Genomic DNA, 55149 nt, shown 5'->3' with positions numbered 1-55149 from the left:
CGCGGCCGGCACCGACACGGAGGTGTACGAGACGGTCACCCGCGACGAGATGGCATGGTTTCACGCGCCCGAGCCAACCGCTGCGCTCCTGCTCGACGAGCATCGCAAGATGGCGTTCTCGATCGTGTCGCTTGCGTTCAAGGACGACAACAAATGGCGGCTGTACGACGGCACGTCGACGATTCACGCGACGATCACGGATGCCGGCTTCCTGTCGCGCGTGAACAACAGCCAGATCAGTTTCAGCAAGGGGGACGTGCTCCTGTGCAATGTCCGTATGCAGCAGTGGCAAACTTCGGACGGGGCAAAAACCGAGTATGAGGTCACGGATGTCCTCGAACATCGCCCGGCCGGCCCGCAGATTCCGTTGCCGGGCCTGTGATCCACGTCGAAGCCTCGCGCGCGACGCAACCGCTCACCACTCATGAAACCGGCGATCCATCTGCGTACTGCCTCCCGGGAAGACCTCCCGTTCCTGCTGATGCTCCGTCGGCTCACGATGACCGAGCACCTGCAGCGCGTCGGCGCGCCGACCGACGATGAAGCGCACGACCGGCGCATCCGCGCGAACTTCGACGACGCGATGATCGTCTGCGAAGGCGCCGACGCCATCGGCCTGCTGAAGGTGACGCGCGCGGCCGGCGAATGGCACGTCCATCAGATCCAGATCCATCCCGCGCGCCAGCGGCAGGGAATCGGCGAAGCCGTACTGCACGCGCTGCTGACCGACGCCACGCATGCGCGCGTGCCGGTATCGCTCAGCGTGCTGCACGGCAACCCGGCACGGCGGCTCTACGAGCGGCTCGGCTTTCGCGTCGCATCGGAAACCGACACGAGCGCGAACATGATCTGGCGCGCGTGACGCCCCGTGCTTCGACGCCGTCGCATTATTGCGTGATCTTCGCGTCCTTCAGCAGATTGCCGATCATCTGCGCACTCGCCTTCTCGGCCGCGATCGCCTGCAACTGCTGCCGAAGCGTCGGCTTCACGGTTTCGAAACCCGGCACCTGCGTCGGCCGCTTCGCATCCAGCTTCACGATCGCCCGCACGCCATCGACCGGAATCGAATCCTTCGTCACCGCGCCGACCGTCAGTTTCTCGAGCGCCTGCGCGACCGGCAGCGGCAACCCGGCCGTCCTGCCTTCCGCTGCCGGCGTGTTGAAGCTCACCCACGGCAGCTCGCCGCCGGTATCCCGGCTCGGCGCCATGCTGTACTGGCGCGCCAGCCCGTCGAACGACTTGCCCGCTTTCAGCTCGCTCAGCACGGTCGCCGCCGCGACCGGATCCTTGACGACGATCACGCGCGGCTTGTATTCGTTCTTGCCGAGCGCGGCGACGAGCTCGTCGTAGCGGGCCTTGACCTGCTCGTCGGTCACCGGTTCCGGCTTCACGTTGTCGCGCAGGTACAGTTGCACCTCGGCCGTCACCTTCGCCTGCTGCATCGCCGCCTTGACCTCGGGCTTGTCCGCGTAGTTCGCCTTTTCGGCCGCCTGCTGAACCAGCACGCGCGTGATCAACTGGTTCTTGATCGCCTGACGGATCTGCGGCGAATCGGGCTGCCCGGACGCGCGCAGCAGCGTATCGACGTCGGTCTGCGTGATCGGCGTGCCGTTGACGGTCGCGACGGTCGCCGCCGTCTGTGCGTGAGCAGGGCCGCCCAGTGCGCCGGCCAGCGCGACGATCGTCAACAGGCGGTACGGTGTCGTTTTCATTTTCATCGGGTTGTCGCTTCGAGCATAAGAAGCGCGGCAGGCAGCCGCCGCGCCCGTTCATCGGACACGCCCGCGCAGCATCCGCGGGTGCCGCCGTCATTGTGCACGGAACCGCATTGGTGCGTCGGGAGGTTGAGCCGGCCGACGCGGCGCGGCGCGCATCGCGCGCACCGTCGATTGCATGCGCATTGGGCAACAATCCCGCAAGAAAGTCGATCTATTCGCGACTTCGCGCGTGTACGGCCGCCGCTCGACGCGGCCGCACGTTCAGCCCGTCACGGCGTCCACCGATACACGGTGATGCTGTTCCCCTTCACGTTGTTCTTCATCACCACGTACTCGCCGTTGGACCGACGGTATGCCCGGATGCTGTACATCGCATCGATCGCGCTGCTGGTGTCGACGGTCGCGGGGCTCGTGTTGACCAGCGTCGTATCGAGATTGCCGGTGGTCAGATTGAACGCGTCGACGTTCGGCCACAGCGGCCCGCTGCTGCTGAACCAGTAGCCGACGAACAGGTGGTTGCCCACCGCGTCGATCGACTTCGCGCCGCTGTGCGGCAGCGTGATCACCGGGTCCGGCTTCGTCGTATTGCCCGCGCGCCAGCCGTGATACACCTCGATGCGCGTGCCGATCGACGTCCAGTCGTTGCTGCCGAGCGCGCCCTGCGCGAGCACCATCGTGTCGCTGTCCGCGAGATAGACGATGCGCGTGAGCGGCTGGATGCTGGCCGGAATGCGGGTCGCGACGCCCGGCCCCCACGACGGCTTGCCGTTCGCGTCGAAGCCGGTCAGCGGGTAATGCGTGATCGCGCCGGTCTTGTCGAGGCCGGCCCATACGCCGCCCTGGCTGTCGAGGCTGAAGCCGCCCGTCACGCGCTGCGTCGTGTTGAACGCCGGGCCCGGAATCGAGCCGTCCGGAATCGCGACGTAACCGTTCGCCGCGTCGAAGTGATAGAAGTAGAAGATCGGTGGATTCTGGCCGGCCGCGACGAGGATCCGGTTCGCGCCGACCGACGTGAGCAAGCCGAAGTGTTCGTCGCGCTGCGTATCGCTCATGTTGATGCGCGGGTCCGACGGATACGTGAACGGATCGACGGTGTTCGCGACGAACTTGCCGCCCGCGCTGCCGCTGTATACGTGCGTGCTGCCGTAGAACAGCGCGCCGTCCGTGACCGGGTCCGGCGCGGCGATGCCTTCGAAGTTCAGCGACTGCAGCGTCCAGCGCAGATTGCCGCCGCTGCCGTACGCATGAATGTCGGTCGCGCCGTTGCGGCCGAGATCCCAGCTGCCGCCCCACGGGTTGTTGAGCACATAGAGGTTGCCGCCGCTGTCCTTGCCGATCCCGACGATGCGCGTGAAGCGTTGCGGGCCGACCTGCCCCTTGATGCCCGTCGTCGTGTCGAGATAGCCGCCGCGTACGCCGAACGTGCCGGCCAGCGCGGGCCGGCCCGAGATCGAATAACGCTTGATGTTCTGGTCGGGGCCTTCGTCGCCCACCAGCAGTTGCCCGGCCGCCGCATCGACATACAGCGCCGACGGGTGCGAGCCAGCCGGCATCCGGATCGTATTCAGCAACGCGCCGGCCGGGCTGAAGCCGACGATCGAGCCCGCATTCTTCTGCGCGACCCACACGTTGCCTGCGCCGTCCACCGCGAGCGCACCCGGCGCCGACACGCCGATGTCCCGCTGCCACACGCCATCGGTGGTGAACACGCGCACCCGATTGCCGTAGAAGTCGCTCGCATAGAGCAGCGAGCCGGCCGTCGCGAGCCCGGTGACGACATCGATACGCGGCTGGTTGGTCGCCGCGCTGATCTGGATCACGCGGTCGCGATACTTCGTCGCGCGGTTGTAGCGCCCCACCGCGCCGCTGCCGTATGTCTTGCCGGGCTGCAGCGCGACGAACAGCGACGTCGCGTTGCCGGTGATCGCGCTGCCCTGGAATTCCGAATGCGCGCCGATCGAGCCCATGCTCTTGCCGTTCTGGTAGATCGCGACGCCGCCTTCATCCTCGTCCCACATCGACGCCGTGTAGATCACGCCTTCGGGCGCGACCCACATCGAACGTGCGACGTTGCCGACGTGGGCGGCGAGCGTGCCGTAGGTATTGGCGATCCAGTCGGTGGTATTGCCCGCGTATCCGGCCGGCGCGATCGTGGCAATCGCGGCGGCGAGCAGCGCGGCCTGAATCGGTTTTCGGGCGACCATGGCGGATGCTCTCCTGAATGGTGGCGTCATGCACATGAAGGAACGGCCGGATGGCTTGAAAACCGGTCACACGTAAATACTTCCGCTGAATCATCCGGCCCGGTCGGTATTACATCGGGGCGCGCATTCGCTACTCGGCCACGCCGAGCATAACTTCATATAAATCGAAAAAAATTGCGGACCGCCCGAACAGGCGTGTGTCGCCGATGCAGTGAATGTTCACTTACCGGCACGATTCGAAATCGGGAAAATCCGGTTTTTGCCCGCAGGAATAACGCCGCCGAGTCGGGTGCGACGTATCGATACGGCAAAGGCGGATAGAACGGGGGTTGATTCGGCGAATCGGGTAAATCGCCGGATGCGGTCGAGGGAATGACCGGCGGAGCGTGTCGCGCGCCGGCCGGAATCCATGTCGAATCCCGGCCGGCTCACATCAGTTACCAGGCGAGGACATCATGCGGACGTCGCCGTCTCCCGCACTTGCGCCTGCTCGAGCCCGGCGTCGCCATCCGAATCCGCGTCGTCGCGCGGCTCGCCAAGCTGCCCTTCCCACTTGGCGACCACCGCCGCCGCGATCGAATTGCCGACGGCGTTGGTGGCCGAGCGCCCCATGTCGAGGAACATGTCGACGCCCATGATCAGCAGCAATCCGGCTTCGGGCAGGTTGAACTGGTTGAGCGTCGCCGCGATCACGACCAGCGACGCGCGCGGCACGCCCGCCATCCCCTTCGACGTCACCATCAGCATCAGCAGCATCGTGATCTGCGTGCCGAGCGGCAGATGGATGCCGTACACCTGCGCGATGAACAGCACCGCGAACGTGCAGTACATCATCGAGCCGTCGAGGTTGAACGAATAGCCGATCGGCAGCACGAAGCTCGAGATCTTGCGGTTCACGCCGAAGCGGTCGAGCGCGTCCAGCAGCTTCGGATACGCGGCCTCCGAGCTGGCCGTCGCGAACGACAGCAGGAACGGCTCGCGGATCAGCCGCAGCAGCGTGAACGCACGCTTGCCGAGGAACGTCACGCCGGCCAGCGTCAGCACGGCCCACAGCAGCGCGAGCGCCAGATAGAAGCTCGCCATGAACTTCGCGAACGTGAGCAGGATGCCGAGCCCTTCGGTCGTGATCGTCGACGCCAGCGCCGCGAACACCGCGACCGGCGCGAACCCCATCACCGCACCCGTCACCTTCAGCATCACCTGCGCGAGATCGTCGATCACGGCGGTCAGGCGCTTGCCCGCTTCGCCGAGCGCGGACAGCGCGGTGCCGAAGAAGATCGAGAACACGACGATCTGCAGGATTTCGTTGTTCGCCATCGCCTCGGCGATCGACTTCGGCACCAGATGCACCACGAAATCCTTCAGCGTGAACGCGCCCGTCTTCAGGTTGAGCGCCGCATCGGACGGCGGCAGCGGCAGGCTCAGGTGGCTGCCCGGCTGCAGAAGCGTCGCGGTCAGCAGGCCGAGCAGCAGCGACGTGAACGACGCGATGAAGAACCAGCCGAACGCCTTGACGCCCACGCGGCCCACCGCGCTGCCGTCGCCCATCTGCGCGATGCCGACGGTCAGCGTCGCGAATACCAGCGGCGCGATGATCATCTTGATCAGGCGCAGAAACACATCGGACAGCAACGACACGTAACCGGCGACCTCCTTCGCCATCTTCGGGTCGGGAAACGCGCTGTGGCAAGCGTAACCCACGGCGATACCAAGAATCATCGCGACAACGATGTACTTGGTAATGTTGTGCTTCTTTTTCATTAGTGATCCAAATTACAAAGCATGTGTTGCCAACGGCTGGCCAATCATTCGCGTCCGGCTGCGAATCGAAACCCGTGTCGCCATGCGGGCGACCTGTCCACTTCGGGCGGTCGCCAGGGCGAACAGGGGGGGGGCATTCTAACGCAAATGGTGCGCCGGCTTTCAAATCTGAAAGCGACATCGGTTGATTTGCGTCGTGATGTCGCCGCGAAAGGGCTTGTGTCGCGGTCCGGCCCGCTTTCCGCGCGGCCGGATGCCGGCAATTTCACGTTGCGGGGAAGGGCCGGTCGGGATCATCGTGCCGGTCGCGATCGCGAGAGATCGTCACGCACCAGGCGACACGATCCAGCGATCGCGACACATTCGCACAAAGATGCGCAGACCTCGACACTACGTCACGTAAACGATCTGTAATATTTGGAAATGATTCGCGTTGCCGCCATGTCTTGACGTCGACACGCAATCTCGAGCCGGAGACGCGGCATCGCGTTCGCGTCATTGCTTCCGTTCCATCAGGTCGAGTCCTTCATTTCATCAGTAATCCTTTTAAATGAAGGGCGGAGAAAAAGCCGCATCGTGATGAACATTCTGTACACCAACTTCCACGGCGATTATGGCGGCGGCCAGGACACCTACGTTCGCGATCTCGCCGTCGCGATGAGTCGCCATCACCGCGTGACCGTGGCGTCGCCGCAAGGCAGCCGCCTGTCGAGACTGTTGAAGGACAGCCCCGACGTGCGCATCTTCGACATGGAATTCAAGCCACGCTGGAACCGGCTGTGCCGGGAGATCCTGCGGCTGCATCGATTGATCGTCACGGAGCGCTTTGACGTGATCCACGTGAACGGGTCCGCCGATCACCGGCAGGTGATGCTGGCGCTGCTCGCGTGCAGGTATCGGCCCGCGGTCGTGCTGACCAAGCACAACACCTATCGCGCCGACAGCTTCGGCAATCACTTGCGCGCGCGGCTGGCGACCGACCATACGATCGCGGTCAGCGACTACGTCGCGAGCATGCTCGCGCTGCGCTCGCCGTACGGCAACGTCACGGTCGTCAAGCACGGCGTACGCCGGCCGGCCGCCGAACGACTCGCGGCCGACGAGATCCGCCGCCGCAAGATCGCGCTGTTCGGCGCGGCCGGCGCGGATGCGATCGTGCTGGGCAGCAGCGCCGGCACCGCGCCCGAAAAAGGCTGGATGGACCTGATCGCCGCGCTCGGCCGCCTGCCGGAAACCGAGCGCGAGCGGTTTCGCGTGCTGCTGGTCGGCGCGGAGCCGTCCGGCGAGCAGCGCGAGCAACTCGCGCGGCACGGCATGGCGTCGCGCACCGCGTTCACCGGACGGCTCGACGATGTGCGGGTGCCGTTCTCGATCATCGACGTGTCGTTCGTGCTGTCGTACCACGAGAGCCTGTCGTATGCGTGCCGCGAAGCGATGTCGCTCGGCTGTCCCGCAATCGTGACGCGCGTGGGCGGGCTGCCCGAGAACGTCGAACCGGGCGTGGACGGCTGGGTCGTCCCGCCGCGCGAGCCCGCGGCGATCGAAGCGATCCTGCGCGCGATCGTGCAGGAACCCGGCTGCGTGCGTGCGATGGGGCGCAGCGCGCGGCTGAAAGGCAAGCGCGAATTCTCGTTCGACGCGTTCGTCGACGCGACCTTGTCCGTCTATCACAAATCGATTCGACACAACCCGTCCCGCTGGCTGACCGCCTTGAGATCGACGAAATGGCAATGAATATCTGGAAGAAGTACTGGGACCTGCGCACGCAGGAATGTCCGTGCGACGTGCACTTCGTCGAATGGCTGGAATCCGTGCGCCTCAAGGGCATCCGCATCTATCACTTCGGTACCGGCGGACACCACCATGTCGGCGTCGAATGCGCGCGGCCGCATCTGAACAACACCGTCTTCGGCGTGACGGCGTCGCCGAAGGAATACAAGTCGTATGTCGATCTCGTCACGCGGCAACCCGAGGTGAGCAAGACCTACCTCGCGTATTTCGGCGACATCTATACGAGCAATTCGAGCCTGCTGCCGACGTTCGACGCCGTCACGCTGTTTCATCTGTGCGAGTTCCGCGACGAAACGAACAGCCGCTACGGCGCGAAGACCGACGAAGCGGTGCTCGACCTGTTCGCACGTCATACCGCGCCCAATGGCCACTTGCTGTTCTACAAGGGCTCGTCGGCCTACCGGAAGGCCGAGCCGATCATCGCGCAGTGGGCCGCTCGTGCCGATTTCACCGAGGTCGGCGACTTCAAGACCCTGCGGATTTTCCGCAAGGCCGCGTAACCCCGCTTTCCTGCGATCCGCCTGATGCTTGCGCACACCCCACGCTATCCGATCCTGATGTATCACCAGATCCGCCCGCTGCCGCCGCCGACCGACCGGCTGCGCAGCCTGAGCGTCGCGCCCGACGCATTCCGCCGCCAGATGACGCTGTTCAAGCGGCTCGGCTACCGCGGCCTGAGCGTGCGCGAACTGCAGCCGTACCTGCGCGGGGAGCGGCAGGGCAAGGTCTTCGGCATTTCGTTCGACGACGGCTTTCTCAACGTGCTGACGCATGCGATGCCCGTGCTGGACGCGCTCGGGTTCACCGCGACCTGCTATTTCGTCGCCGGCCGGTTCGGCGGTGCGAACGACTGGGACGCGGGTGCGCCGACCGCGCGCTCGCCGCTGATGACGTGCGCGGACATGCTCGCGTGGCGCGATCACGGCCACGAAATCGGCTCGCATACGCTCGATCACGTCGCGCTGTCGCATGTGTCTGCACCTGTCTCGGCGTTTCAGTTGACCGAATCGAAGCGGCAACTCGAAATGCTGAGCGGCCAATGCGTCGAATCGTTCTGTTATCCGTACGGCGATCTCGACGCACGCGTGCGCGATCAGGTCATCGCTGCCGGTTACGACAATGCGACGACGACCCGGCGCGGATGCGCAGGCGCGGCCGACGATCCGTTTCTGTTGCCGCGGATTCCGGTGGCGGGCGGGGTCGGGGCGGTGAGGCTGTGGTTCAAGTGTGTGAAGGGGCGGGTGGGCGCGCTCGGGTAGCATGCGCCGTTGCCGGTGTGCGGGCCCAACCATCGCCCGTCCACCGACACGCCGACACCCGTCCGTGCAGCGCCGACACATGGACGCGCCACCGCACGATCGAGCCGGCGATCGGAACACCGACGCCGCGGATGGCGCACGCGCATGCTGCGTCAGGTACGCCAGCGCATCATCGATCTTCAGATGCATGCGACGCATGAATCTACGACGTGCGACCCTCCCCCGGCCCGCCCTTTGCGGTCGTGGTGGCCGTAACGAAAAATGCGTTCATCCGACGAATCTGGTCGGCCTGTGGCCGGCTGTCGATCGGGCGTTCGAATCGCGATGGTTCGCGGGCGGGCGCGGATCCGACATCACGATCGCGCTTACACATGCGCCAGACGTTTCCGGACGCCGACGAACGCCGCGCCGGCCAGCACGATCGAGCCGCCGTAGAACAGCAACGCCGTGATATCCGTTCCCAGCCGGGAGAACACGAATCCGACAGCCAGCATGCCCAACCCGAGGCCGGTGCGTTCCGCGACGTACGACACGCCGATCACGCGATCCCGCGATGCCGACGGTGTCGATTGCAGCAGCGAGTAGTAGACGGTTTCCGTTGCGGCGTCGAACATGCCGGCCAGCCATGCAAAAGCCAGCATGCCGGACATCGCGCGCACCTCGAACACGCCGAGAAAGCATGCGAACGTCAAGATCAATAGAGCAATGAAATACGGCTCGAGCGGCCGACGACGTCGCTCGAGGCGTTCGAGCACGCGCGGCGTCGACGCGGCAGACATCAGCCGCCCGATGCCCCAAGCCGCCATCAGCCAGCCGTACAGCAACGCGGGATGCTGCTCATCGAACAATTGCGACCGGATCGGAAAGCCGACGTTGTGCGTACCGGAGCCGAACGCTTCGATGAAACGCGCACCGATCACCAGCATCGCGACCGCCGACAGCGCGCGCGCCGCCCGCGGCAATATCCCCTGGCCGGACGATGTCGAGTCGGCAAGCGGCTGCCGGCGCGGCATGCCGCCCACCAGCATCAGAAACGACCCGGCGGAAATCGCAAACGTGATCGAATCGATCAGGAATACGCTCTTGTAGCTCAGGTACTGCGTGACGACGGAGGCGATCAGGCTGCCGCCGACCACCGACACGCCGTCGGTCGCGCTCAGGATCGCGTTGAAGCGATGCCGCCCTTCCTGCCCGACCATGTCCGGCACCTCCGACATGATCGAAACGCGGTACATGCCCTGGAACAGGCCGATGAAGAACGGCGCGACGTAGATGAGCGCCGTATCCGCCGCACGTGACGAAACGGCCAGCACACCGATCGCCAGTGCACTGCCGGCTTCCGCCGAGAAAATGACGGTGCGTCGCGAAAACCGGCCCAGCCTCGGCACTGCGGCACCTCCGGCGACCGCGCCGAGCAGCCGCGACGCCATCGTCAGTCCGAGCAGTGCGGCCGATCCCGTGACCTCGAGCGCGTACGTCGCCAGCACGATGCCGATCATCGTCGAACTGATGTCGGAGATCGTCTTGAACGACAGCCACGCGTATAGCTGCGCCAGCGATGTCGAAGCGCGCTTTTCCGGGACCAGCTCGGATTCCATGACAAGGCGTCTCGCTGAGGTAAAGGAGATCAGCAGCGCGCCCGGAACGTGTGTCGGCCTGAAGGCGCTTGCCGAATGGCATGTGCATTTCGGCGTAAAGCATAGCGTCGTTCACGACTGCGGTGTGGGGAAATGTGTCGATGGTTGTGTCCACAACGCCATCCCTCTCAGACACCAGAAACCTTTACGCACCCGCGGCACGTATATTCCAAAACCCTGTCCCCGCAGAAGAAATCCGCGCGCCGCAGCGGTACGTTCGGATCGGGCATGCGAATGTAATGTGATTGCGGCGCACCGAAAGCACTTCGACCGCTCGCGGGGTGCGCCAACGGGTGCATTCACATTATTACTTCCGGATTACCAATTATTGCAAGATCCGATGTATGGAGACTTTTGCTGACAATGTCCGATACTGCCTGCAGTAAACGCCGGGCAAATTCCTTGAATCCCCGCCGACAGCGTAAATCTGCGAACCGGCACCCTTTGCTGAACGAACCGATGAGGCCCGCCCGGGGGAATAGCCTTCGGCGCCCTGCCGATACTGCTCCGCAACAATGCCCGCGCATCGTTCGTGCCAGGAATCCGCGCAGGACATGCTGCACGCGCCCGTTCGGATCGAAGCAGCGTTCACGTCGGGAAGGTGAATGCCTGCGCGCCGCCAGGCAATAAGAAATGGCGAAAATCGGTCGGAGACGAACACAAAACGGACGTCCAAATAATATTGCAATTACAAACTGAATTACGAATCGCCGATTTCTGGTAATTTTAGCGCCGATACATGATTTACCTATCCGGCAAGTTGGCTGCATGCGCTGGCATTGAGCGCGGCCGTATCCCGAACCGGACTGCGTCGATCGCACCCGCCCGGGATCGGTCCGTCACTCGCGAAAGCAACCGATATTTCCTCTTCCGGCGCCGCTGAATCTTCGCATGCTCTTGCTGACGTGATCTCACGCAATCTCGAAGCGGTGCCATGGCAAGGTTTGAGATAACGACGGGGGCTGGTGACGTGGACGCGTTCGTACGGAGCATCTATCGGCCGTACAACACGCTCCCCGAGCAGATCGAGTCGATCATGCGAGCGCTGCTGGCGCGGTTCGATCTGCGACGCGCGTCGATCCGGCTGCGCGGGTTCGGCGCGCTGCGGCTCGAACGCGACGGCGAAGCGACCCGCTGCATCTGGACCGCCGTCGAACCGGACAACGTGGAGCTGGACTCGCCGCCCGAAACCGGCTGGTCGTGCTTTCCGTTGATCTATGCGCGCGAGCGGCTGGGCGATTTACAGTTCCACGAGTGGGGAAACAGGGCCGACGCCGGTGCATACGAGACCTGGGGAGCGCAACTCGCCCGCCGCTGCGCGTTCCTTTACATGCGCTACGAAATGCAGCGCTGGGCGCTGCAGCGGCTGCGTCGCGCGCTGCTGCTGATCGGGAGCTCGGAACGGCTCCACGAGGTCGAGCTGTTTGTCGAAAAGGCCTCGCACAGCATGCTGCCGGTGCTGTTGACGGGCGAGTTCGGCACCGAGAAAACCCTGCTCGCGGCGGCCCTGCATTGCTGCGGGCCGCGCCGCGACGGGCCGTTCGTCGAGATCAACTGCGGCGATCCGGCCGGCGAGCCCGATCAGTGGTTTCGGCTCGCCGCCGGCGGCACGCTGTTCTTCAATGGCATCGACGAGCTTGCACCGCGGCTTCAGGGGCAGTTGCCGCAATACATGCACTCGCGGCTCGGCCAGTGGCTCGCTGCACCCGATGCCACCGAGGTGCGCGTGGTTGCGTCGGCGACCTCGGATTTGCGGCATGGCGTGGCCGCCGGGCGGTTTTCACGGTCGCTGCTGGCCGAACTCGATTTCCTGTCGGTGATGGTGCCACCGCTGCGCGTTCGCCAGGACGATATCGCGCCACTCGTGATCGCCGCGCTTGAACATCACGGGCATGCGGCAACGCAACCGGCGATCGACGCGCTGGTCAGCGTGTGCGTCGCGTACGCATGGCCGGAAAACCTGTTCGAGCTCGAGCGCGTGGTCGCACGACTGGCCGTGATGACGGACGGCAAGGCGATCGAGCACGCCGACATCGAGCGCTACGTACCGTGGATCGCGCCGCCTGGCACGGACCTGCCGCGCGAAGCGGGTAACGATGTCGTGGCTCGCGCCCCGCAATGCATGACCGGCATGGAAGGCGGCACGCCGGCGCCCGCCGTCGCACCGTCCCATTGGGTCCGCTACGCATTGACTCGCGACGGCGTCGATGCCCACCATCTTCACAAGGCACTGCGCCGGGCGCTGACCTATCTCGGCGAGCACTATGCAAGCCCAATCTCGATGGAGGAGCTGGCGCGGCACGCTCACGTCAGCCCGTCACATCTGAGCTACCTGTTCCGCCAGTCGCTCGACACGGCATTCAAGCCCCTTCTGCAACGCATCCGCATCGAGAAATCGAAGGAACTGCTGACACGCGACAGCGGCACGCGCATCACCGACGTCGCGCTCAGCGTCGGCTTCGGCGACCTCAGCCATTTCGAAAAGAGCTTTCGGCGCATCGTCGGGATGAGCCCGCGGGAGTTCCGGCATGCCGACGCGGGGGCGGCGTGAGGGGCGAACGCCTAGACGTTGACATTGAAATACTTGATCTGCCTCGAGCCGATTTCCTGGCCTGGCTGGAGCGCGTACCCGCCGATCACAGCCCCGGTGCTGCCGCCAGAATTGCGAATCACGGTCTGGAAACCGAGGAAGAGCGGCAGTCCGAATCCCGCCGGCGCGGCGACGCCATCCACGATATTGCGCTGCGGTTGATACAGTACCCAGTCCAGCTCATCGAATTGGCCATTGGAGAACGCCTTCGTCGCGAGTGTCTTGCTCTTGTTTCGCACTGTAATTCCGGTGACTTCGTATGTCTGTATCAACAGCGCCTCGAGATCGATATCCAGGCCGAACTTCGGCGATGGCACCGTGCCGCGGGGATAACCATCCTGGACGGGCGACGTCAGCTTGTCGTCGATGAACGTGCTGACGAAAACGATCGAGATGCTGGAGAAGTCGACGACCCCGAGTTCGCGGGCCGCCTGCACTCTGCCGTCGAACCGGTCGCCAGCATTGCTGGTCACGCCGACATAAGCTGTGTTTCGGCTCGAGATGACGTACAGGAGCGGCTCGACCGGTGGAGGAGGATTGCAGACGACTTCGCCGCCTTGCGTCCAGACGAGACCCGACGGCGTGTCCGGTATACGGAATGTGATGAACATGACGGCTCCCGAATGGTTCGATGCCCGCGACGCATGCGCGGCGCTTTACTGTTGCGGTGTATCGGAACTCGCGGCGAGGACGGATGCCGTCGCCTGTTCCGCTCGCCGTACGGCGGCATCGACATCGCCGTCGAACGGAACGTCGGTCGCGCCGGACGCGCCCATCGCGGCAGCGTCATCCGCGTAGTCGCCTTGCATCGAAGCCAGCGCGCGATCGGTCTGCGCGACCGCGTCGACGGCGTCCATGGCGCTCTGCAACGAGCCGGCGACCGCATCGGTCTCGCGTTCACGCGACATGCCGGCCTCGATCGTCGCGAGCGCCTGTTCCACCGGCAAGTCGCCCGTCTGTTGTGCCAGCGCCTCGGCGATCGAGGCGACCACCGACGAAGATTTCGATGACCGTTTCATGCCTGTTCTCCTTGTCGCGGCGCCGTGTCGGCGTCCCGGGTTGACGGCGCGCGGCCGGACGTGTTGAGTGTGCGCAACGACTCGATCAACGCATCCTCGGCCTGCGCCATCAATTGCCGGGCCGTGTCGCGTGCCTGCTCGCGGATCGCCCCGATCGCCTCGTGAACGTTCGACGCAAGCGACGATCGGTCGATCGCCGCGCGCGGTGCGAGCGCGTCGACACCGGGCGGTATCGGGCGCTCGCCGGCGGCAGCAGCCGGGACGGTCGCGGCGGGCGTGCATGAGGGCTGATCGCCATTGCCTTCGGGGTTCGGATTCGTCATGGGTTGTCCTGGGACGGAGAGGGAGAAGGAGGCGCCGAAGACGACGCAGCCGGCACGAGGTCGGCACGCTGCGGCCGCCGCGTGCCGAAGTCCACCAGTGAAATCACGCCCTGGCTGCTCAGCTGCAATTCCGCGCTCAATTGCGCGTCGTCGATCGGGAACGAGCAGGTCGAGCCGTCCTGGCTCATACGGCCGTGCTCGATGCGATGCGATGCGAGAAACGCCTGGGCAGACTGCAGGTACGCATCGACGATTCGCTTCGCCGCGTCACCCGTTTCGCCGTCGTAGCGCGCCCGCCGCACGATCTGCTGCACGCCGTGCGACAGTCGAGCAAACCCGACCATCCGGCCGCGCGCGAGCCACTCTCGCACCACGGCCGCCACTTCGGATGGGCCGATGGGTGTACGCACCTGCGGGCAATCGAGGGTGCCGAACAGCACCGGCAACAGCGCCTGCATGGTGGCCGTCGCCGCTGCTTCGCGCTGGGCCGGCGTGGCGTCGCCGCCGAGCTGGCCGGTGCGATCGAGATAAAGCCGGTAGTAGTCGCAATACTCGTGAACGGTACGCGCCTGCGCCACCGCAAATGCAGCGGCTTCCCGCGACAGTGCCGCAGCCGTCGTCGATGCCTGGGACGCCGGCCGCGCCTTGCTCGACGCCTTGGCCGGCGCCGCCGATCGCGGCGCGTACGGCTCGTGGACCAGTGCCGAGAGCGCGAGCGCTTCGTCGAACGCGACGGCCTGGAACAACGGCGCCGACGCCACGCCGAGTTCGCCGAGCAGGCTCACCCCCGCCGCCAGTTCGTCGCCCGTGACGAGCTGGTGGCTGGCGAGGATCTGCCGAATCCGCGCGGCCGTCACGGCGGAGCTGTCGCCGCTCTCGGCCTCGCCAAGCGTGCGCAGGTCGGCCGCGGCGAGCGTCAGGAGCTTGACCGGACTGACCATCAGCCCGAGTTGCGGCAAGAGCGTGAACGGCGACGCATGCAATCCCTGCTGCACGGTCGCGACCAGTTCGGTCTCGTCGGCGAAGTCGTACCGCATGCCGGGGGCAACCACGGCCCACGCGAGCCATTCGAGCCCGCCATCGACGAACGCGAGTGCGAGCCGTCCAGCTTCGGACAGCGCATCAGGCAGCGGTATCGGCTTGCCGGCGACGGATACGGTCATGGGAAACACTCCTTGAAGTAGGTCGGCCTGTCTGCGCAACGCGCATCAACCCGCCGGAAAGCCCTTGAGCACCGACGCGGCGATCGAGCCGACCTGCGCGTAGTCCTGGGTCGCCGCCTGCATCATGTCCTGCGCATGCACCAGCGCCTCCGCGTATTTCTTGTCGCCGGTCGCGAGGAACTGCGCCATCGCGACGCCTGCGGCGGTGGTTGCGATGGTCGAGATATTGCGCAACGTGTCCGTCGCGTCCTGGATGGCGATCGCCGTCGACTGCGCGACCGACTGGTACGCCTTGCCCGCGCCGCTCGTCAGCACGACCTGAGGACTCATCGTCGCCAGTTGGCTCTGGTTGATGACGTCGATGATCTGCGAGTTCACCTTCGAGGGGTCCATGGCTGCTCCTTCAGTGGAATGAGTCGTTCAGCCGACAGCGCGGCCGGGCCTCAGGACTTCGCGGCCTGATCGTCCGCGTCGCCGCCGACGACGCCGTTGCCCGACGTGCCGTTACCTGTGTTTGCGCCGGCGCCAGTGTCGGCGCTCGTGCCGTCGTCGCTTCGTGCCGGGTGCTGCGCGTCCGGTTTCGCCAACCCGACCGCAAGCTGCTGCGCGAACCGGTCGAGCGTCTGCTCGGCTTGTCCCGCCTCCTGCGCCGCTGCCGTAGCCACCGTCCGCAGTTTGTCTACCGCAGCCCTGGCATCACCGAGCGCGGCCTCCCCGTCCCGCACCGCCGCCTTCAACTCGGCGGCGGGTGTAACCGGTTCATCGGGCCCGGGCAGCGGGTGCACGTCCGGCGGCAGCGGAGGAACGGGCTTGGGCGGCGCTGGCGGTGCAGGAAACGGCACGCCGAGAATCTTCGCGCAGGTGGCCGTCAGTGCAGCCGAGCCGATCATGCTGGCGCTCTGCTGCCGGTTCACGGCGTTGTGCATTGCCATGCCCAGCGTCTCCAGCAGAACGGCATCGAGCATGCCGAAGGCCTGCGAGGGTGACTGGCCGGTAGTCAGCGTGACAATGCTGCTGACCGCATCGACAATCTGGCTGTTGACTGTGCTGTCGTCGTTCGTCATGACTATGTGCTTCCGCTCAGGATGATCAACGCGAGTACGCGCGTGGTCGCCGCATTGGCGATGAGCTGCCCGCGCTGCTGGTTCGCGACGGCGTTCTGCATTGCGAGACCGAGACTGTCGGCCATGGCGACATACGTCATCGCCATGGCCCATGCCGGTGCCTGGCTCGCAGCGAGCGGCGGCCGGTCGCTAGCCATGTCGACCGTCGGCGCCGACCATGCGGTCCCGCCTCATGCCGATGGACTCGCGCTCGCTCGCCGCGCCTGCCGTGCGCGATTACCGCAGGCCCAGCACCTCGGCCGTCGCGACGCCGGTGCTGGCCGTATCGACGGTCAGCAGCGTGGAGACGGCCTGCGTGGTCGAAGCCTGCATCGTCACGTACGACTGCTGCTGGTTGCTGGTCGCGTTGTGCGCGGCGTTCGACAGCGCCTGGCTGGTCGCGACGAACAGATTGCCCATCGCAACCGACGGTGCATCGCCCAGCACCTTCGTATTGACCTGCGAGACGGAATCGGTAATCTGGCTGTTGACAGAGGTCGGAAATGCCATGATTTGTACTCCTATGCATATGGATTAGACAGTGGCGCTATCGCCAACGACATCCCGGCGTTAGCCGAGAATCTTCCTGGTTGCGGCTGCAGTGCTTCCGGTGTCGAGCGAATAGAGCAATGACACGCCCATCGTGGTGGCGGCCTGTGCCGTGACATACATCTGCTGCTGGGCCATCGTCGCGTTGTGCGCGGCATTGGCCAGTGCCTGCGCCGTTGCCTGATAGAGATTGCCCATCGCGACGGACGGCGCCACACCGAGCACCTGCGTATTGCTCTGCGTCACCGAATCGGTGATCTGGTCGTTGACGGCGGTTGGAAAGGCCATTTGCTCAACTCCTTCGAATCAACGGTTCTCGTGACGCCCTCAACTGCGAAGGATCTGGGAGGTCGCCGTGCCCGTCGTCGCCGTGTCGATGGAATACAGCGTCGCAACGCCCATCGTGGTGGCCGCTTGGGCCGTCACGTAGCTCTGCTGCTGCGCGTTGGTGGCGTTGTGTGCCGCATTGGCGAGGGCCTGCGCGGTCGCCTGGTACAGGTTACCCAGCGCGATTGCCGGCGCGTCGCCGAGCACCTTGGTGTTCGCTTGCGTGACGGAATCGGTGATCTGGCTGTTCACGGAGGTGGGAAATGCCATGTTGGGCTCCTCGGTAGGTCATGCAGCGGGTTCAGCGGCCCAGTCCGGGCACGCCCGTGCTGAGGATGTCCTTCGTCGCGACGCCGGTGGAAGCCGTATCGAGCGAATACAGCGTGGCCACCCCCATCGTGGTTGCTGCCTGCGCGGTAACGAAGCTCTGCTGCTGCGCGTTGGTCGCGTTGTGCGCTGCATTGGCCAGGGCCTGTGCAGTGGCCTGGTACAGGTTGCCCAGTGCGATGGCCGGCGCATCGCCGAGGACCTTGGTATTGGCTTGGGTAACGGAATCGGTGATTTGATCGTTGACGCTGGTCGGGAAAGCCATGTTCGCTCCTTGGATGAATGGTGGACTGCCGTTCGGCAGGACCGGTTTTCGGAACGAGCCATGTATCCACGACTCGACCCTTGGTGTGAATCGTAGTCAGAGGAATGCTCGAGGGAACGGCGTGCCCGATGGAAAATACGGGCAAGCTTGGGCGAAATGCGGCGCAACCCATGATCGGTCGGATCCGTGGTTTCGCGGCATACGCGGGGATGCCCGGTGCGGTCCGGCTGCGGGATGCGGTAGAAATCGCGATTTGCGGTGGAATCGACGACAGGTCCGTTCGCCATATGGGCTGCACGTGCCCTCGCATGCAGGGCCTGAAAACTGGCCTTTTATTCAAAGACAACATAGTGAGACTGCGGACATTTTTTTGAGAGACAACAGCAACACCCGAACAAGGGCCCCTCCCCACCTCCCCGTACCGGCGTTCGCCAACTCAACTGTACCGGTACTGTACAGAAGACCGTCGCTAAACTGATCTCCATCCCAGCCTCGAACCGAATGGAGAATCCGCGATGGAATTCCTCACCCTCAGCGCGCTACCCGCCGGCATGCTGTTCGCGCTCGTCACGACGATCACGCCCGGCCCCAACAACACGATGCTGCTCGCGTCCGGCGTCAACTTCGGTTTCCGCCGCACGATGCCACACCTGTTCGGCATCAGCATCGGCGTCGCGATCCTGATGCTCTGCGTCGGCTTCGGCCTCGGCGAAGTGTTCAAGCGCCTGCCGCTGCTGTACACGATCCTCGAAGCCGCGAGCGTCGCGTACCTGTTGTACCTCGCCTGGCGGATCGGCACGTCCGGCGAAGTGAAGGCGCACGGCGCCAAGCCGCGCCCGATGACGTTCATCGAAGCCGCCGCGTTCCAGTGGGTCAACCCGAAGGCGTGGATGATGGTGCTGACCGCCGCGACGACGATCCGCCTGTCCGCCGACTACGGAATGAACGCCGCGTGGATGTCCGTCGTGTTCATCCTGATCGGCTTCCCGTGCATCTGCCTGTGGGCCGCGTTCGGCCTCGGCCTGCGGCGCTTCCTGTCGAATCCCCGCGCGCTGCGCATCTTCAACGTGACGATGGCCGTGCTGCTGATTCTGTCGCTCTACCCGCTCATCGCGCACCTGCTGCCGCGCTGAGCCCTCGCAAGCCCGCCCGTTGAGCTTCACGTGATGCAGGCGTACCCTTTCGGTACGGGCGCGTGCAACCGCTTCGGCGGTTGCGCCGCCGCTCTGCATGGAGATTGCCGATGAAGCCAATGCTGAAAGCGGGCGAGCACATCGAAGGGATGCACTGGGTCGCCGAGTATCACCCGCTCACGCACGATATCCGCGTGCTGCGCGAGAACATCGAAGTCGGCACGTACTGCGCGCCGCCCACGCTGTTCGGCGACGAGGAAGGGATGGGCGCCGCGAACCACGACGATCATCGCGGCCGGGAAGCCGCGTTGCGCGCGTACCTGCGCAACTTCGTCAAGGAGCATGACGCGGAGGAGTAACGGTGCGACGGCCGAAATGTCGACGGGCCGCGAACGCGGCCCGGTCTGTCGTCGCGCGCCGGTCGGTCTGCGTGCGACCGGCCTGAATCGATCATGCTTGGGGCCGGTGCATCGCCCGGCCCGAACGCCGCTCAATGCCCGAGCGACTCGATCTTGCCTGCCGGCTGCGCAACGCCATGCGGCCGCGCCATCTGCTTGATCAGCAGCGCGACGCACGCGAGCACGCCCGCGACGGCAATCGTCGCGAACACCCCTGCGAACGAGAAGTGCCGGCGCGTCAGTTCGGCGACGAGGAACGACCCGGCGATCCCGCCGAACCGGCCGACGCCAAGCATCCACGCGACACCCGTGCCGCGCCCTTCGGTCGGATAGAACGCGGCGGCGAGCGCCGGCATCGACGACTGCGCGGTGTTCATCAGCACGCCGGCCACGAACACGACCAGCACCAGCAGCCCGACGTTGCCGGCCGCCTGCCCGATCGCATATACGCTCACCGCCGTCAGCGCGTAGCACACGGCGATCACGCGATTCGCGTTGAAGCGGTCCATCAGCACGCCGCACAGCACGGCGCCCACCCCGCCGAGCGGGAACAGCGCCGAGATCAGCGTCGCGCTCTTCGGCGCCAGGCCCGCATCCTTCAGCAAGATCGGCATCCAGTTGATCGACGCGTAGAAGATCACGAGCCCCATGAAGTACGCGAGCCACAGCATCACCGAGCCGACGATGTACGAGCGCGACAGCACGACGCCGAGGCCCTTGCCGCCGGTCTGCGGCGCGGCTTCGGTCAACGCGAACGAAGCGGCGTTCAGCGCGTCACGCGAGATGCGCGCGAGCGTCGCGCGGATCTTGTCGATGCCGTGGCCGTTCGCGACCATGAAGCGCACCGATTCCGGCATCTTCAGCAGCAACAGCACGCCGAGCAGCAGCGGCGTCACGCCGCCGAGCACCAGCACGCTGCGCCAGCCGAAATGCGGAATCATCCATGCGGCGAGGAAACCGCCGAACGCGGCGCCGAGCGGGAAGCCGCAGAACATCAGGTTGATCACGGTCGCGCGGCGCTTGTCCGGGCAGAATTCGCCCATCATCGTGACCGCGTTCGGCATCGCGGCGCCGAGCCCGACGCCGGTGACGAAACGCAGGATCGTCAGGTGTCCGATCGTGTTCGAGAACGCGGACATCAGGCACGCGGCGCCGAACAGGAACACCGAGCCGAGCAGCAGCGAACGGCGGCCGAGCCGGTCGGACAGCGGGCCGGACACGAGCGCGCCGCACGCGAGGCCGAACAGCGCGGCGCTGAGCACGGGCGCGAGGTCGGGCTTGGTGAGATTCCATTCGCCGAGCAGCGACGGCGCGATGAAGCCGATCGCGGCCGTATCGAAGCCGTCGAGCAGCACGATCACGAAACACATGAGGAACACGAGCCATTGAAAGCCGCCGAACGGCTGCTCGTTGATGAAGGTCTGGACATCGACCGCGGGTGCGCGATTCATCGCTAGTCTCCTTTTGTCGGCCGAAACGCGCGCGTCAGCGCCTTCCGGTCCCATGCAACGTTGATATATGCAAGCGCGGCCTCATGGCCGCGCCTTTCCTTCGTTCACGCACCGATTCGCTGCCGGTGCGCGCTTCATCGACGACGGCCCGCCAACCTCGGCGGGCCGCCCGATCGGATCACCGCCGGCCTTTAACCGGCTGCATCTTGCTCCTTGAAGATCTTGTCCGCGAGATGGAACGCGGAATTCGCGGCCGGCACGCCGCAATAGATCGCGGTCTGCAGCAGCACTTCCTTGATCTCGTCGCGCGTCACGCCGTTGTTGCGCGCGGCGCGCAGGTGCAGCGCCAGTTCCTCGCCGCGGTTCAACGCCACCATCATCGCGATGGTCAGCAGGCTGCGCGTATGGCGCGGCAGCCTGTCGCGGGTCCAGATCTCGCCCCATGCATAACGCGTGATCAGGTTCTGGAATTCGTCGGTCACCTCGGTGCGGTTCTCGAGCGAACGGTCGACGTGCGCGTCGCCGAGCACGGCGCGACGCACCTTCATCCCTGCTTCATAACGTTCCTGGTCATCCATCGCCGGCACCTCATGCAATCAGGAAATCGAGCAGCGCGCGGTTGAAGGCGGCGGTGCATTCGATGTTCGAAATGTGCGCGGCGTCGAATTCGACGTGCAGCGCACCGGGAATCGCGGCGGCAAGCGCGCGGCCCTGATCGGGCGGCGTCGACATGTCCTTCGCGCCGGTCACGACGAGCACGGGCAACGCGATGCCCTTCACTTCCTCGCGCAGATCGGCCGCGTTCAGCGCGTCGCAGTTGGCCGCGTAGCCGTCCTTGTCGGTATGCACGAAGGTGTCGCGGATCGCATCGAACAGGCGCGGCTCGCGTTCGACGAATGCGTCGGTGAACCAGCGCGGCAGCACGGCGTCGGCGAGCGCGGCCATGCCTTCGGTGCGCGCCTTCTGCGCACGCGGCGCCCACACTTCCGGCGAGCCGATCTTCGCGGCGGTATTCGACAGCACCGCGCGCACGATGCGTGACGGGTAGCGTGCGGCGAGCGCGGCGCCGGTCAGGCCGCCCATCGAAATGCCGCAGAAATGCGCGCACTCGATGCCGACGTGGTCGAGCAGGCCGATCACGTCGCCCGCCAGTTGCTCGATCGTGTACGAGCCGGCCGGCGCGTCGGAGTGGCCGTGGCCGCGGGTGTCGTAGCGCAGGATGTTGAAGTGCTGGGCAAGCGGGCGGATCTGCGGCGCCCACATCTGCAGGTCGGCGCCGAGCGAATTCGAGAAGACGAGCCACGGCGCGTCGTCGCGTGCGGCACGGTCGATCCGGTAATGCAGTTTCACGCCGTTGACAGTGGCGAAAGGCATCAATGTTCTCCTGGTTGTTTCGCACCCGCATGCAGCGCGAGCACGGCATCGACATAGGCCTGCGCCTCGCCGACGTAATGTGCGGGATCGAGCAGCCGCGCGAGCGCGTCGCGCGACAGGTGGGCCGACACGGTCGCATCGGCGGCGAGCACGTCGAACAGCGTCGCCCCGGTGCGCACGGCTTCCTTCGACGCGTGCTCGACGACGTGGTGCGCATCGAGCCGGCCGATGCGGTCGCCGAGCGCGAGCATCACGGCTTCGCCGAGGATCAGCCCGTGCGTGAGATCGAGGTTCGCGGCGAGGCGCTCCGTATTCACGTCGAGGCCCGCGACGATCTGCGCGATCTGCGCAAGCGCGCCGCCCGTCAGGCGCGCGAGATCGGGCAGCGCATCCCATTCGGCCTGCCAGCCGCCGAGCGCACGCTCGTGCTCCTGCACCATCCCCGCGAACACGGTCGCGACGAGGTTCGGCGCGCGCACCGCGGCCGTCAGCACGGCTGCGCAGCCGACCGGGTTGCGCTTGTGCGGCATCGTCGACGAACCGCCCTTGCCGGCGGCGGCCGGTTCGCCGAGCTCACCGACTTCGGTCTGCATCTGCAGCGACACGTCGCGCGCGATCTTGCCTAGCGTGCCGATCAGCATCCCGAAGCACGACGCGGCTTCCGCGATGCGGTCCCGCTGCGTATGCCACGGCACGGCCGGCAACGCGAGCTTCAGGTCAGCCGCGAGCGCGGCGCTCACGCCGGCCGCGTGTTCGCGCAGGCTCGCGAGCGTGCCGGCGGCGCCGCCGAACTGCAGCACGAGCGCACGTTCGCGCAACTCGGCAAAACGCGCGCGATGGCGCAGCAGCGCATCGAGCCATTGGGCGAACTTCAGCCCGAGCGTAATGGGCAGCGCCTGCTGCAGCCACGTGCGGCCGATCATCGGCGTCGCGCGATGGGCGCGCGCGAGCGCCGCGAGCGACGCACAGGCTTCGTCGAGCATCGGTTCGAGCGCGTCGAGCGTGTCGCGCAACTGCAGCACGGTCGCGGTATCGATGATGTCCTGGCTCGTCGCGCCCCAGTGGACGAACTTCGCGGCCTCGGGGTCGTCGGCCTTCACTTGCGCGGTGAGTTGCTTGACGAGCGGAATCGCGAGATTGCCGCCGAGCGCCGCACCGTGCGCGAGCGCCTCGGCGTCGAGCCGGCCGGCGTCGCACGCGCGTTCGATCGGCGCGACCGCGGCGGCGGGAATCACCTGCTGCGCGGCGAGCGCGCGGGCGAGCGCGGCCTCGACGTCGAGCATTCGCTGGATCGTCGCGCGGGGCGACCAGATCCGGTTGAGCGGCTCGGTGCCGCAGATCAGGGAGGTCAGGCGGGCGCTGTCTTCGAGCATGGCGTCGGAATGGGGAAACGGCGTGCGCCTATTGTCTACCCAAGCGTGCCGGCGTGCGCTCGAATGCGCGCACCGGCATGCTTGCCGTTCAGGCGGCGGCCTTCTGAGTCGCGTCGATCAGCGGCACACCGGTCAGCTTCTGCAGCTCGTCGAACGACAGGTCGGTGAAGATCTCGCTCACCGCGAGGCCGTCGGCCGTCACGTCGAGCACCGCGAGATCCGTATAGATGCGGCTCACGCATTGCACGCCGGTGACCGGGTACGAGCACTGCGCGACGATCTTGCTTTCGCCCTGCTTCGTCAGGTGCTCCATCATCACGAACACCTGCTTCGCGCCGATCGCGAGGTCCATCGCGCCGCCGACGGCCGGAATCGCATCGGGCGCGCCCGTATGCCAGTTCGCGAGATCGCCGCCCGCCGACACCTGGAACGCGCCGAGCACGCAGTAGTCGAGGTGGCCGCCGCGCATCATCGCGAACGAATCCGAGTGGTGGAAATAGGCGCCGCCGGTGAGCAGCGTCACGTGCTGCTTGCCGGCGTTGATCAGCTCGTCGTCTTCCTCGCCGGGTGCGGGCGCCGGCCCCATGCCGAGCAGGCCGTTCTCGCTGTGCAGGAAGATTTCCTTGGCCGGATCGAGGTGGTTCGCCACCAGCGTCGGCACGCCGATGCCGAGATTCACGTACGCGCCTTCGGGGATGTCCTGGGCGACGCGCTTGGCCATTTCATCGCGGGTCAGTCGTTTCATGTCGGTTTTCCTCAAGGCGATCAGGCGGCTTGCGATGCAGCGTGTTCGGCGGCCAGTTCGGCCGCGTGCGCGGCCTGCGGCACCTCGACGACACGCTGGACGAAAATGCCCGGCGTCACGATGTGTTCCGGATTCAGCGCGCCGAGCGGCACGACTTCCGACACCTGGACGATCGCGACCTTCGCGGCGCTGGCCATGATCGGCCCGAAGTTGCGCGCGGTCTTGCGGTACACGAGATTGCCCCAGCGATCGCCCTTGTACGCCTTCACGAGCGCGAAATCGGCGTGGATCGGCGTCTCGAACACATACGGCTTGCCGTCGATCACGCGCGTTTCCTTGCCTTCCGCGAGCTTGGTGCCGTAGCCCGTCGGCGTGAAGAAACCGCCGATGCCGGCGCCCGCCGCACGGATGCGCTCCGCGAGGTTGCCCTGCGGCACGAGTTCCAGCTCGATCTCGCCCGCGCGGTACAGCGCGTCGAACACCTGCGAATCGCTCTGGCGCGGGAACGAACAGATGATCTTGCGCACCTTTTTCGCCTTCAGGAGCGCCGCGAGACCCGTCTCGCCGTTGCCCGCGTTGTTGTTGACGATCGTCAGGTCGCGCGCGCCCTGTTCGATCAGCGCGTCGATCAGCTCGGACGGCATGCCGGCCGTGCCGAAGCCGCCGATCATGATCGTCGCGCCATCGTGGACGTCGGCAACCGCCGACTGAAGCGATTCGAAAATCTTGTTGACCATGTCTCTTCCTGATGCGAACCCGCGGCTCGTGCGCGGCCTGTCGAGGGGACACGCGCGTGCCGCGTGCCGCGCCGGAGGCCTGCGTCGACCCCGGCTTTTGTTCGCTATTCGAACCTAGATTCGATTAGCGAACGATGGCCGATCATAGAGGCGCGCACAGCGCGTTGTCAAGGCGGGTTGCCTCGGGGGCCGTCGCGTCGTCGAACGGCAGGCCGACGTAGTTTTCGGCGAGCGATTGCGCGGCCGCCCGCGAACGCGTCACGTATTTCAGCTCGGCAAACTTCAGGCGATTGACGAACGGCGAATCGTCCGGCGACGCATGCAGCATGTTCGTCATGAAGTACGAGAAGTGCTCGGCGCGCCATACGCGTTCGAGACAGGTCGCCGAATACGCGTCGAGCGGCGTCGTGTCGCCCGTCCGGTAGCGTGCGCCGAGCGCGCGAGACAGCGCGCGAACGTCGGCCACCGCGAGGTTCATGCCCTTCGCGCCGGTCGGCGGCACGATGTGCGCGGCGTCGCCGGCGAGGAACAGGCGCCCGTGCTGCATCGTCTCCGACACGAAACTGCGCATCGGCGTCACGCTCTTCTGCGTGATCCGGCCCTCGGTCGGCGTCCAGCCGGTGTCGTTCGAGAAGCGCGTGTGCAGTTCGTCCCAAATCCGCGCGTCGGACCACTGGGCGAGGTCTTCATCCGGCTTGCACTGCAGGTACAGGCGTGTGACCGTGGGCGAGCGCATCGAGAACAGCGCGAAGCCGTTGTCGTGGTGCGCGTACACGAGCTCGTCGAGCGACGGCGCCGCGTCGGCGAGGATGCCGAGCCACGCGAACGGGTAGACGCGCTCGAACGTCTTCAGCCGCTCGGCCGGAATCGTCTGGCGCGCGATGCCGTGGAAGCCGTCGCAGCCGGCGATGTAATCGCAGTCGATGCGGTCTGCGCGGCCGTCCGCGTGCTTGAACGTGACGAACGGACGCTCGCTTTCGACGTCGTGCAGCGCGACGTCACTGACTTCGAAGTGCATTTGATGACCGTGCTCGACGCCGGCCGCGATCAGGTCGCGCACGACTTCGTGCTGGCTGTAGACGGTGATCGCGCGCCCGCCGGTCAGCCCGGACAGGTCGATGCGATGGCGCTGGCCGTCGAACAGCAGCTCGATGCCGTGATGTTCGAGCCCTTCGCGGCGCATCCGGTCGCCGAGGCCGGCTTCGTTCAGCGTGTCGACCGTGCCCTGCTCAAGCACGCCGGCGCGGATGCGGTTCTCGCAGTATTCGCGCGAACGCGCTTCGACGAGGATGGAATCGACGCCTTGCAGGCGCAGCAGATGGGAAAGCAGAAGGCCGGACGGGCCGGCGCCGATGATGGCGACCTGGGTGCGCATGTTTGTCTCCTGAAGGCCGCGATCGGCGCTTGTGCGCACGCTTCGGGCCTATGCGAAATTGAACATTGGTTCGAGTAGTGAACGCATTTCAGCGCTTTCCCGACTATGCGGCAACGCGATTGCCGAGATAAGTTGTATACGTTTCTGCGATACTGGTCCGACGATGGATGCGCTCGATCTGAACCTGATTCCCTATCTCGTCGCCCTCGACGACACGCGCAACGTGAGCCGCGCGGGCGACCTGCTCGGCGTGAGCCAGCCGCGCGTGAGCACGGCGCTCGGCCGGCTGCGCGAGTATTTCGGCGATCCGCTGTTCGTGCGCACGTCGCGCGGAATGGAGCCGACGCCGCGCGCGCTCGCGCTGCTGCCGGCTGCCCGCGACGCGCTCGCGCAGATCGAGCGCGGCCTCGTCGCGCCGCACGATTTCGATCCGGCCGCGAGCACGCATACGTTCTCGATCGCGCTGTCGGACGTCGGCGAGATCGTGTTCCTGCCGAAGCTGCTGCAGGCGTTCGCGACGCTTGCGCCGCGTGCGAACCTGCGTTCGGTCTCGCTCGCGCACGACGAAGTCGGCCGCGGCCTCGAAGCCGGGTCGATCGATCTCGCGGTCGGCTACTTCCCCGATCTCGACGGCAACAATTTCTTCCAGCAGCGGCTGTTCACGCACCGGTTCGTCTGCCTGATGCGGCGCGGCCATCCGTTCGAGCAGGCGCCGCCGTTCACGGTCGAGCAGTTCCTCGCGTGCGGGCACGCGGTGGTGCGCGCCGAAGGGCGCAGCCAGGAGGTGCTCGAGAAATATCTGGCGAAGCAGCGCATGCAGCGCCGCGCGGTGCTCGAAACGCCGCACTTCATGAGCCTGCCGTTCATCCTGAGCCGCACCGACCTGATCGCGACGGTGCCGCACGCGATCGGCTATGCATATGCGGCCGAGCACGCGTTCATCGTGCCCGTCGAGCCGCCGCTCGCGCTGCCGCGCTTCGACCTGAAGCAGCACTGGCATCGCAAGTATCACAACGACCCGCGCACCGCGTGGCTGCGCGGCATCGTCGCATCGCTGTTCAACGACGAGCAGGACGAATGGCCGAAGTGAGGAAGCGGGCGCGGCGGCCGCACGCACGACCGGCGAAAGCATGAAACAATGGCCGGATATCGGCCGCCGCAGGCGGTCTTCGATGGAGCCACTACATGGGTAAGGGAAAGAAATCCGCGCCGCCCGAGGCGGTCGCCTCCCGGCCGAGCCGCGAAGAAGCGGAAGACGCCGTCCGCGTGCTGTTGCGCTGGGCCGGCGACGATCCCGCGCGCGAAGGCCTGCTCGACACGCCCGCACGCGTCGTGCGCGCATACGAGGAGTTCTTCGCCGGCTATGCGCTGGACCCGCGCGACATCCTCGCGCGCACGTTCAGCGAAGTCGACGGCTACGACGAAATGATCGTGCTGAAGGACATTCGCTTCGAGAGCTATTGCGAGCACCACATGGTGCCGATCATCGGCCGCGCGCACGTCGCGTATCTGCCGAACCATCGCGTCGTCGGCATCTCGAAGCTCGCGCGCCTCGTCGACGCATTCGCGAAGCGCCTGCAGATCCAGGAAAAGATGACCGTGCAAATCGCCGACACGCTGTTCGACGTGCTGCAGCCGAAGGGCGTCGGCGTGATCCTCGAAGCCGCGCATCAGTGCATCTCGACGCGCGGCGTGCACAAGCCGGGCGTCGAGATGGTCACGTCGCGCATGCTCGGCACGTTCCGCACCGATCCGTCGACGCGTCGCGAATTCCTGTCGATCGTCGCGAATCCTTCCTCGGTCAACCTCACGAATACCTGATGGAGCAAACGAAGCAAACGGCGCACGCGCCCGTCGTGCTCGTGACCGGCGCCGCGCGCCGGGCCGGGCGCGCGTTCGCCGAGTATTTCGCCGCGCACGGCTATCGCACCGCGGTGCACTACGACCGTTCGGCCGATGCCGCGCAGGCCGCCGCCCGAGCGCTTGCCGAACGCGGGCACGATTCCGCGGCGCTGCAGGCCGACCTGTCCGATGCCGCGCAGATCGCCGCGCTGATCGATCGGGTCTATGCGCGCTTCGGGCGCCTCGACGTGCTGGTCAACAACGCGTCGGTGTTCTGGCAGGACCATTTCCCGAGCTTCGATCTCGCCGCGTTCGACCAGGCATGGGCCGTCAACTGCCGCGCGCCGATCCTGCTCACGCGTGCGTTCTACGAGCGGGCCCGTGCGGCCGGCACACAGGGTGTCGTCGTGAACGTGGTCGACCAGAAGATCAAGGAAAACTTCCATCGCGACCATTTCAGCTACACGGTCGCGAAGGCCGCGCTCGGCAACCTGACGCAGATGCTCGCGCTGTCGTCCGCGCCGGTGCTGCGCGTGAATGCGGTGTTCCCGGGGCTGATGCTGCCCAGCGACGACCAGACGCAGGCCGACTTCGAACACGCGAGCCGCGCATCGACGCCGCTCGCGCGCATCGCGGGCCCCGACGACGTCGCGAGCGCGATCCTGCTGCTGACGGGCAGTGCGTACAACGGCGTGGATTTCGTCGTCGACGCGGGCCAGAACCTGATCCGCGTGGACCAGGACGTGCTGTACAAGCACCGCTCGCCGGACGGCAAGCACTGACGCACGCGCGGCGCCCGCTCGAACGAGCGCGCCGCCGCCCGCCGCCCGCCGCGTTACGGCTTCTCGGCGCTGCCGCCTTCGCGGACCTTCCCCTGCGCGACGCTCGTGCCGGGCGGCACGCTGTGCGTGAGCCACACGTTGCCGCCGATCACCGAGCCGCGCCCGATCGTCACGCGGCCGAGAATCGTCGCGCCCGCATAGATCACCACGTCGTCCTCGACGATCGGGTGCCGCGCATTGCCCTTCACCAGCGCGCCATCGCCATCGGCCGGGAAACTCTTCGCGCCGAGCGTGACGGCCTGATACACGCGCACGCGCTCGCCGATGATCGCCGTTTCGCCGATCACGACACCGGTGCCGTGGTCGATGAAGAAGCTCGGGCCAATCTGTGCGCCGGGATGAATGTCGATGCCGGTCGCCGAGTGGGCGATTTCATTGATGAACCGCGCGAGCAGCGGCACACCGAGCTGGTGCAGCGCGTGCGCGAGCCGATGGTGCATCATCGCGAGCACGCCGGGGTAGCACAGCAGGATCTCGGTGATGTGCTGCGCGGCCGGGTCGCCTGCGTACGCGGCCTGGATGTCGCTGACGAGCAGCGCGCGAATCGCCGGCAACTGCCGGCCGAACTCGCGCGCGATCTCGAACGCGCGTTCGTCGAGCTCGGCGAACGGCGTATCGACATGCTCCGGCAGGAACGGCAGCGCGCGGCGGATCTGCTCGGACAGGATCCGCAGCGTGCTTTCGAGCGTGTGGCCGACGTAGTAGTCGACGCTTTCGTCGGTCAGGTCGGGCGCGCCGTAGTGCGTCGGAAACATCGACGCGCGCAGGCCGGTCACGATCTTGCAGATCGCATCGCGCGACGGCAGCTCGCGGATGCCGCGCGGATGGCGCGTGCGATGGAGTTCCTCGCGCGACTCGCGCAAGCCGGCGACGATTTCTTCGAGGCCCCACTGACGGGCGGGTGATGTCGACATAGGCCAATGCGGGCAGCCGCGCTCGGGTGCACGGCCGCTAATAAAGTGACGGGTTCCGCAAGATTACCGCGTTTCTTGTCCGGGAGCCGCACCCCGGGGATCGGCCGGACGGCCGACGCGCATCGGCGCGACGGCGTCACATCGAGATGCTGCTCGCGTCGATCCACCGTACGGCCCAGTCGCGTGCGTGCGCGATCGCGTCGCCTTCGTCGTTGAACTGGAGCTCGATCGGAAAAAACCGGTTCGCGACGAGCTCCCCGTCGCTCGATCGGGAGATCACGACGTAGGGCTTGAACGAACCGTCACTGGCGCGTGCGGGCGCGCAATTCAACAGATAACCGCGGTGCGTGAAGGCAGTAGTCGCTTGCATGAGTCCGCCACCTCTAGTCCCTTGCTTTGTTGTTCGCTACCCGTCTTTAAGGGTGCTGCGGCGCCCCGGCGCGGGCAGAGGCGGCGAGACTTCATCCCCTGTCGCCGCTTCGCAGGAAAAGAATCATACTCTGTAGAAAACGCGTCTTCTAGCTGAAATAAATCATGACAAATCAGTGCGCGTCGCGCGACCGCGGCGATCGCCCGCGCGCCTTTTCCCGTCGTGCCCGGAACGGGATTTGCTTTGATCCGGAGCGTGTCGCCGCCAGGAGAGCCGCGATGGAATCATCCGCTCGAACAGCGCGTGCACATCCGCGCAGCATCGAACTCGACAACGACGACACGCACGACAGCACGGTCGACACCGACGGCAAGAACCGCGAAGCATCGCGCCTCGCCGGAGCCGGGCCGATCTCGCCCGACCAGGTCACGCGCAGCAACGCGTCGCTCGTCAACGCGATGCCGGAAGCCGGCGACGGCTTCGCCGGTTTCGACAGTCGCCCCGACGGCAATCATCCGGCGTTCGCCTTGCGCGCTGGCTACAGGGTGATCGAGAAAGGCTTCGACGCGCCGCCCGCGGGCGACGCGCCGTTCGGTCCCGTTCACCGGATGCACGGCAGCGCGTACTGGCCCGGCCACGGCCGCCGGCCGGAGCGCGTCATCGAGTTGACGGCCGTGCCGGAATAGCCGGCGCGGCGTTTGAAGCGACCGTTCGTTTCGGAACCGCCATCGATCGATGACGGTGAATCGGCGCGTGCGATTCGACCGCGCGCCGATACGCGCTCGTACGGCGCCAGCGCGAACGATGCCGCGCATGGACATCGGCATTCGGCGTCATGCATGTCGCGCATCGCATCGCCGCACATGCGTTGACCGAAGTCATGGCGCCCCGGCGCGATTGCGATTGAATGGCGATGCGTGCGACGCATCGGCAAGGTTGCCGTGCCGGGTCGATGGGTGCGCATGCGTTTTCGCCGGCGATGCGGCTAGACATACGACACGCGTCGCGCGGTGCAGCATGCATCGCACGCATGGCCATGCGCGACAGCAACAGGAACGGCGAGGCCGCACGGCACGGCGGGCATCTCGCTGCACGTTCGTGCGCGTTGGTTTACTCTGCCTCGCAGCATTGCGCATTGCCCGGCCCGATCGGCCATCCGGCCGACTTCGTTTCAACCCGCCACTCGGAGACACTATGTACAAGCGTATTCTGGTTGCCGTCGACGGCAGCGACACGTCCCGCCATGCGTTCGATGCCGCGCTGGCGCTCGCGAAAGCGCACGGCGCGGAGCTGCAGCCGTTCTACGTCGTCGAGAACGCCGCGATCTACTACAACGTGCCTGGCTACGATCCGTCCGTGCTGCGCGATCAGCTCGTCGCGCAGGGCAACGCGCTCGCGCAGGATTTCGCGAAGCTGATGCAGGCCGCCGGCGTGAAAGGCGAAACGCGGCTGAACGAAGCGACGTCGCTCAACGACGTATCGTCGCTGATCCTCGACGGCGCGAAAGCGTTCGGTGCCGATCTGCTCGTGCTCGGCACGCACGGCCGCCGCGGCTTCCGCCGCCTCGTGCTCGGCAGCATCGCCGAACAATGCGTGCGCCACGCAACGCTGCCCGTATTGCTGATTCCGGCGGCCGCCAATGCGGACGAGCCGGCCGCCTGAGCGGCGTTTGGCGGGCGTGGCCGGTCGCGACGTTTTGTCACCCGACAGCGGCAACTTGCGGTGGGACAATGATTTCGTCGATTCAACGCCGGAGTAAACGATCATGCTGACGCCCGTCGCCACCCGCCCCGCCGCCACGCCCCATGCCGGTAGCTGGGCTCCCCGCCAGGCCCCGCACTGCTCGTCGTGCGCGATGCGGCACCTGTGCATGCCGCAGGGCCTGGCGCCCGAAGCGCTCAGCCGCCTCGAGTCGGTCATCTGCGCGGCACGCCCGGTCAAGCGCGGCGAAGCGCTGTTTCGCGAAGGCGACGCATTCGACAACCTGTACGCGGTGCGCTCGGGGTCGCTGAAAACCGTCGCGACGCGTCACGACGGCCGCGAACAGGTCACGGGCCTGCACCTCGCCGGCGAAGCGCTCGGCCTCGACGGCATCTGCGACGACACGCATCCGCGCACTGCGGTCGCGCTGGAGGACAGCTCGGTCTGCGTGATTCCGTACAGCGCGCTCAAGGCGCTGTGCTCGGAAGCCGGCTCGATGCAGTTGCGCATGCACAAGCTGATGAGCGAACAGATCGTGCGCGAAACGTCGCAGACGATGCTGCTCGGTTCGCTGAACGCCGAAGAGCGCGTCGCCGCTTTCCTGCTCGACGTTTCGTCGCGCTACCTGAAGCGCGGCTACTCGCCGTCGGAATTCAACCTGCGGATGACGCGTGAAGACATCGGCAGCTATCTCGGCATGACGCTCGAAACGGTCAGCCGCACGCTGTCGAAATTCCAGAAGCGCGGCCTGATCGAAATGCAGGGCCGCCACGTGCAGATCGTCGACTTCGACGGCCTGAAGCACCTCTGACACCGCACGGCGCGCGCCTCGCGCGCCGCCCGCATCGCGTCGTCGGTCAATCGAGAAACAGCGCGGCACGCGCCTTCAGCGCCGCACTGAAATCGTCGAGCCAGCCGATCGACAGACGCCAGCTCTGCCAGTACAGATCGATGTCGATGGTTCGCCCGCGCGACATGTCGATCAATTCACCCGCCGCCAGTTGGCGATCGACCATCCGGTCCGGGCACATCCCCCATCCCAATCCCGTTTCGCATGCGCGCAAATAACCCGCGACGTGCGGTATCCAGTGCTGCGGCGGATCGAGATCCGCACGTGTCACGCGCCGGATGAAGCGCGCCTGCAACCCGTCCTTCGGATTGAACATCACGCACGGCGCGCGGCGCAGCGCATCGCGCGTGATTCCTGCGTCGAAATAACGTGCGTAAAACGCCGGCGCGCACACCGCGCGATAGCGGATTCGCCCGAGCCGCTCCGACCGGCACCCCTGGATCGGCTCCGCCTGCGCGGTCACGGCCCCCTGCACGCTGCCGTCGCGGATGCGCGAGGCCGTGTAATCCTGATCGTCGATCACGAGGTCGAGCAGCGTCTCGCGTTCCGTGCAGAACGGCCCGACCGCGTCGATGAACCACGTCGCGACGCTGTCGTCGTTGACGGCCACGCGCAACGTCGGCCACGCGCTCGCGATCTGGCCCGGTAGCGCCGGCATCCGGCCGCTCAGTTCGGCTTCCAGCAACTGCACGCGCTCGGTATGCCGGCACAGCAGCGCACCCGACGTGGTCGCGACGCACGGCTGCCCGCGCTTGACCAGCACGCTGCCGACCCGCTCCTCCAGCAGCTTCACGCGCTGCGACACCGCCGACGGCGTGACATTCAGCTCCTGGGCCGCCCGCTCGAACGAGCCGTGGCGGATCACGGCCGCGAGCGCATCGAGCAACGCGTAGTCGAGCATTAGATTTCCTTAATCTGCATTAGGTGATTTAGCTTCTCTTATTTCCGTGCTGCTCGCAGACTAGCGCTACCCGATTCATTCGTCTACCGCTTCCACGGCTGTCCCCTCATCATGAACTGGCTCGCTTTTTCCCACGGCGCCGCACTGTGCGCGTCGCTCATCGTCACCATCGGCGCGCAGAACGCGTTCGTGCTGCGCCAGGGCATCATGCGCTCGCACGTCGGCAAGATCGTGCTGCTGTGCGCGCTGTCCGACATGATCCTGATCGGCGCGGGCGTCGGCGGCGCATCGGTGCTCGTCGAACGCTATCCGACCTTCGTCCATGCGGTGCTGTACGTCGGCCTCGCGTATCTCGCATGGTTCGGCATCAACGCGCTGCGCCGGGCGTTCAAGCCGGGCCACGACACGCTCGACGTGCGCGGCGACGCGGTCGCACCGCCGCCGCAGAGCGCGCTCGCGATCGTGCTGATGACGCTCGCGTTCACGTGGCTCAACCCGCACGTATATCTCGACACGTTCCTGCTGATCGGCACGGCCGGCGCGCGCGAGCCGGAAGGCGGGCGGCTCGCGTTCGCGATCGGCGCGATGACGGCCAGCGTCGTGTGGTTCGTCGGGCTCGGCTATGGCGCGCGATTGCTGGCGCCGTGGTTCCGCAAGGCGGTCGCGTGGCGCGTGCTGGATGGCGCGATCGGCAGCATGGTGCTGTTTCTCGCGGCCGTGCAGTTGCGGTAGGGAGGGAGCGTCGCGGTATCCTGCGGATCGAATCCTCGACCGGCGTGATATCGGTGATGCGTCGAATGAGGGCGGTTACGCTCCTGTTCCTGTCGGGCGTCCAGCGTCAATTCCACTGGGCCGGCTTCTTGCGCCCATAGAACGGATTGGGAATTTCCTTCAGGCAGGCGCGATCGGTCAGCTTGCGCTGCGTGTCGCGCTTCGAAAGGGTCACCTTCGGGTCCGGGCCGTCGACTCCGAAATCCATGTCGCCTTCCACCCGGCCGTCGGGGAAGAAGTGCAGCACAATGCCGCCGCTCTTGCCCTTGACGGGCGCGCGCGTGATCGTGGTCTCGCCTTCACACCATGCCATCCCGGGTCGGGTTTCGCGATGCGTGTATTCGTCGTAATCGGGAGACGAGGCTTCCAATGCGCGCTTGTCGACCACACGCTCCCACCACACCTTGAACTTGCGAGGCGTGGTCCATCGAAAATCCCATGCGACGCTCGGCCTTTGCCCACCGCCGCCTGTCCAGTGTGTCGCGCTCCGCGGCGTGGCACTTGCCCCATCGGCGCTTGCCGCATCGTCGAGACTGTTCTTGTCCGGCGGCAGCAGATAGACGCCGTAGATGTCGTAATCCGTATAGTTGAAAGATCCGGCGGTGATGATGTCGTAGTTCGGGTCGTTCCATTTATTCACTTCGCCGGGCGCAAGACTGTCCTTTTCGGCATCGTTCACGCTCTTGCTACACGCAGCCGCGGAAAAAACCATCACGAACAGCAAGGTGATCCGGCAGCGGTTCATATTGAATTTCCTTTTCTTCCAGTCGATTTCATTCGAGTCGCGTTGCGAAGGCGCCATCACGCGGCCGCTTCCCGTATCCGCCGCCAATCCTTCGCCGGCACCCGCGCCAGCGTCTCCGGAAATGCCTCCCCCTGCGCAGCCGCGTCGAACACGGCCGCCATCGCCGGATCCTGGTCGAAGCGCACGCCGTACCGCGGTTCGCAATAGATCAGCAGCGACGCCGCTTTCGGTGCCGTGCGCCCGGCAGTGTGCCAGTTGATCGCGCACGAAGCCGTCATGCTGCGTGGCCGGCAACGACGCGAGCATCGCGGGCTTGTCGGCACGCAGCCGCTCGAGCAACGTGTACGGATAGCAGGCGGCGAGCAGATCGTCCTCTTGCGCGCTGCGTCATTTCCCGAATCCTTCACGAAAAGCGGCAATAAATACAATAATTTGAGTGAGCCCGGACCGGCGCTCGAACGGCTCTCGCCGCCATGATCACGTCGCGTCGTCCGTCATACCGGCACGCGAGCGCAAAACCTGCAGGTTGGAGCGACGCCGGCGGAACCTCGCCACGCACTTCGCCGTCTCAACGCGACCGGCTTCACGTCGCGCAGTCCCACCCCGTCACCCGCAGATATCGGAGCAGAACATGGCACATCGCACCCTAGGCACCTCCAGCATCCAGGTTTCGCCGCTCGCGTTCGGCGGCAACGTCTTCGGCTGGACCGTCGACGAAAACGCATCGTTCGCGTTGCTCGACGCGCTCGCCGATACCGGCATCAACTTCATCGACACGGCCGACGTCTATTCGGCCTGGGTTCCCGGCAATCACGGCGGCGAATCGGAAACGATCATCGGCAAGTGGCTGAAGCGCTCGGGCAAGCGCGAGCAGGTCGTGATCGCGACCAAGGTCGGCCTGCTCGACGCGCGCGCGGGGCTGTCGAAAGACAACATCCTGAAGGCCGTCGACGATTCGCTGCGCCGCCTGCAGACCGACTACATCGACCTGTATTTCTCGCACCGCGATCTCGCCGACACGGCTCCGCTCGAAGAAACGCTCGGCGCGTATCAGACGCTGATCGACGCTGGCAAGGTGCGCATCATCGGCGCGTCGAACTACAGCGGCGCGCGCCTGCGCGAAGCCGCCGCGATCAGCGCGCGCGACGGGCTGCCCGCCTACCAGGTCATCCAGCCCGAATACAACCTGCTCGACCGCGCCGACTACGAACGCGATCTCGAGCCGGTCGTGCGCGACCTGAAACTCGGCGTCGTCAACTACTACGCGCTCGCGAGCGGGTTCCTGTCGGGCAAGTACCGCAGCGAGGCCGACCTGAAGAAGAGCGTGCGCGGCGATCGCGTCGCCGGGTATCTGAACGAACGCGGCCTGCGCATCCTCGCCGCGCTCGACGCCGTGTCTGAGAAGCACGGCACGCAGCCGGCCGCGATCGCGCTCGCGTGGCAGATCGCGCGGCCGACGATCACCGCGCCGATCGCGAGCGCGACGTCGCTCGCGCAGCTCGCGCTGCTCGGCGAAGCGATCCGCGTCACGCTCGATCAGGACGACATCCGCCGGATCGACGAAGCCAGCGCGCCCTGAAGTCCGTGGCGACGGCAGGCAGGCTGCCGTCGTCTTCGTCGAAGTCAACCGGCAGCGCTTACCCCGCGGCCGCGCGGACGTCTTGACTCGCACGGCCGCTTGCGTCGACCGCGCCGCCGAACCCTCGGAAAACCGGCATCACTCCGCGGCCGCACGCACCGCATCGCGCAGCGCCATCGGCGACGCGCCGTAGCGCTCGCGGATCGCGCGGCTGAAGTGCGCCTGGCTCGAAAACCCCCAGCGAAATGCGATCTCGCCGATGCGCGTCTTGCGCAGCCGCGCATCCGTCAGCTCGCGATGCGCGTGCGACAGCCGTTCCGACCAGATGTGCTGCGTGATCGACTCGCCTTCGGCCGCGAAGAGGCGGCCCAGATGCCGCAGCGACAGCCCGACCGCATCGGCGACGGCCTGCGGCGCAAGTTCCGGCTCGCCGAGATGCGTCGCGATGTACTGCTTCGCGGTCAGCAGATACGACAGCGACGCGCGCGACGCGCCCGCACCGTTCACTTCGGCGTCGATGAGCTCCGCGATCAGCGTGCGCGTGTGCTCGGCGAACCGCTCGGCGTCGCGCTCGACCGGCGTCTTCATGAATCGCTCGACGCTCGCGCGCAACGTCGCGCCGAGCATCGCGCCCGCGCCCGGCTTCGGCGCGATCCGCAGCGGCAGCGCGGCGAGTTCCGCATCGAGCCGGTCGTCGAATGTCGCGATCGGGATATCGATCAGCAGTTGCCGCATCGGCGTCAGGAATCCGAACAGATACGGCACGCGCGTGTCGTAGACGACGACATCGCCGGCTTCCGCCAGGAGGCATCGATCGCGCTGGATGAAATATGCGCGCCCGCTCACGATCTGGCACGCGAACAGCGACTCCTTCGGCAACTGGCGCACCAGCGCGGGGCTGCGCTCGATCACGTGATCCTGCCCGCTGATGTCGGCGATGCCGAGGCCCGGCAGCGCGATGTCGGTCTTCTCGACGTCGAGCCCGGCCGGCGACAGCGACGAGCAGCGCAGGCCGACCAGCGTCGCCGCGTTGAACGCATCCCAGTACGCCATCCTGTCGCGCGCCGGCACGTCGGCCGTCGAGCCTCGCGTGCGGGAAAAAACGGTCGAATTCGTCACGTCGCCTCCTGCTGGCGCCTGTCGTGCGCAGCGGCACGGATTGGGGGATGGTCCGTCTGGTTTTTGGTGCGATGCAATGTCCGGCGCGGTCAAGCAATTCGTCCAGCCCAGTCAAGAGCGGCGCGCACCGGCTGGCTAAAGTCGAGCCCACGACACCCATACACCAGGAGACACACCGTGGTCGACAAAGCCGTATCCGAATTCTGGCAAAACATCCCTGCGATTGCCAATCCGTTCAAGCCCGATGCGCTGCCCGAAGCCTACGTCCCGAACGCGGCCACCGACGACGAACGCTATTACGTTCCGTTCACCGAAACGGTTTCGTCGCGGCCGCTGTGGATCTCGCCGTCACAGAACAAATGGTGCGACATCCTGATGGCGAAGGAAGCCGGGCTCGTGAACCGGCACTATCACCCGCACGAGGTGTTCGCGTACACGCTGTCGGGGAAATGGGGCTACCTCGAACACGAATGGACCGCGACGCGCGGCGATTTCGTGTACGAGACACCGGGCGAAGGCCACACGCTCGTCGCGTTCGATCACCCCGAGCCGATGCGCGCGTTCTTCATCGTCAAGGGCCCGCTGATCTGGCTCGACGACGCCGGCAATCCCGACGGCTACTTCGACGTGCATTCGTACATCACGATGTGCAAGGCGCATTACGAGAAGGTCGGCCTCGGCGCGCAAGCGATCGAGAAGCTGTTCCGCTGACGCGCAGCGAGGCTCGCGATGACTTCTCCTTCCCTCTTCCGGCCCGCATGGACGTACGAGAACAGGCTGCTGCTGATCCTGTTCATGACGTTCGGCTTCGTGTTCTTCGACCGCCTCGCGCTGTCGTTCCTGTTTCCGTTCATGTCGGCCGAGCTGCACCTGACGAACACGCAGCTCGGCATGGTGTCGTCCGCGCTGGCGCTCACGTGGGCGCTGTCGGGCGCCGCCACCGGCGCATGGTCCGACGCGCGCGGCACGCGCAAGCCACTGCTGATCGCGGCCGTGCTCGGCTTTTCCGTGTGCTCGGCGCTGTCGGGCCTCGTCGGCGGCTTCGCGAGCCTGATCGCGTTTCGCGCGCTGATGGGCATCGCCGAAGGCCCCGTACTGCCGTTGTCGCAATCGCTGATGGTCGAGAGTTCGACGCCGACTCGCCGCGGGCTGAACATGGGCCTGCTGCAAGGCTCGGCCGCCGGCCTGCTCGGCGCGATGATCGGCCCGCCGGTCGTGATCGGCATCGCCACCGCATACGGCTGGCGCGAGGCGTTCTACGTGTCGTGCATTCCGGGCTTCCTGATCGCGTTCTGCATCTGGCGCTGGGTGCGCGAAGTACCGCCGGGCGGCGTGCGCAACGCGCAGGCGGATATCGCCGCGGCACCGGCCGCCGGCGGCGCGGCGGTCAGCCGCTGGGCGCTGCTGAAGGAACGCAACATCCTGCTGTGCGTGCTGATCAGTTGCTTCTTCCTCACGTGGTTCGTCGTGATCATCTCGTTCGCGCCGGTGTTCCTCGTGGAAAGCCGCCGTCTGTCGCCTTCCGACATGGGCGTCGTGATGACCTGCCTCGGCGCCGCGTGGGTGTTCTGGGGCTTCGCGGTGCCGGCAATCTCCGACCGGATCGGCCGCAAGCCGACGATGATCGTGTTCGCGCTGATCGCGGCCGTGTGCCCCGTCGTGCTGATCCACGTCGGCTCGGTCTGGGCGCTCGGCGCGCTCGTGTTCGTCACATACACGGGCCTCGGCTGCTTCACGCTGTTCATGGCGACGATCCCGGCCGAAACGGTGCCGCCGCACGCAATTGCGAGCGCGCTCGGGTTGATCATGGGCGCCGGCGAGCTGATTGGCGGCTTCGTCGCGCCCACCGTCGCCGGCTTCGCGGCGGACAGGTACGGCCTGCAGTTCGCGATGTGGACGTCGTCCGCCGGCGCGGTCCTCGCGTGCGTGCTGTCGTTCGGACTCGTCGAAACCGCGCCGGCCGTGCTGCGCAAGCGCGCGCTCGCAGGCGCCGCCGCCGGCCGCCTCGATGCGCAGAACCTCGGAGGACGCTGACATGCGCGCACTTCAATGGCATGGCCCGCGCGACGTCCGTCTCGTGGAAATCGACACGCCGCGCGTCGGCCCCGGCGACGTGCGCATCGCGGTCGCGTATTGCGGCATCTGCGGCAGCGACCTGCACGAATATGCGGACGGCCCGCACGCGATTCCGGTGGACACGCCGCATCCGCTGTCGCGCCGCACCGCGCCGCTGACGCTCGGCCACGAGTTCTGCGGCACCGTCGTCGAAATCGGCGAAGGCGTGACGACGCTGCGCACGGGCGACCGCGTCGCGGTCGAGCCCGAGTATCGCTGCAGCCAGTGCGCGTATTGCCGCTCGGGTTCGTACAACCTGTGCGTGTCGATGGGCTTTGCCGGACTGATGGGCGACGGCGGGATGGCCGACTTCGCGGTCGTGCCGGCCTACATGCTGCACCGCCTGCCCGACGGCGTGAGCCTCGAACAGGCTGCGGTGATGGAGCCGGCCGCCGTGGCGCTGCACGCGCTGCGGCGCGGCGAGCTGCGCCTCGGCGAGACCTGCGCGGTGTTCGGGCTCGGGCCGATCGGCCTGCTGCTGATCATGCTCGCGAAGCTGCAGGGCGCGACGACGATCGTCGCCGTCGACGTGTCGCCCGAACGGCTCGCGGCCGCCACCCGCTTCGGTGCGACGCATGCGTTCGATGCGCGCGGACTCGATGCGTCCGCGTTGCAGGACGCGATTCGCGCGGCCACGGGCGGGCTCGGCGTCGATACGAGTTTCGAAGCGGCCGGATTGCAGGCCACGTTCGAATCGGCGATGCGGGCACTGCGCAAGGGCGGTCGCGTCGTGATGGTCGGCCTGATGCCGCACGCGGGTTTCGACGCGTTTCGCGCGGTCAACGACGAGCTGACCTTCACCGCGAGCGTCGGCTATCGGCATGCGTACGAAGACCTCCTGCGCATCGTCGCGTCAGGCGCGCTCGACCTCACGTCGATCGTCACGCGCACCGTCTCGCTCGAGAATGCCGTCGCCGACGGCTTCGACGCACTGCTCGCCGACCGCACACAGATCAAGATCCTCGTTTCACCCGCGCAGCGGCCGGCCCGTCGCGCCTCCACCACCGGGAGTGTCGAGCATGAATCGTCAGTGGGCGTTTGACGGGCAGTCGGTCGTCGTGACGGGCGGCACATCGGGCATCGGCGCGCGCACCGCGCCGCGCTTCGCCCAGGCCGGCGCATCGGTCGTCGCGCTGGGGCTCGACGCGGCCGGCCCGCATGCGCCCGTGCATGCCGGCATCCGCTGCGTCGAACTCGACGTGGCCGACGGCGCCGCCCTGACGCGCACGATCGCCGCGCTGCCGCTGCTCGACGTGCTCGTCAATGGCGTCGGCATCAGCCGCCACGCGGACGAGTACCGGTTGGACCAGTTCGAGCACGTGCTGAACGTGAACCTGACGTCGGTCATGCGCGCATCCGACGCCGCGCGGCCCGCGCTGGCGGCGAACGGCGGCAGCATCGTCAATATCGCGTCGATGTACACGTACTTCGGCAGCAAGGACCGGCCCGCATACAGCGCGAGCAAGGGCGGCATCGCGCAACTCACGCGCTCGCTCGCGCAAGCGTGGGCCGATCGCGGCATCCGCGTGAACGCGGTCGCACCCGGCTGGATCGACACGCCGCTCAGCAGCGCTCTGATGGCCGACACGCAGGCGTCGCGCCGCATCCTCGAGCGCACGCCGCTCGGGCGCTGGGGCACGGCCGACGAAGTCGCGGAAGTCATCCTGTTCCTGTGCTCGCCCGCCGCGTCGTTCGTCACCGGCGCGATCGTACCGGTGGACGGCGGGTATTCGACGGTCTAGCGCGCCCGCGCGCGGCGCATCGGCGGATCGAAGCAACCTGCCGATGCACGTTGCGCGGCGCTCTTCGACTGTCGCCGAACCGGGTCGCCCGGCTCTGGTTCTTTCATATCAATCAGTAGTCCGACGAAAAATTTCCGACTCGATCGGACCATGTGAGGAGCATCTGGAGATGACGAAAAAGACCTTTCTGGCACTCGCGGCCTGCACGCTTCCGGCCGCCGCGCTCGCCCAGAGCAGCGTGACGATGTTCGGGCTGATGGATGCCGGCATCAGCTACGTCGGCAATCAAGGCGGCCACGGCGCCGCGAAATTCGACGACAACATCTTCTTTCCGAACCTGCTCGGCTTCGAAGGCAAGGAGGATCTCGGCGCGGGCACGCGTGCGATCTTCCGGCTCGTCAACCAGTATTCGCTCGGCAACGGCTCGATCATCGGCGGCGGGCTGTTCGCGCGCACGGCCTATGTCGGGTTGCAGAGCGACCGATACGGCACGCTGACGCTCGGCAACCAGTACGAGTTCATGGTCGATTCGCTGGCTGCCGGCGGCAACGAGATCGCGCAGGACCTCGTCGGCCTGTACGGTTTTCGCAACGGGCCGTTCGACCGGCTCGCGCTACCGAACAACCCGACCGGCGCATTCGACTGGGACCGCGTCGCCGGCAGCAATCGCGTCGCGAATTCGGTCAAGTACACGAGCCCGTCGCTGTCGGGCCTGACCGTCGGCGCGCTGTACGGCTTCGGCAACATCGCAGGATCGATCGGCGCGAACAACACGGTCAGCGCGGGCGTCAGCTACGACAACGGCCCGTTCGGCGCGGGCGCCGCCTATACGAACCAGAAATACGGCGCGGCCGACGGCCTGCCGCCCACCAGCGTGCGCAACTGGGGCGCGGGCGTGCACTACACGGTCGGCACGGTCACGGGGAAGGCGCTCTTCACGACCGTGCACAACGCGCAGAATGGCGCGGGCGCGTGGTCGGCGGAAGCCGGCGCCGCGTGGCGGCCATCGCCGGTATGGGTGATCGGCGCGAGCTACACGTACATGAAAGGCAACGACACGCTCGACAACGCGCACGCGCATCAGTTGCTCGCTGCCGTGCAGTACTGGCTGTCCAAGCGCACGATGGTGTACGTCGCGGGCGTGCATCAACGCGCAAGCCGCGGCAGCCACGCGCAGATCAACGGCGCGATGGACGCGAACGGCGCGTCGAGCGGCGCATTGCAGTCGATCGCGCGGATCGGATTCAGTACGCGGTTCTGATCCGGCGCGGGCCGCCGGCGTTCCGGCATCCGCGCGGCAGACGACGAATGCGCGCCGCCGGTTCGGCCGCTGCGTTCGTCCGTCGTCCTTCACGTTTCACTCGGCGATCGAAGACCGCGGGGCCGGAAGCCGATGCCATGACGGCGGCCGCTCCCGAACTAATCGCCGGCACGCTCCGCCGCATCGACCTCCTTGGCGAAGGCGAACAGCAGCTCGCCGAGCCGACCCGGTTGCTCCTGCTGAATCCAGTGCCCGGCGCCGTCGATCAGCTCGATGCGACTCATTCTCGTCGTCGCCTTCGTCCTCATCAATTCGAGCGCGCCCGGTGCCGAATAAGTACCCCAATCGCTCTTTCCGCCAATAAAGAGCGATGGGACATCGATCGTCTTGCCTGAAAACAGGCGCAACTCGGCGTTCAGATCAGGATCGGAAAAGACGCGATAAGCCTGCAGGGCGCCTTGAAATCCCGTACGGCCATACTCCGCCGTGTACACCGCGAGTTCCGGTTCGGTAAGCCATTTGCAGGCCCGGACCTCGGCGGCGGACGGCTGGAATGGCGCGACGGTCTGGGGCATCGTCTTGCCGAGATCCATGACGTAATAGGTGGGCATTCGTGCAAGCTCCGTGGCGGTCCGCGCCTTCAACGGATACGGCTGGTTTCCCGGCCAGTCCGCGCTCTTGACATGGAAGAACGCACGAAGAAAGGCGTGCAGGCCTTGAGGCGGGTGCCACATGTCGTCGTTCGCCTGCCGTGTGCTCAGGTATTGCTGGTAATACTCCCTCGGCGGGTCGAGCGATGCCAGCGCGGCCGCCAACTTCTGGTTCTCGGTGTTCGGATGAGCCGACGGTGCGTCGCTTTGCGCGGTGTTGAACGGAAGGGCCGGCGGACCGGGGAACGGTGCGCTCATCAGCACGACCGACGGAAAGACGTCCGGTCGCGCCAGCGCGCAATAGGCCGCGACCGGCGAGCCGAGGTCGTGCCCGACGAGCATCGCCGTGCGCCGATATCCCAACGCCGAAACCAGTCCGAGGGCATCGCGCGTCATATTCAGGAGACCGAATGGCTCCAGCGGGGCGTCATAGTCGTTCACCCAACCGGTGGTGCGCCCGAAACCCCGCTGATCGGGCGCAACGACGTGATATCCGGCGTCAGCCAGGATCGGGAGAAGGTGTCGCCAACCGTAAGCCAGATCCGGAAAGCCGTGCAGAAGCAGCGCGAGCGGCCGGCCGGGACTTTCGTAACCGGCCTCGAGAATATGGACATCGAGGCCGTTGACCCCATGGATCATGCGTGAGCGAACCCCGCCGGGAAGCGTTCCTTCGCCATATGTCGACGTGGCCAAATCAGTTCCTCCCTGAGGGGTTGCGCGGGCCGGCCGAAGGAACGCCGCAACCAGGCCGGCCGCGCCCATCGCCAACATCGCTCGTCGGGATGCCGATGGCTTGATCGAGTGATGGGACATCGGTCATCTCCGATATATGGCGATCACCATACTATGGTGATCGCCATAGCGGCGTCAAGCGGAACGTGGTAGGTTGTCGGCATGACACGCAAGACTGACGCGCGCGCTCGCGCCATTGCCACGGCCGAGCGACTATTCCGCATCCAGGGCTACACTGCGACCGGCTTGACCCAGATACTCGAAGAAAGCGGCGCGCCTAAAGGGTCGTTCTACTTTCATTTCCCACGGGGCAAGGCGCAACTCGCGGAAGAAGCAATCGACAATTATGTTGCGAAGCGAATGGCTGTATTACGGGATATCTCGGCGAGTACGGCGGGCAATGCGCTGAATTTCGTTCATCGAATTTTCAGCGCGTTCGCGGCCGAAATGGTCGCCTCCGATTTCCAGTATGGATGTCTGATGCAGAATCTCGCGAATGAGCTGCCCGCGCTCGACGCCGAGCTGACCCAACGCGTGGCGCGTGGATTTGCCGAATCGACCGCGATTATTGCCGAGCATTTCAGGGGGTGCGGTTTCACTCCCGCGCGCGCATCCTCCGCCGCGGCCGCATTGGTGGCCGCCCTCGAAGGCGCACGAACGATCGCCCGCCTGGAACGCACGCCGGCTGTATTCGAAGCGCTGGCAGAGGTCAGCGTCCAAAGGTGGGCCGCTCCGGAGCGGTGATCCGGTCCGATGCTCGTTGCCGGACCACCACGATCGGTTTGCTTCGGCTCGAGCAGGAACACGTCGCGCATTCTCTCGACTGCGTGCATTCGGGGCGCACCGAGGCAGCCGGTCAACTTGAATGCATGGAGAGTGGGCATGCAGAAGCAACCGAAAAAGGCCAAGCAGGTCGGCCCGCCGGCGACCTCGAGGCTGAGCCGGTCGTTCGGCACCGCCGATTTTGTCGACGCATTTTCGGTGGATTTGCCGGCGACTGCCTGCAACGACGCAGAATCTCTCGCTCGATACGTCTTCGCAGGACAACCCCAATGGATCGCCATGCTGCAGGGAATTCGCGACATTGCCGTCCGGCCGTTCGGCCTTAAAACGACGATCGATCTGAAAGCCGCGAAGGACGACCGGCTCGGGATTTTCCGCGTGTTCGAACGGCATGAAGACGAGATCATTCTGGGCGAGGACGACGCCCATCTCGATTTCCGCGTGTCGGTTCTCGTGCAACCTGCCGCCGAGGATGGGCCCCGGCAACTGATACTTACTACGCTCGTCTTCTACAATCGTCTGCTGGGCCGCGCCTATCTCGGCGTGATCGCGCCTTTCCATCGCCTGGTCGTGCGAGCCTCGCTCGATCAGGCACAGAAGCTCGGATGGCCCGGCCGGTAGCGGCGAAAACGAGGCATCGCTGTCCGTTTCCACCGGATCGTCACACGCTCGCTCGCCGCCGCCGGCAGGCACCCGTGGCCGATGCCATGTGCGTGGCCGCCATTCGCCACCGTACGAAAGCATCGGCAATACCAACCAGGAAAAATCGCCTTTCAGCCGAGCGCCAGGACGTCATGAACACCGTCGACCAGATGATCGCCGCCAGGGACGCGCATCCGCACCGAAACGCAGGCGTTTTGGCAGACGTACGGCTGAAGCGCATTGCGGGGGCAAGGTGGCGCGCGCGGCTGCTGGCGCTGTCGATCGTCGCCGGTTGCGCTCCCGTGTCAGCGAGCAGTGCGGACATGCAATTCAGCGGACCCGACATCCCGCTGGAGCAGGCGATCGAGGCCGACGATCCCGCCGCCGTCGCGCGCGCGATCGCCGGCGGGGCCTCGGTCAATGCGCGCGGCGCCCGCAACGTCACGCCGCTCGAATTCGCCGTCGCCATCCATCGCAAGAAGGCCGCCGCAGCGCTGATCGCGCACCATGCCGATCCGAACCTGCGCGATGCCGACGGGGACAGCGCGGTTTCGCTCGCGGTCAATGCCTATCGGCGCGATCCGTCGCTGCTCGCGATGGTGCTCGATGGCGGCGGCAATCCCAATGCGGTGCGCCCGGATGGCGATCCGGTGATCGTACGTTTCCTCAACGATCGCAACCTCGACGCGATCACCTATCTGCACGCGCGCGGCGCTGATATCGATGCAGAGGTCGACGGACAGCCGATGGTGGTGGATGCTGCGTGGGGCGCGGACTGGGATGTCGTATGGCGGCTGATCGAGCTCGGCGCCCGTACCGATACGCCCAAGGCAGCGGCCGGCCTGGTCGAGACATTCAGGATCCCGGGCGCCACCTTGCCGGACAGCCCGGTCTATCCTTTCAAGGTGAAGGTATGGGTGCATTTGAAGGCTCAGGGCCTCGATCCCGTGCCGCCGGCGGGAATGGTGCGTCCATGACGGTCGGTGAACGGCCATCTCGGCGCGCTCCGCGTTGGCGCAGAGCACGCCGATATCGCCAGGTTCGCTACATCAAGTCGATGGCGGCAGAATCGCCCGAGGCGGCGATCACCTCGAGCTGCCATTTCGCGGAGGGCCTGGCGATGCGGCCGGAGCGGTCGAGCCCTTCCATCAGCGCCCACCAGTTCGGATCGTCCTGCCCGAACTCGACGCACGTGCCGTCGTCGAAGCGCAGCATCAGGACAACGATGTCGCCCACGAAGATGTCGCGCAGTTCGGCCCGCGCGCCGACGAGCGCAGCGAAGGGCAGCCGCTTTTCCGTGCCGTTCGGGGAAACCAGCCGCACGCCGTCGGTCTCGATGTACCTGGCTGGCTCATGGCGGCGGGCGAAGCGGGTCAGTCGTGCGTTGATTCGATCAATCCAGCCCATCTTCGGATCCATGTGTCGCTGACCATATCTGACGCCGCCGTAGCGGCCGGTGCTCACCCCGACATTTTACGGTTCGCGGTCCGAGCGATGTCTCGCTGCATCAAAGGTTTTTGCTCCGAAGCCAGGCGCGGATCGCTTCGATGTGCCGGGCCTTGCATTCCAGCGGTAACCAGTGCCCGGCCGGCATCGTCGTCACGGTCAGGTCCGCGCATGCCGCACGCATGGGGTCGCCCTGGCGATTTCCGGTGATGCTGCAAATCTGATCGAATTCGCCGTTGACGAACAGCACCGGCTGCGACAGACGGCCGCCATCCGGCGCGCTGCGTGCGTAAGCGAGGTTGGCCTCATCGTTCAGATACCACGCGCAGGCGGGACGGAAGCCATGCGTATCGAACGACGCTACCAGCGCTTCAAAGTCCGCCGGCGGCCACAGAGCCGGATCGGGGGGAGTCGGCGGCGCACGATGCGCGGCACCGAAACGCCCTCCATTGCGCGTGACGCCCGCATTCGGCGACACCTTGCCGATGCAGTCAGGGTCGCCCGGTCGAAAAATCGATGCCAGCGATGCTGCCCGGTCCGCATCCAGGTCGGCCACCGCCGCGTCGAAATGCGTCGTGTAGTAGCGGTAGTAGTCCCACTGGCCATCGGGATACGCGTCGGCAGGATAAATCGTCCTGTCGATCAGTGGAACGACCGTGCTCAGCGCGTGCCCGTCGGGTTGATATGCCAGCGACGTCAGCACGACGCCACGGCTGCGCTCGCGCTCATGTGCGGACAACTCGGCGGCCACGACGCTACCCCAGTCGTGCCCCACCCAGATCGCGGGCTCGCCGCCGAGATGATCGTGGAGTTCGGTCATGTCCGTCACAACGGCCTCGATGGTATAGGCGTCGTTGGCTTCAGGCGCAAAAGAGCCGCCGTAGCCGCGCAGGTCCGGCGCGACGCAGTGCCAGCCGTCGGCGGCAAAGGCTTCCATCTGGGCGCGCCACATCAAGCTCAAGCTCGGCCAGCCGTGCAGAAAAAATATCGGCGGCCCGTCGGCCGGCCCGCTCTCGAGATAGTGCGTCGGCCGACCCGTCATGTCGAGCGTGCGCGATACCAGCGAGTGTCGAGATGTCTCCGTCATGATCCGAGGCTCCGGTTGATTTCAGCGGTTTGCCGAAGGTGAAAGGGCTGCCGTTCGCCGAGCTACTTGCGATCGATCATCAGCGCCACCCCAACCAACGCGATGCCGCCGGCAATCAGCTTCACGCGCGTCAACGGCTCGTGCAGCAAGAGCGCCGAGAGACCCAGCGCGATCACCGGCGCCGCATAGTTGAAGGTGTTGGCGAGCGTCGTCGAGACCTGGGCGTTGAGCGTCAGGAACACGGCGTAACCGATCAGCGTGCTCGCCACGACAAGAAACGCGAGTGCAGCCCATGCTGCCGGCGATACGCGCGCAAGGTGCGTCGTCGCAGCGATCCCCGACACGGCGACGATCGCGCCGAGCACCGCACCGGCCGATATCAGCTGTATCGCCAGGCCGATGGCGGGGTCGCGAGGCAACGCCAGTCGCGGCGCAAGCAGCGACCCGGCTGCCCACGCGGCCGTCCCGGCAAGCGCAAGTGCGGCGCCCATCGGCCGGAAGTCGCCGCCGGTAGCAGAGGTCCAGCCCATCAGCGCGAGACCGGCAAAGCCGATGGCGACCCCGGCGACCTGACGGCCGCTCAGCGGCCGATGAAACACCGCCCATGCGAACAACGCCAGAAAGAGCGGCGAAGACGAGCCGAATATCGCGGCCACCCCTGCCGGCAGAAAATGCGTGCCCCAGATCGCGAGCGCCTGACTGGCCACCAGCATGGTGACGCCGATCAACGCCGCACCACCCGTCTCGCGGACCGACGCAGGCGAACGGCGCCAGCGAGCCAGCGCGAAAGGCAGAACGACCAGCGCCGCAAGCGAGAAGCGCAATGTCGCCACCATCAGCGGATGCAACGCGTTCCCGGCGACCTTGAAAGCCAGGAAATTGGCTCCGTTGTAGAACCATTGATAGCCGACGGCGAGGGCGACCCAGCCGCGACGTGCGCTCCAACTGGCATGGGTCGTGGTTGCGGCCGTCACGGGCTGCCCTTCTGCCTGCCGAATGCGGCGATCGTCGCGTCCTTGCTGCGGAGGCACAGGCTCCTGAAATGCTCGATATAAGGGGCTGCCATGGGACTGTTTCCGTCGATGACCTCGTATGCGATTGCTTCAATGCTAGCGAGCGCTTCGTTATCCCGATAATGTGGAGTTTCTATCGCCGTTATCCATCTATTGAATAACGGCGTTACGCCTGCTTTACTGCTGCAATTGATCGAGCCGGAACTCACGGAGGCGCCAGTGGACTCCCGTCTTATCGAGTACTTCTTGCGTGTGGCCGAACTCGGCAGTATCAACAAGGCCGCCATCGACTTGCGGCTCTCCCAGCCGGCGCTGTCGCGCCACATCGCGCTGCTCGAGCATCAACTTCGCGCGAAGCTTTTTACGCGAACGCGGGGCGGCGTTCAGCCGACCGAGGCCGGCATGCTGCTGGTGGAGCGAGCAAGACCCATTCTTCGTCAGTTGACCTCCTTGGTCGAGCAGGTCGGCGACCGCGCCGCGGGCCAGTTGGCGATAGGCGTTGCGCCGTCCTGGCGCAACCTCTTCACATCGAACTTCGTGGCGCGGCTGGTCGCCGACTATCCGCGCGTGAGGCTTCGTGTTCACGAGGGCGTGAGCCACGAGCTGCGCGATGTCATGCATTCCGGCATGCTGGACCTCGCTATCGTCCCGTTCGAAGCGTCGCCGCCGCAGGGCTATGTCCATACACCACTCGTTCGTGAACCCCTCGTTCTCGTGAGCGCCAGGGACACCGGCTTGAGGCCCGACAAGGCGGTGCCGCTGTCGCGTCTCGGCGATCGCAAACTCGCGCTGGCGGGAAAACAGAACGTCATCCGCTCGACCATCGAGCACGCGATGGTCCGTCGCAACGTCGAACTCGACATCCTGTTCGAACTCGATGCGATGCATCTCTCGATGGAACTCGCCCGGCGCGGCATCGCCGACACCGTCACGCCATGTTGCGCGGTCAGCGGCAATGCGTTCTGGGAAGAGTCGATCTCGTGGAGTCCGATCCGGGGCGCCTACATCACCTGGGCGCTCTGTGAAAATACGGCGCGCTCGCATTCGCAAGCGGTGCTCGAAGGGAAACGGATGATCGTCGGGATGATCGGCGAAATCGTCGACAGCCGAACCTGGCGCGGTGCCGAGCGCCTGAACGCGAATATCGACCCGCTGTCTGTGGAAAGGAGCGGTTGAGTCCGCAAGCACGCTGCCGGCGCGTGTGAGCAGCGTCCACGGGAAGCCGCGGATCGCTCCGTACCACGCACATGGCCATCGCATCGAGCCCGTGTCGTCCGTTTGCAAGCGTTCGAGGCGCGCGCCTCGGCGCTACCGCTACGTCGCCAAGCCCGGCGCGTTGGGCAGATCGCCCTCCTTCTCACCCGTACGCTTGCATCGCGGTATAGCGCGTGGCCGTAACCGGCTTCGAATCGACTTCGGATTCCGTTTGGGTATTGAGGCCCTACGCCCGTCAATCGACACCGCCCACACCCCATCCCGCCCCAATAATTCCCCTTGACGCCCTATCTTTCGATATATATCTTTAGATATGTTTTACGACATATAGGACACGATCATGCGACACAACCACTTCCGCGGCCATGCCCGATGCGACGGTCATGGTGCGCATGCCCGCCCCGACTGGTTCGCCGGTCTCTGGTACGCGATCGGCCGCCACCGTCGCGGCCACGATGCGTTCGGTAGCGGCCCGTTCGGCGGCCGGGGCGGGCGCGGCGGCTTTGGCGATTTCGGCGACGACGGCATGCCGCGCGGCCGCCAGTTCAGCTCCGATGATCTCCAGCTGCTGCTGCTCGCGCTGGTGGCCGAGCAGCCGAGCCACGGCTACGAACTGATCAAGGCGCTCGACACGCGCTCGAACGGTTTTTACAGCCCGAGCCCCGGCATGGTGTATCCGGCGCTCACGTATCTCGAGGAAGTCGGCTTCGTCGCGTCGCAAGCGGAAGGCAACCGCAAGCGCTATGCGCTGACCGACGCAGGCCGCGCGCATCTCGACGCGCAGCGCGAGCGCGTCGACACGCTGTTCGCGCGCCTCACGCACCTCGCTCGCAAGATGGAATTCATGCGCCGCGCGTTCGCCGGCGAATCGGCGGGCAGCGAAGCGCAGGACGAGTCGCAGGCCGGCTGGCTGCCCGAATTCGTCGAGGCGCGTCTCGCCCTCAAGCGTGCGCTGCTGCACAAGAGCGCCGCCGATGCCGACGAACAGCGCCGCATCGCGGCCATCATGCGCCGCGCGACGGCCGAAATCGAAGGCGGCGGCGCGTGATCCGCGCCGCCCCGCCACCACTCAAGGAGAACGGATCGATGCAGAACACGTCCGAGCGCACCGTCACCCGCGTGCGCCACACCCTCAAGTTCCGCCTGCTGCAGGTACTGCGCGTGCATACCGTGACGCCGCATCTGCTGCGCGTCACGCTCGGCGGCCCCGATCTCGCCGATTTCGAATCCGCGTCGTTCGACGATCACGTGAAGGTCTTTTTCCCGCCGCCGGGCGCGGAGCGGCCCGCGCTGCCGACGCTCGGCGCGAACGGCCCCGAGTTTCCGGAAGGCGAACCCAAGCCGGTCGCGCGCGACTTCACGCCGCGCCGCTTCGACCGCGCCGCCTGCGAACTCGATCTGGAATTCGTGTTGAACCATCCGGGCCCTGCCTCGCAATGGGCCGCACAGGCACGCGTCGGCCAATGGCTCGGCATCGGCGGCCCGCGCGGTTCGTTCGTCGTCCCGACCGATTTCGACTGGCATCTGCTGATCGGCGACGATACGGCGCTGCCGGCCGTCGCGCGGCGTCTCGAGGAATTGCCGGCCGGTGCGCGCGCGGCGGTCGTGCTGGAAGTCGCGGATCGCACCGCGCAGATCTCGTTCGATACGCGCGCCGACGTGCATGAAATCTGGCGCTTTCGCGCCGAAGCCGACGCGGCGAACGGCGACGCGCTGCTGAACGCTGTGCGCGACCTGCCGCTGCCGTCGTCTGGCGACGGCTACGTATGGGCGGCCGGCGAAGCGCTGTCGATGCGCGCGGTGCGTCAGCACCTGACGGGCGAACGCGGCGTCGACAAGTCGCGCATCCGCGCGGCGGCCTACTGGAAGCGCGGCGCGGCGGCCGTGCACGAAACGCTGGAAGACTGACCGGAGGATGGGCGCCCGGATGCCGGGCCGCTGAAACAATCGTGGCGCCGGCGCAGCGGCGGGCTTGGCATCGGCATCGCGGCTGGTATATATGTACGTGTGCGACGCCGCTGTCGGGCGACAGCCGCCGCAGCCCGCCCAGGAGCGCCCGGTCATGACAAAAGAAAGCCACGCTTCGCCTTTCCTTCGCCACCTGAAGATCGCCGGTTATTGCGGCCTTGCCGCAGTCGTTCTCGCGCTGTTCGTCGCGATGTGCGCGATCCTGACGGAAAGCGCCCGCGACCGCGATGCCGCGCGACATCCGGCCGATACGCCCGAACTGCACGATGCGGGCGGCGGACCGTCCGCCTCGGCCGAATCGGCCCGCACCGCCGGCTCGTCCGGCTGACGGCGCCCTGCCGCTTCCTTCCGCTTACGGCGCCTGCCGGCGCCCCATCACGGCCGCCTGCACCGAATCGCCGAGCCGTTCGAGCAGCGCGGTCGCGCGTTGCCCGTACAGGTGCGCGGCCAGCGCGCCCGCCGTGCCGACCAGCACGCCGCCCGCCATGTCGAACGGCCAGTGCACGCCCGCATAGACGCGCCCCCATGCAATCGCGACGGCCATCGCGGCCATCACGAAACCGGTGACCCGCGTCGTGCCGCCGAGCAGCAGCCCAACCGCCATGCTCCACGCGAACGTCATGTGATCGCTCGGAAACGAGCTGTCCGGCGCGTGCGGAATCAGCTGCGTGCCGACGCCGGCCATGAACGGGCGCGGCGAGAACCACACATGCCCGAGCACCTGCGCGAGCACGAGCGCCACGCACACGCCCACGCCGGTTTCGATCGCCTGGCGCCGCGCGGCGCGCGCGCCGACGATCCAGGTCAGCAGCAGCATCGCGGGTAGCGCATAGACGAGCCAGTCGGCGGCGAAGATCGCGAGGCGGGCAACGCTCGGGTGCGGTGCACCCCCGGCATTGACGGCGGAAAAGAGGGCTAGATTGAGGTTCTGCATGAATCCGGTTGCGTGGCGCGTAAAAGATCGGCCGGTTGCCCGGCCGGATGCTAGGGCGCGGCCGCTTAAGCGGTGCTTAATGCGACAGTCGCCGAACAAGGCCGTGCGGCGAACGCACTTAGAGCCCGCACTGCAACACAAGTTCACACAATTGTCATATTGCCGCGCGAACGTCCCCGTAAAAGCTCACCACACCTCCCGTAAAGGCTCACCTTTTTCACATGACGGCGTCACCGACACGTGCCACCATCGCCCGGCCGGCGTGCCATCAGGTCGTTTGCATCGTTCATCTCAATATTTACGCGTCGAATTATTCGAAATCGGCAACAATTAATTCCAGATGCGGCATCGCACAACGGCAACGCACAGGCATACGATTACGACCACTCATCCACGAAGCGATCAACAACAAGGAGTCCGCATGAAACCCAGCGATGTCCGATCGAAAGCGTTTGCGATGCCGTTGACCAGCCCTGCGTTCCCGATGGGCCCGTACCGTTTCGTCGATCGTGAGTTTCTGATCATCACGTACCGCACCGATCCGGACCGTCTCCGCGAAATCGTCCCCGAGCCGCTGCAGGTCACCGAGCCGCTCGTGCATTACGAATTCATCCGCATGGCCGATTCGACCGGCTTCGGCGATTACACCGAAAGCGGCCAGGTGATCCCCGTCGAATACAACGGCCAGCCGGGCGGCTATACGCTGGCGATGTATCTCGACGATCACCCGCCGATCGCCGGCGGCCGCGAGCTGTGGGGCTTCCCGAAGAAGCTCGCGTCGCCCACGCTGCACGTGAACACCGATCACATCCTGGGCACGCTCGACTACGGCAAGGTGCGCGTCGCGACCGGCACGATGGGCTACAAGCACAAGGAGCTCGACATCGACGAGCAGACGAAGCGGCTCGCCGGCCCCAATTTCCTGCTGAAGATCATCCCGCACGTCGACGGCACCGCGCGCGTCTGCGAACTGGTGCGCTATTACATGCAGGACATCAAGATGAAGGGCGCGTGGACGGGCCCCGCATCGCTCGAGCTGGCGCCGCACGCGCTCGCGCCGGTGGCCGATCTGCCCGTGCTCGAGATCGTCGAAGCGCGCCACCTCGTCGCGGATTTGACGCTGGGCCTCGGCGAAGTCGTCTACGATTACCTGGCCCAGTAACCCGTCCGCAGTCCTTCTCCCTGTCAATCCTTTCACTACGGGAATTCGAACATGAGCAACCTGAATGGCAAGACCGCAGTCGTCACGGGCGCCGCGAGCGGCATCGGCAAGGAAATCGCGCTGGAGCTGGCCAAGGCAGGCGC

The 55149-nt window shown here is 66.1% G+C and carries 61 protein-coding genes and 1 pseudogene (1 of these 62 only partly in view); 30 read left to right on the top strand and 32 right to left on the bottom strand.

Translation table 11 applies throughout. The features are described from left to right. Together WS89_RS34855 and WS89_RS21270 are read left to right on the top strand one after the other, a co-directional pair. Positions 1-382: pseudogene (locus tag WS89_RS34855) on the top strand (hypothetical protein); its annotated part reaches 518 nt to the left of the window's first position; the annotation flags it as partial. Between the two features lie 42 nt (positions 383-424). Beyond that, positions 425-862 (top strand): GNAT family N-acetyltransferase, encoded by a 438-nt coding sequence (locus tag WS89_RS21270; protein WP_059503595.1) that lies wholly within the window; start codon positions 425-427, stop codon positions 860-862. A 25-nt stretch (positions 863-887) separates the two neighbouring features. Here WS89_RS21270 and WS89_RS21265 read toward each other — a convergent pair whose 3' ends face one another. The 3 genes from WS89_RS21265 to WS89_RS21255 form a co-directional block, all read right to left on the bottom strand. Continuing rightward, on the bottom strand, positions 888-1718 hold the full coding sequence (locus tag WS89_RS21265; RefSeq protein ID WP_059793275.1) for a peptidylprolyl isomerase: 831 nt from the start codon (positions 1716-1718) through the stop codon (positions 888-890). A 269-nt stretch (positions 1719-1987) separates the two neighbouring features. Continuing rightward, on the bottom strand, positions 1988-3922 hold the full coding sequence (locus WS89_RS21260; RefSeq protein WP_059793272.1) for an SMP-30/gluconolactonase/LRE family protein: 1935 nt from the start codon (positions 3920-3922) through the stop codon (positions 1988-1990). A 453-nt stretch (positions 3923-4375) separates the two neighbouring features. Beyond that, positions 4376-5683 (bottom strand): dicarboxylate/amino acid:cation symporter, encoded by a 1308-nt coding sequence (locus tag WS89_RS21255; RefSeq protein WP_059503589.1) that lies wholly within the window; start codon positions 5681-5683, stop codon positions 4376-4378. Positions 5684-6262: 579 nt separating this feature from the next. Here WS89_RS21255 and WS89_RS21250 point away from each other — a divergent pair. The 3 genes from WS89_RS21250 to WS89_RS21240 are packed head-to-tail and all read left to right on the top strand — an operon-like array spanning position 6263 to position 8733. Further along, positions 6263-7417 carry a glycosyltransferase gene (locus tag WS89_RS21250; RefSeq protein WP_059793270.1) on the top strand — a complete coding sequence of 385 codons (1155 nt, stop codon included), beginning with the start codon at positions 6263-6265 and terminating at the stop codon, positions 7415-7417. Further along, positions 7414-7974 carry a hypothetical protein gene (locus tag WS89_RS21245; protein WP_059503585.1) on the top strand — a complete coding sequence of 187 codons (561 nt, stop codon included), beginning with the start codon at positions 7414-7416 and terminating at the stop codon, positions 7972-7974. Before WS89_RS21250 ends, WS89_RS21245 begins: the two co-directional genes overlap by 4 nt. Positions 7975-7998: 24 nt before the next feature. After that, positions 7999-8733, top strand: a complete 735-nt coding sequence (locus tag WS89_RS21240; RefSeq protein ID WP_059793267.1) for a polysaccharide deacetylase family protein — start codon at positions 7999-8001, stop codon at positions 8731-8733. Positions 8734-9098: 365 nt separating this feature from the next. Here the strand turns inward: WS89_RS21240 and WS89_RS21235 are convergent, their stop codons facing one another. Then, the gene (locus WS89_RS21235; RefSeq protein WP_059793266.1) at positions 9099-10331 is read right to left on the bottom strand and encodes an MFS transporter; all 1233 of its coding nucleotides are present in this window, start codon (positions 10329-10331) and stop codon (positions 9099-9101) included. Positions 10332-11580: 1249 nt separating this feature from the next. On the opposite strand from WS89_RS21235, the gene WS89_RS21230 reads away from it, so the two are divergent. Further along, positions 11581-12921 carry a helix-turn-helix domain-containing protein gene (locus WS89_RS21230; protein ID WP_257128197.1) on the top strand — a complete coding sequence of 447 codons (1341 nt, stop codon included), beginning with the start codon at positions 11581-11583 and terminating at the stop codon, positions 12919-12921. 11 nt (positions 12922-12932) lie between these two features. On the opposite strand, the gene WS89_RS21225 is transcribed toward WS89_RS21230, so the two are convergent. The 11 genes from WS89_RS21225 to WS89_RS21175 all read right to left on the bottom strand — a co-directional run bounded on the left by WS89_RS21225 (position 12933) and on the right by WS89_RS21175 (position 18036). After that, positions 12933-13571 carry a hypothetical protein gene (locus WS89_RS21225; RefSeq protein WP_059793262.1) on the bottom strand — a complete coding sequence of 213 codons (639 nt, stop codon included), beginning with the start codon at positions 13569-13571 and terminating at the stop codon, positions 12933-12935. Positions 13572-13616: 45 nt separating this feature from the next. Further along, on the bottom strand, positions 13617-13952 hold the full coding sequence (locus WS89_RS21220; protein ID WP_059793260.1) for a hypothetical protein: 336 nt from the start codon (positions 13950-13952) through the stop codon (positions 13617-13619). Between the two features lie 23 nt (positions 13953-13975). After that, positions 13976-14302 carry a hypothetical protein gene (locus WS89_RS21215; RefSeq protein ID WP_059793258.1) on the bottom strand — a complete coding sequence of 109 codons (327 nt, stop codon included), beginning with the start codon at positions 14300-14302 and terminating at the stop codon, positions 13976-13978. After that, positions 14299-15465 (bottom strand): hypothetical protein, encoded by a 1167-nt coding sequence (locus tag WS89_RS21210; RefSeq protein WP_059793257.1) that lies wholly within the window; start codon positions 15463-15465, stop codon positions 14299-14301. The genes WS89_RS21215 and WS89_RS21210 overlap by 4 nt, the downstream gene beginning before the upstream one ends. A gap of 45 nt (positions 15466-15510) precedes the next feature. Then, positions 15511-15858, bottom strand: a complete 348-nt coding sequence (locus WS89_RS21205; protein ID WP_059793255.1) for a hypothetical protein — start codon at positions 15856-15858, stop codon at positions 15511-15513. A gap of 50 nt (positions 15859-15908) precedes the next feature. Then, entirely contained in the window at positions 15909-16529 is a 621-nt protein-coding gene (locus tag WS89_RS21200) for a RebB family R body protein (RefSeq protein ID WP_059793253.1), read from the bottom strand. A gap of 2 nt (positions 16530-16531) precedes the next feature. Beyond that, positions 16532-16726 (bottom strand): RebB family R body protein, encoded by a 195-nt coding sequence (locus tag WS89_RS21195; protein WP_059793251.1) that lies wholly within the window; start codon positions 16724-16726, stop codon positions 16532-16534. Positions 16727-16805: 79 nt separating this feature from the next. Beyond that, the gene (locus WS89_RS21190; protein ID WP_059793249.1) at positions 16806-17078 is read right to left on the bottom strand and encodes a RebB family R body protein; all 273 of its coding nucleotides are present in this window, start codon (positions 17076-17078) and stop codon (positions 16806-16808) included. A 60-nt stretch (positions 17079-17138) separates the two neighbouring features. Then, positions 17139-17405 carry a RebB family R body protein gene (locus WS89_RS21185; protein ID WP_059793248.1) on the bottom strand — a complete coding sequence of 89 codons (267 nt, stop codon included), beginning with the start codon at positions 17403-17405 and terminating at the stop codon, positions 17139-17141. A gap of 39 nt (positions 17406-17444) precedes the next feature. Further along, the gene (locus tag WS89_RS21180) at positions 17445-17714 is read right to left on the bottom strand and encodes a RebB family R body protein (RefSeq protein ID WP_059793245.1); all 270 of its coding nucleotides are present in this window, start codon (positions 17712-17714) and stop codon (positions 17445-17447) included. Between the two features lie 31 nt (positions 17715-17745). Further along, positions 17746-18036, bottom strand: a complete 291-nt coding sequence (locus WS89_RS21175; RefSeq protein WP_059793243.1) for a RebB family R body protein — start codon at positions 18034-18036, stop codon at positions 17746-17748. A 515-nt stretch (positions 18037-18551) separates the two neighbouring features. Between WS89_RS21175 and WS89_RS21165 the strand changes: the two genes are divergently transcribed. Both WS89_RS21165 and WS89_RS21160 read left to right on the top strand, forming a co-directional pair. Next, positions 18552-19169, top strand: coding sequence for a LysE family translocator (locus WS89_RS21165; RefSeq protein WP_059793239.1), 618 nt, complete (start codon positions 18552-18554; stop codon positions 19167-19169). Positions 19170-19279: 110 nt separating this feature from the next. After that, the gene (locus tag WS89_RS21160) at positions 19280-19528 is read left to right on the top strand and encodes a hypothetical protein (RefSeq protein ID WP_059503567.1); all 249 of its coding nucleotides are present in this window, start codon (positions 19280-19282) and stop codon (positions 19526-19528) included. Between the two features lie 131 nt (positions 19529-19659). On the opposite strand, the gene WS89_RS21155 is transcribed toward WS89_RS21160, so the two are convergent. The 7 genes from WS89_RS21155 to pobA all read right to left on the bottom strand — a co-directional run bounded on the left by WS89_RS21155 (position 19660) and on the right by pobA (position 26622). Beyond that, entirely contained in the window at positions 19660-21018 is a 1359-nt protein-coding gene (locus tag WS89_RS21155; protein WP_059793236.1) for an MFS transporter, read from the bottom strand. 191 nt (positions 21019-21209) lie between these two features. Then, positions 21210-21596: a 4-carboxymuconolactone decarboxylase gene (pcaC, locus tag WS89_RS21150; RefSeq protein WP_059793234.1), complete on the bottom strand. Its 387-nt coding sequence runs from the start codon at positions 21594-21596 to the stop codon at positions 21210-21212. A gap of 10 nt (positions 21597-21606) precedes the next feature. Beyond that, positions 21607-22392 carry a 3-oxoadipate enol-lactonase gene (gene pcaD, locus WS89_RS21145; RefSeq protein ID WP_059793232.1) on the bottom strand — a complete coding sequence of 262 codons (786 nt, stop codon included), beginning with the start codon at positions 22390-22392 and terminating at the stop codon, positions 21607-21609. Then, on the bottom strand, positions 22392-23765 hold the full coding sequence (locus tag WS89_RS21140; RefSeq protein ID WP_059793230.1) for a 3-carboxy-cis,cis-muconate cycloisomerase: 1374 nt from the start codon (positions 23763-23765) through the stop codon (positions 22392-22394). The genes pcaD and WS89_RS21140 overlap by 1 nt, the downstream gene beginning before the upstream one ends. Before the next feature lie 88 nt (positions 23766-23853). Further along, positions 23854-24510, bottom strand: a complete 657-nt coding sequence (locus WS89_RS21135; RefSeq protein ID WP_059503560.1) for a CoA transferase subunit B — start codon at positions 24508-24510, stop codon at positions 23854-23856. Between the two features lie 20 nt (positions 24511-24530). Next, positions 24531-25247, bottom strand: coding sequence for a 3-oxoacid CoA-transferase subunit A (locus tag WS89_RS21130; RefSeq protein ID WP_034205770.1), 717 nt, complete (start codon positions 25245-25247; stop codon positions 24531-24533). Between the two features lie 142 nt (positions 25248-25389). After that, positions 25390-26622 (bottom strand): 4-hydroxybenzoate 3-monooxygenase, encoded by a 1233-nt coding sequence (pobA, locus tag WS89_RS21125; protein WP_059793227.1) that lies wholly within the window; start codon positions 26620-26622, stop codon positions 25390-25392. A 163-nt stretch (positions 26623-26785) separates the two neighbouring features. Between pobA and WS89_RS21120 the strand changes: the two genes are divergently transcribed. The 3 genes from WS89_RS21120 to WS89_RS21110 all read left to right on the top strand — a co-directional run bounded on the left by WS89_RS21120 (position 26786) and on the right by WS89_RS21110 (position 29246). Further along, positions 26786-27712, top strand: coding sequence for a LysR family transcriptional regulator (locus WS89_RS21120; protein ID WP_059793226.1), 927 nt, complete (start codon positions 26786-26788; stop codon positions 27710-27712). Between the two features lie 95 nt (positions 27713-27807). Beyond that, positions 27808-28443, top strand: coding sequence for a GTP cyclohydrolase I FolE (gene folE / locus WS89_RS21115; RefSeq protein ID WP_059793224.1), 636 nt, complete (start codon positions 27808-27810; stop codon positions 28441-28443). Continuing rightward, positions 28443-29246, top strand: coding sequence for an SDR family oxidoreductase (locus WS89_RS21110; protein ID WP_059793222.1), 804 nt, complete (start codon positions 28443-28445; stop codon positions 29244-29246). The genes folE and WS89_RS21110 overlap by 1 nt, the downstream gene beginning before the upstream one ends. 53 nt (positions 29247-29299) lie before the next feature. Here the strand turns inward: WS89_RS21110 and epsC are convergent, their stop codons facing one another. Further along, complete coding sequence (gene epsC, locus WS89_RS21105) at positions 29300-30220, bottom strand: serine O-acetyltransferase EpsC (protein WP_006482285.1); 921 nt, start codon at positions 30218-30220, stop codon at positions 29300-29302. A 136-nt stretch (positions 30221-30356) separates the two neighbouring features. Then, positions 30357-30590 (bottom strand): hypothetical protein, encoded by a 234-nt coding sequence (locus WS89_RS21100; protein WP_006480138.1) that lies wholly within the window; start codon positions 30588-30590, stop codon positions 30357-30359. Positions 30591-30868: 278 nt separating this feature from the next. Between WS89_RS21100 and WS89_RS21095 the strand changes: the two genes are divergently transcribed. From WS89_RS21095 to fnr, 3 genes are all read left to right on the top strand, one after another. Further along, on the top strand, positions 30869-31276 hold the full coding sequence (locus WS89_RS21095; protein WP_059503554.1) for a DUF3005 domain-containing protein: 408 nt from the start codon (positions 30869-30871) through the stop codon (positions 31274-31276). A 508-nt stretch (positions 31277-31784) separates the two neighbouring features. Next, positions 31785-32252 carry a universal stress protein gene (locus tag WS89_RS21090; RefSeq protein WP_059793221.1) on the top strand — a complete coding sequence of 156 codons (468 nt, stop codon included), beginning with the start codon at positions 31785-31787 and terminating at the stop codon, positions 32250-32252. A 103-nt stretch (positions 32253-32355) separates the two neighbouring features. Beyond that, the gene (gene fnr / locus WS89_RS21085; RefSeq protein ID WP_059503550.1) at positions 32356-33102 is read left to right on the top strand and encodes a fumarate/nitrate reduction transcriptional regulator Fnr; all 747 of its coding nucleotides are present in this window, start codon (positions 32356-32358) and stop codon (positions 33100-33102) included. Between the two features lie 46 nt (positions 33103-33148). Here fnr and WS89_RS21080 read toward each other — a convergent pair whose 3' ends face one another. Then, positions 33149-34042, bottom strand: a complete 894-nt coding sequence (locus WS89_RS21080) for a LysR family transcriptional regulator ArgP (RefSeq protein ID WP_059793219.1) — start codon at positions 34040-34042, stop codon at positions 33149-33151. 111 nt (positions 34043-34153) lie between these two features. Here WS89_RS21080 and WS89_RS21075 point away from each other — a divergent pair, with 111 nt between their 5' ends. After that, positions 34154-34774 carry a LysE/ArgO family amino acid transporter gene (locus WS89_RS21075; RefSeq protein ID WP_034205778.1) on the top strand — a complete coding sequence of 207 codons (621 nt, stop codon included), beginning with the start codon at positions 34154-34156 and terminating at the stop codon, positions 34772-34774. A gap of 106 nt (positions 34775-34880) precedes the next feature. Here WS89_RS21075 and WS89_RS21070 read toward each other — a convergent pair whose 3' ends face one another. Beyond that, positions 34881-35897: a DUF3304 domain-containing protein gene (locus WS89_RS21070; protein WP_257128196.1), complete on the bottom strand. Its 1017-nt coding sequence runs from the start codon at positions 35895-35897 to the stop codon at positions 34881-34883. A gap of 292 nt (positions 35898-36189) precedes the next feature. On the opposite strand from WS89_RS21070, the gene WS89_RS21060 reads away from it, so the two are divergent. Beyond that, complete coding sequence (locus tag WS89_RS21060) at positions 36190-37137, top strand: aldo/keto reductase (protein WP_059793216.1); 948 nt, start codon at positions 36190-36192, stop codon at positions 37135-37137. Positions 37138-37275: 138 nt separating this feature from the next. Here the strand turns inward: WS89_RS21060 and WS89_RS21055 are convergent, their stop codons facing one another. Beyond that, complete coding sequence (locus tag WS89_RS21055) at positions 37276-38256, bottom strand: helix-turn-helix domain-containing protein (protein ID WP_059793214.1); 981 nt, start codon at positions 38254-38256, stop codon at positions 37276-37278. A 177-nt stretch (positions 38257-38433) separates the two neighbouring features. Between WS89_RS21055 and WS89_RS21050 the strand changes: the two genes are divergently transcribed. The 5 genes from WS89_RS21050 (at position 38434) to WS89_RS21030 (ending at position 43374) form a co-directional block, all read left to right on the top strand. Continuing rightward, positions 38434-38967: a 2,4'-dihydroxyacetophenone dioxygenase family protein gene (locus tag WS89_RS21050; protein WP_059793212.1), complete on the top strand. Its 534-nt coding sequence runs from the start codon at positions 38434-38436 to the stop codon at positions 38965-38967. Between the two features lie 18 nt (positions 38968-38985). Further along, complete coding sequence (locus WS89_RS21045) at positions 38986-40290, top strand: MFS transporter (protein ID WP_059793210.1); 1305 nt, start codon at positions 38986-38988, stop codon at positions 40288-40290. A 1-nt stretch (position 40291) separates the two neighbouring features. Then, complete coding sequence (locus WS89_RS21040; RefSeq protein WP_059503536.1) at positions 40292-41413, top strand: 2,3-butanediol dehydrogenase; 1122 nt, start codon at positions 40292-40294, stop codon at positions 41411-41413. Next, positions 41391-42113: an SDR family NAD(P)-dependent oxidoreductase gene (locus WS89_RS21035; protein WP_059793209.1), complete on the top strand. Its 723-nt coding sequence runs from the start codon at positions 41391-41393 to the stop codon at positions 42111-42113. The genes WS89_RS21040 and WS89_RS21035 overlap by 23 nt, the downstream gene beginning before the upstream one ends. Before the next feature lie 169 nt (positions 42114-42282). Then, a complete protein-coding gene (locus WS89_RS21030) occupies positions 42283-43374 on the top strand; it encodes a porin (RefSeq protein WP_059793207.1) in 1092 nt (363 codons plus the stop codon). 158 nt (positions 43375-43532) lie between these two features. Here the strand turns inward: WS89_RS21030 and WS89_RS21025 are convergent, their stop codons facing one another. Continuing rightward, entirely contained in the window at positions 43533-44663 is a 1131-nt protein-coding gene (locus WS89_RS21025) for an alpha/beta fold hydrolase (RefSeq protein WP_059793205.1), read from the bottom strand. Between the two features lie 255 nt (positions 44664-44918). Here WS89_RS21025 and WS89_RS21020 point away from each other — a divergent pair, with 255 nt between their 5' ends. The 3 genes from WS89_RS21020 (at position 44919) to WS89_RS21010 (ending at position 47158) form a co-directional block, all read left to right on the top strand. Further along, positions 44919-45500 carry a TetR/AcrR family transcriptional regulator gene (locus tag WS89_RS21020; RefSeq protein ID WP_059503528.1) on the top strand — a complete coding sequence of 194 codons (582 nt, stop codon included), beginning with the start codon at positions 44919-44921 and terminating at the stop codon, positions 45498-45500. Positions 45501-45638: 138 nt separating this feature from the next. Further along, on the top strand, positions 45639-46160 hold the full coding sequence (locus WS89_RS21015; protein WP_059793202.1) for a DUF2867 domain-containing protein: 522 nt from the start codon (positions 45639-45641) through the stop codon (positions 46158-46160). Between the two features lie 173 nt (positions 46161-46333). Next, positions 46334-47158, top strand: a complete 825-nt coding sequence (locus WS89_RS21010) for an ankyrin repeat domain-containing protein (RefSeq protein WP_059793199.1) — start codon at positions 46334-46336, stop codon at positions 47156-47158. Positions 47159-47225: 67 nt separating this feature from the next. Here WS89_RS21010 and WS89_RS21005 read toward each other — a convergent pair whose 3' ends face one another. From WS89_RS21005 to WS89_RS20995, 3 genes are all read right to left on the bottom strand, one after another. Then, positions 47226-47600: a hypothetical protein gene (locus WS89_RS21005; RefSeq protein ID WP_059793197.1), complete on the bottom strand. Its 375-nt coding sequence runs from the start codon at positions 47598-47600 to the stop codon at positions 47226-47228. A gap of 88 nt (positions 47601-47688) precedes the next feature. Then, complete coding sequence (locus tag WS89_RS21000; RefSeq protein WP_059793194.1) at positions 47689-48714, bottom strand: alpha/beta fold hydrolase; 1026 nt, start codon at positions 48712-48714, stop codon at positions 47689-47691. A 62-nt stretch (positions 48715-48776) separates the two neighbouring features. Then, entirely contained in the window at positions 48777-49688 is a 912-nt protein-coding gene (locus tag WS89_RS20995; RefSeq protein ID WP_059793192.1) for a DMT family transporter, read from the bottom strand. Between the two features lie 258 nt (positions 49689-49946). Here WS89_RS20995 and WS89_RS20990 point away from each other — a divergent pair, with 258 nt between their 5' ends. The 4 genes from WS89_RS20990 (at position 49947) to WS89_RS20975 (ending at position 53238) form a co-directional block, all read left to right on the top strand. Beyond that, entirely contained in the window at positions 49947-50903 is a 957-nt protein-coding gene (locus tag WS89_RS20990) for a LysR family transcriptional regulator (protein ID WP_059793277.1), read from the top strand. 379 nt (positions 50904-51282) lie between these two features. Beyond that, entirely contained in the window at positions 51283-51990 is a 708-nt protein-coding gene (locus WS89_RS20985) for a PadR family transcriptional regulator (RefSeq protein WP_059793190.1), read from the top strand. A gap of 38 nt (positions 51991-52028) precedes the next feature. Beyond that, on the top strand, positions 52029-52850 hold the full coding sequence (locus WS89_RS20980; RefSeq protein ID WP_059503873.1) for a siderophore-interacting protein: 822 nt from the start codon (positions 52029-52031) through the stop codon (positions 52848-52850). A gap of 154 nt (positions 52851-53004) precedes the next feature. Next, complete coding sequence (locus WS89_RS20975; protein WP_034205794.1) at positions 53005-53238, top strand: hypothetical protein; 234 nt, start codon at positions 53005-53007, stop codon at positions 53236-53238. Between the two features lie 24 nt (positions 53239-53262). On the opposite strand, the gene WS89_RS20970 is transcribed toward WS89_RS20975, so the two are convergent. Continuing rightward, entirely contained in the window at positions 53263-53844 is a 582-nt protein-coding gene (locus WS89_RS20970; RefSeq protein ID WP_059793188.1) for an undecaprenyl-diphosphatase, read from the bottom strand. A 421-nt stretch (positions 53845-54265) separates the two neighbouring features. On the opposite strand from WS89_RS20970, the gene WS89_RS20965 reads away from it, so the two are divergent. Together WS89_RS20965 and WS89_RS33905 are read left to right on the top strand one after the other, a co-directional pair. Beyond that, positions 54266-55006, top strand: coding sequence for an acetoacetate decarboxylase (locus WS89_RS20965; protein ID WP_009687317.1), 741 nt, complete (start codon positions 54266-54268; stop codon positions 55004-55006). Positions 55007-55057: 51 nt separating this feature from the next. After that, positions 55058-55149 (top strand): SDR family NAD(P)-dependent oxidoreductase (locus tag WS89_RS33905; protein WP_124488979.1); only part of this gene is annotated, 92 nt, incomplete at its 3' end.

It is taken from the genome of Burkholderia sp. MSMB1072 (genome assembly GCF_001524725.1).
Taxonomy (GTDB): Bacteria; Pseudomonadota; Gammaproteobacteria; order Burkholderiales; family Burkholderiaceae; genus Burkholderia.
Note: the sequence above shows the minus strand (reverse complement) of the source record. Positions and strands in the feature narration are given on the sequence as shown.

Coding starts and splice junctions, on each gene's coding strand:
- WS89_RS21175 (WP_059793243.1), bottom strand. CDS start 18,036: ATGGCTTTCCCGACCAGCGTCAACGATCAAATCACCGATTCCGTTACC.
- WS89_RS21090 (WP_059793221.1), top strand. CDS start 31,785: ATGTACAAGCGTATTCTGGTTGCCGTCGACGGCAGCGACACGTCCCGC.
- WS89_RS21235 (WP_059793266.1), bottom strand. CDS start 10,331: ATGGAATCCGAGCTGGTCCCGGAAAAGCGCGCTTCGACATCGCTGGCG.
- WS89_RS21195 (WP_059793251.1), bottom strand. CDS start 16,726: ATGGCTAGCGACCGGCCGCCGCTCGCTGCGAGCCAGGCACCGGCATGG.
- WS89_RS21060 (WP_059793216.1), top strand. CDS start 36,190: ATGGCACATCGCACCCTAGGCACCTCCAGCATCCAGGTTTCGCCGCTC.
- WS89_RS21075 (WP_034205778.1), top strand. CDS start 34,154: ATGAACTGGCTCGCTTTTTCCCACGGCGCCGCACTGTGCGCGTCGCTC.
- WS89_RS21190 (WP_059793249.1), bottom strand. CDS start 17,078: ATGGCATTTCCGACCTCTGTCAACAGCCAGATTACCGATTCCGTCTCG.
- WS89_RS21210 (WP_059793257.1), bottom strand. CDS start 15,465: ATGACCGTATCCGTCGCCGGCAAGCCGATACCGCTGCCTGATGCGCTG.
- WS89_RS20985 (WP_059793190.1), top strand. CDS start 51,283: ATGCGACACAACCACTTCCGCGGCCATGCCCGATGCGACGGTCATGGT.
- pcaD (WP_059793232.1), bottom strand. CDS start 22,392: ATGCCTTTCGCCACTGTCAACGGCGTGAAACTGCATTACCGGATCGAC.
- WS89_RS21240 (WP_059793267.1), top strand. CDS start 7,999: ATGCTTGCGCACACCCCACGCTATCCGATCCTGATGTATCACCAGATC.
- WS89_RS21260 (WP_059793272.1), bottom strand. CDS start 3,922: ATGGTCGCCCGAAAACCGATTCAGGCCGCGCTGCTCGCCGCCGCGATT.
- WS89_RS20980 (WP_059503873.1), top strand. CDS start 52,029: ATGCAGAACACGTCCGAGCGCACCGTCACCCGCGTGCGCCACACCCTC.
- WS89_RS21005 (WP_059793197.1), bottom strand. CDS start 47,600: ATGGATCCGAAGATGGGCTGGATTGATCGAATCAACGCACGACTGACC.
- WS89_RS21040 (WP_059503536.1), top strand. CDS start 40,292: ATGCGCGCACTTCAATGGCATGGCCCGCGCGACGTCCGTCTCGTGGAA.
- WS89_RS21250 (WP_059793270.1), top strand. CDS start 6,263: ATGAACATTCTGTACACCAACTTCCACGGCGATTATGGCGGCGGCCAG.
- WS89_RS21255 (WP_059503589.1), bottom strand. CDS start 5,683: ATGAAAAAGAAGCACAACATTACCAAGTACATCGTTGTCGCGATGATT.
- WS89_RS21270 (WP_059503595.1), top strand. CDS start 425: ATGAAACCGGCGATCCATCTGCGTACTGCCTCCCGGGAAGACCTCCCG.
- WS89_RS20965 (WP_009687317.1), top strand. CDS start 54,266: ATGAAACCCAGCGATGTCCGATCGAAAGCGTTTGCGATGCCGTTGACC.
- WS89_RS21140 (WP_059793230.1), bottom strand. CDS start 23,765: ATGCTCGAAGACAGCGCCCGCCTGACCTCCCTGATCTGCGGCACCGAG.
- WS89_RS21025 (WP_059793205.1), bottom strand. CDS start 44,663: ATGATCCATGGGGTCAACGGCCTCGATGTCCATATTCTCGAGGCCGGT.
- WS89_RS21045 (WP_059793210.1), top strand. CDS start 38,986: ATGACTTCTCCTTCCCTCTTCCGGCCCGCATGGACGTACGAGAACAGG.
- WS89_RS21215 (WP_059793258.1), bottom strand. CDS start 14,302: ATGACGAATCCGAACCCCGAAGGCAATGGCGATCAGCCCTCATGCACG.
- WS89_RS21225 (WP_059793262.1), bottom strand. CDS start 13,571: ATGTTCATCACATTCCGTATACCGGACACGCCGTCGGGTCTCGTCTGG.
- WS89_RS21020 (WP_059503528.1), top strand. CDS start 44,919: ATGACACGCAAGACTGACGCGCGCGCTCGCGCCATTGCCACGGCCGAG.
- WS89_RS21030 (WP_059793207.1), top strand. CDS start 42,283: ATGACGAAAAAGACCTTTCTGGCACTCGCGGCCTGCACGCTTCCGGCC.
- folE (WP_059793224.1), top strand. CDS start 27,808: ATGGGTAAGGGAAAGAAATCCGCGCCGCCCGAGGCGGTCGCCTCCCGG.
- WS89_RS21035 (WP_059793209.1), top strand. CDS start 41,391: ATGAATCGTCAGTGGGCGTTTGACGGGCAGTCGGTCGTCGTGACGGGC.
- WS89_RS21010 (WP_059793199.1), top strand. CDS start 46,334: ATGAACACCGTCGACCAGATGATCGCCGCCAGGGACGCGCATCCGCAC.
- WS89_RS21080 (WP_059793219.1), bottom strand. CDS start 34,042: ATGCTCGACTACGCGTTGCTCGATGCGCTCGCGGCCGTGATCCGCCAC.
- pcaC (WP_059793234.1), bottom strand. CDS start 21,596: ATGGATGACCAGGAACGTTATGAAGCAGGGATGAAGGTGCGTCGCGCC.
- WS89_RS20975 (WP_034205794.1), top strand. CDS start 53,005: ATGACAAAAGAAAGCCACGCTTCGCCTTTCCTTCGCCACCTGAAGATC.
- WS89_RS21000 (WP_059793194.1), bottom strand. CDS start 48,714: ATGACGGAGACATCTCGACACTCGCTGGTATCGCGCACGCTCGACATG.
- WS89_RS21015 (WP_059793202.1), top strand. CDS start 45,639: ATGCAGAAGCAACCGAAAAAGGCCAAGCAGGTCGGCCCGCCGGCGACC.
- WS89_RS21185 (WP_059793248.1), bottom strand. CDS start 17,405: ATGGCCTTTCCAACCGCCGTCAACGACCAGATCACCGATTCGGTGACG.
- WS89_RS21135 (WP_059503560.1), bottom strand. CDS start 24,510: ATGAAACGACTGACCCGCGATGAAATGGCCAAGCGCGTCGCCCAGGAC.
- WS89_RS21200 (WP_059793253.1), bottom strand. CDS start 16,529: ATGACGAACGACGACAGCACAGTCAACAGCCAGATTGTCGATGCGGTC.
- WS89_RS21245 (WP_059503585.1), top strand. CDS start 7,414: ATGAATATCTGGAAGAAGTACTGGGACCTGCGCACGCAGGAATGTCCG.
- WS89_RS21130 (WP_034205770.1), bottom strand. CDS start 25,247: ATGGTCAACAAGATTTTCGAATCGCTTCAGTCGGCGGTTGCCGACGTC.
- pobA (WP_059793227.1), bottom strand. CDS start 26,622: ATGCGCACCCAGGTCGCCATCATCGGCGCCGGCCCGTCCGGCCTTCTG.
- WS89_RS20970 (WP_059793188.1), bottom strand. CDS start 53,844: ATGCAGAACCTCAATCTAGCCCTCTTTTCCGCCGTCAATGCCGGGGGT.
- WS89_RS21110 (WP_059793222.1), top strand. CDS start 28,443: ATGGAGCAAACGAAGCAAACGGCGCACGCGCCCGTCGTGCTCGTGACC.
- WS89_RS21265 (WP_059793275.1), bottom strand. CDS start 1,718: ATGAAAATGAAAACGACACCGTACCGCCTGTTGACGATCGTCGCGCTG.
- WS89_RS21100 (WP_006480138.1), bottom strand. CDS start 30,590: ATGCAAGCGACTACTGCCTTCACGCACCGCGGTTATCTGTTGAATTGC.
- WS89_RS21165 (WP_059793239.1), top strand. CDS start 18,552: ATGGAATTCCTCACCCTCAGCGCGCTACCCGCCGGCATGCTGTTCGCG.
- WS89_RS21155 (WP_059793236.1), bottom strand. CDS start 21,018: ATGAATCGCGCACCCGCGGTCGATGTCCAGACCTTCATCAACGAGCAG.
- WS89_RS21095 (WP_059503554.1), top strand. CDS start 30,869: ATGGAATCATCCGCTCGAACAGCGCGTGCACATCCGCGCAGCATCGAA.
- epsC (WP_006482285.1), bottom strand. CDS start 30,220: ATGTCGACATCACCCGCCCGTCAGTGGGGCCTCGAAGAAATCGTCGCC.
- WS89_RS21205 (WP_059793255.1), bottom strand. CDS start 15,858: ATGGACCCCTCGAAGGTGAACTCGCAGATCATCGACGTCATCAACCAG.
- WS89_RS21160 (WP_059503567.1), top strand. CDS start 19,280: ATGAAGCCAATGCTGAAAGCGGGCGAGCACATCGAAGGGATGCACTGG.
- WS89_RS21120 (WP_059793226.1), top strand. CDS start 26,786: ATGGATGCGCTCGATCTGAACCTGATTCCCTATCTCGTCGCCCTCGAC.
- WS89_RS21180 (WP_059793245.1), bottom strand. CDS start 17,714: ATGGCATTTCCCACCTCCGTGAACAGCCAGATCACCGATTCCGTCACG.
- fnr (WP_059503550.1), top strand. CDS start 32,356: ATGCTGACGCCCGTCGCCACCCGCCCCGCCGCCACGCCCCATGCCGGT.